This window comes from Oceanotoga sp. (assembly GCF_030445905.1).
Taxonomy (GTDB): Bacteria; Thermotogota; Thermotogae; order Petrotogales; family Petrotogaceae; genus Oceanotoga; species Oceanotoga teriensis.
Window position 1 is genome coordinate 1 of sequence record NZ_JASUSU010000016.1, and the last position, 53,667, is coordinate 53,667.

Below are 53,667 nucleotides of genomic sequence, written 5' to 3' on the forward strand. Positions count from 1 at the left end.
ATAAAAAGTCGGTTTACCGACTTTTTATATTATTTGTACTCCTAATCTTGACATTTCTGAAGATATGTTTAAATAGACTATTTGATTTGCATCTGAATAATTACTTGAAATATATGAACCATCATCTCTTTGAAATAATCCTTCAAAATTTTTTAAGTTTAATTCTCCTATATGGTTTAATACCAATCCAACTTTTTTTGGTAGTTTTACGGTTAATGAGGTTATTTCTAAATCCAAATCAATTATAGAATCAGTAAATTCAGATGGAATTATTATTATTTTTGATGCAGTAGATTTTAATTTCATATTTTTCAAATAAATATCTCTTAAATCAAAGAATATTTCAGATACTGATACATTTGATTTGATTTCATATTCTTTTTGTTTTTTTATCTTTAAATTCATAAAAGCTTTTTCTGGTATTTTTATGTTTGATACTTTCAATTTATTTTTTAATTTTAAGGCAGATTCATCTTCTTTGAAATCCATATTAGATCTAAATATATCTTTATTTATTTCACTTTTTAATTTAAAAAGTTGTTCTTGATTATTTGAATTTAAATTAAATTTTGTCCAATCTACATCAAAAGATATTTTTTTTAATTCATTTATGTTATTATCAGAAAATTCCATAATGTTTTTTTCTATTTCATGGTGTTTTTTAGATTTGAATAAAAATTTTCCACTTGATAATATATTTGCCAATCCATAACCTATAAAATATGAAGCTATCATTAATAATACTATTGGCCAAAATTTTAATTTTTCTGGAAATAATTTAAAAGCATCCATTACGAGTATAAGACCAAATAATAAACTTCCTATATATTCTCCTTTGATTTTTTTGAAAATTCTCATACCTGATACTATAAGACTTATACCTATTATTAATTCTATTATTACATTAAAAGATATGGTTAATTTGAATACAATTCCTAATAATATTATTCCGCCTATTAGGATAGAAATTATTCCACTTATCACTTGATTTCACTCCTTTCTGGAATAAAAGAGGATATTCCAGTTGCTAACAGGTAAGAGCCTATTATAACAAGAATAAATTCCCAAAAATTAAATTTTAGATTAAATAAATTTAATGAATCAAAGAAAAGTATTGTACCAGATGTTAAACCAAATATTATTTTTTTTACTAAAGATTTTATATGAGTTTTTTTAAATACTTTTTTTTCAACATAGTTTATAGATTTTTTAGAAATATTTTTAGCCATTGAAGGTATTTCAGAATCTTCTAAATCTTCACGAGCATTTCTTAATTCTTCTTCAATCTCAATTTTTTCTTCTTCAGATATATTCGAAACATTTATTCCATTTATATGAATTTTTGAGAATGTTTTAGGAATTAATCCGCTAATTATTAGCATTAAGGATATTATCAATTCGAATAATCTCCAAATTGTAAATTGAAAATCAAAAAATACCGTTAGAAAAATAAGAATTCCTATCGTTATTAAAATCAAGGAAATCTTTTTCATTTTTGTACCCCCCTATCGTCCAAAAACTTTTTAGCTTCTTCTTCTTTGTAACCTAATTGTTCAAGAAGTTCGATTGCGAAAGTTTTGCTTATCTTTTCAGATTTTAGTAATTCAATAATTTTTTGCTCTTCTTGAGTCAACATATTTATATTTTGTATTTCATTTTCTACAGACAAATCTTCTTCTGAATTAGAATTTATAAAATCAGAATTTGAATTCGATAATTTTTTCTGTTTTATTCTTACGTCTCCAGTAATTATTTTTATTTTTAAATTTCTATTAATCCCATAATCATTGTTCAAAGTTATATTTGATTTTAGTGAAGACGCCATAGATATAGATTTTTTTAGATTTATAGGAGTTTCTCCTTCTATACTTATTGTTGCATCACCAGTTATTACTTTGATTTCACTTTCTTTAAAATTTTTTGTTAAATAATCTATTTTAAGATCACCAGTTACAAGTGAAGCCATTATTTTATTTATTTTTGTATTATTTAATGAAGTATCTCCAGTGGTCATTTTTAAATAAGCATCTTTGATCTCACTATCTTTTACAGATAAATCGCCTGTAGTTAAATTACAATTCAATTGTTCAAGATTTAATCCAGATATTATCATATCGCCAGCAATTAATTTAGTTTTTAAATTTTTTATTTTTATATCTTTAACATTTAAATCACCAGCAGTTGCCTCAATTTCAAGAGATTTTACATTTTCATTTATAAATAAAGTTATATCAATTGTTGAATTAAACCCAAAATCAAATATCCTATCTATAATATTTCCATTTCTTTTTTCATTAGAAAATTCTAAAAATAATTCATTACCAAATTCTTGAATATCATATAACACATTGTCTCCTGAATCAAAAACAATTTTATTTATATCATTTGAAGATTTTATTGTTATATCAGCACCTTTGTGTTTTATACTTAGTACTATTTTTTCATAATTTTTTAAAATTAGTTCTTGTTCCATTATAATCCCCCCGTTATTTTTTATTCTAAATTAAAGATAATTTCTGTCCCATCTTCAGTGTTTATAGTAGTTTTCTCGTCATCCATTTTGTCAATCGATTCGAATATATCTTTTGTTATATTTGCAGCTTCTTCACTATCAAAACCGTTATTTTTTAGATTTTTAGGTATTATACGTTTCATCAATTTTATCATTGAAATTGGTAATTTTAAAGAAACTTCATCTTTCCCAGGGGATTTTATAATCAGTCTTAGATATTTTTTTGTATAGTTATTTCCTGAATTAAAGTTCGGTTCTATAAGAGTTTCTAATAAATCAGTAGCTTCATCTATTGTAAGCTTTTCATCTCTAAACATAGAAAGTATTTTTTTTATATCTTCCTTCATTTTTATTCCCCCCTATATTTTTTTAATATTTGTTTAGCTTCTTCTGGAGTTATTTCACCCTTTTCAATTTTTTCAAGAATTTCTAAAGTTTTTTTCCTATTATCATTTTCTGAGGAATAACCTAAAGCTTTTATTAATTCTTCAAGTCTTGCTTTTGCAGTTGGATAAGATATATTTAATTCTTTTTGAAGTTCAGATAAATTTCCTCTTGATTTTATAAAGATCTTTAAAAATATCAATTGTTCATCTGATAATTGTGTGAATTCTTCGATTTCAAAACTTCCTGTTATTTCTGTATCGCATTTTTCACATCTGTATTTTACTATTTTTAATGGGCCATTGCATACGGGACAAGTCGTTAGTCTCCTTTTATACATTTTCTCACCTCCATAATAAAATTATAATTTAAAAAATTAAAAAAGTCAAGTATTGTTTTAAAATTTTTTAGTTTTTTTCTATTTTTTATAAAAATAATTATTTTAATTATAATTTTTTTAAAATTATAATCATTGTGTTTATATTAACAATTTTTTTATAATAAATAATGAATGAGAAATAATAATATAGTATTATTAAATTAGTATTTGAAGGAGGTTATAAATGAATAAATCATATGATAATTTAAAAAATTCTATAATATATGAAATTTTCGTTAGAAATCATTCTAATCCTGGAACTTTTAATGATATTTATTATGATCTTGAAAGAATAAAGAAATTGGGAGTTGATATAATTTCTTTTATGCCAATATATCCAGTTGGTAAAAAAAATAGAAAAGGAACTTTTGGAAGTCCTTATTCAATAAGAGATTATTATAGTGTTAGTCCAGAATATGGTGGAATGAGTCAGTTCAAAAAAATTTTAAATAAAGCTCATGAATTAGAAATGAAAGTTTTTATAGATATAGTGTTTCATCATACTTCTTTAGATTCGATTTTATATGAAGAACATCCTGAATGGTTTTTGACGGATGAAAAAGGAAATCCAAAGAGAAAAATAGAAAATTGGTATGATATTGTAGAACTTGATTTTTCTAATTCTGATCTCATAGAATATCTTATCAAAAATCTTGAGTTTTGGGTAGATAATGGGGTAGATGGTTTTAGATGTGATACAGCTGGTTTAATACCCATTACTTTTTGGAAAAAAGCAAGATCTATTATAAATTCTAAAAAAAATATTATCTGGATTGCTGAAACATTTAGAATGAAAGATTTAAGAATGTTTAGGGATAGAAATATTGAAGTTTATTCTGATATAGAACTTTCTAAAGTTTTTGATGTTACTTATGATTATGATGGTTTTGAATATATAGAAGACTATTTTAAAGGATTAATAAATTTTTCATATTATATCAATCATTTAAATGTTCAAAAAGCTATTTATCCTTCAAAAACTCTTAAATTAAGATTTTTAGAAAATCATGATACTTGTAGAATTTGTTCGATTTTTAGTGGTAAAAATATTGTAAAGAATTGGACTATTTTTTATTGTTTATTACCTGGCCCTTCTTTGATTTTTTCGGGACAAGAAATAATGTCAAAAAAAAGTTTAAAATTATTTGATAAAAATTCAATAAGATGGGAAGAGGGAGATTATGAATTTTTAAGTTATTTTAAAAAAATGATAAAAATAATCAAAGATATAAAAGAAAAATGTGATATTTTCAATATTCATAGTATAGTAGAAGGTGTTTATTTAATTGAATGGAAATCAAAAGATGAAAAATACTATATCATTGTTAATCTTGAGAATCGAAAAGGTTGTGTTCCGATAAACTTTAAGTTTGAAGGTTTTGATATAATTAATAATTGTGATATTGTTGTTGATAATTTTTATGAAATTAAAAACTTACCAGAAATTTTTAAAATAAGGCCTTGAGGCCTTATTTTACTTTATATTTTAAACAAAAAGTGTTATAATTTTCAAGAATAAAAAAATAATTTGGAGGTGAACCTTTTAATGGGTTTTTTTGATAAATTAAAAGAAGGTCTTTCTAAAGCGAGAGATAATTTCTTTGGCGGAATTAAAACTTTATTTGCTGGCAGAACTTTAGATGATGAAGTTTTAGAAGAACTCGAAGAAATACTTATAATGTCTGATATGGGATATGAAACAGCAAATAAAATATTAACAGAACTTAAAATAAGATATAAGAAAGACGAAGTTGAAGATCCTTTAATATTGTTAAGAGATATAATGACTGAAAATCTTGAAAAAGAAAATTTTGAAGAAAATCCAAATAAGAAACCTTATGTTATATTTGTTGTAGGTGTTAATGGCAGTGGAAAAACTACTACTATAGCAAAAATTTCAAAAAAATATGTTTCAGCTGGAAAATCTGTTGTATTAGCGGCAGCTGATACATTTAGAGCGGCAGCTATTGAACAACTTAAACATTGGGGGAATAAAGTAGGGGCAACTGTTATAGCTCATGAACATGGTTCTGATGCTGCAGCGGTTGTTTATGATTCTCTTGCACATGCAAAAGCTAAAAATAAAGATGTGGTAATAATTGATACAGCTGGACGTCTTCATACAAAATCAAATTTAATGGAAGAATTAAAAAAAATTAAAAGAGTTATAGAAAAAGAAATACCAGGAGGATCAGATGAAACTATTTTAGTTTTAGACGGTACTACTGGTCAAAATGGTATCCAACAAGCTTTAGCTTTTAAAGAAGCTGTGGATATTACGAGTGTTGTAGTTACTAAATTAGATGGTACAGCAAAAGGTGGTATAGCTTTTTCTATAAATAATCAATTAAATATACCAATTAAAATGATAGGTGTTGGTGAACGTGAAGATGATCTTCAAATGTTTGAACCAAAAAATTATGTAAATGCTTTATTAGGGGTTGAAGAATAAGATGGATTATTGGAAGGACACTACTGAATGTCCAGTTTGTAAAAATACTTTTATGTATTCAAAGGTATCTACTGCAGCTATTTCTGTTAAAAGTTATGATAAAGATTTAAAACCTAATTATAATGGACCAAATCCATTAAAACATAGTATAATAACTTGTCCAAATTGCTTCTTTACTTTTAATGAAAAAGATGTTAAGGATATTCATAAGTTTATAAATGATAGAAATTATTCTAAAATAAAAGATTTTTTGAGTAAACTCGATAAGGATGATTTTTTTGAAGTAAATAACTATGAAGATAAATCTAATAATTTTTATAAACAACAAATAGTTTTAGCTTCTGAAATATATTCGATTTTAGACCTTCCTTTTGAAGTTGGAAGGTTACTATTAAAACTTTCTTGGCAATATAGAGATGATGGAGATGAAGGAAGAGAGCTTAAGATATTAAATGATGTATTAAAAATAACTCTTAATTATTTTGAAAAGGCTCTTGACAATAGAGACACTATTTTTTCACTTTTTTATACAGGGTATATTTATTATAGATTGGGAGATAAAAAAAATGCTGCTAAATATTTAGATAAACTTTTTAGAATGTTTAAGGATAGTAAGAGTCCATACATAAGAGCTGCAAAAGATTTAAGAGGTGAATTAGAGTGAAAAAAATTTATTTTTTATTAATTATAGTATTGAGTTTGTTTTTATCTAGTTGTTCTTTTCAAAGTGCCGATGAACAAAATAAATTACCGAATGAAGAACTCACAGAAATAAAGAGTACATTGAAATCATTAGAAATTCAATTAACAAGGTTGGAAGAAGATCTTAACAAATTATCGGATGAATTTTATCAGAATAAAAGAAAAAGCAGTTATGATTATAATGTAATAAGCGATCTTAAATCACAATTTTCTGGAATTTCTAAAAGATTAAATTTAATAGAAGGTTTAATAATTGATGGTGAAGAGGCGAAAGATGTTGAAAAACTTTTAGCTTTAGATGATAGAGTAGACAATATAGAAAAATCTATGACTAATCTTGAAAGTGGTGGAACATCTGAAAATCCTTCTCAAGTTTTTTCTAAAATAACTGATTTAGAAAAGAAAATAACTGATTTAGAAAAAAATTATACGAGTTTATTTAATAATGATGATAATATTTTTATTTTAGATAGCCTTCAAAATATTAATGATAGGGTATCAAAATTAGAGAATTCTAATAAAGATATGAATGGAAATTTTGTTAACTCTGATGATTTTAAAAATTTAATACAAAAAGAGTTAAAAAATGTAGATTTAAATAAAGATATAGATAAAATAATCGAAATTAAAACCGAACAAGCTGTATCTAAGTTTTATTATAAATCTCAAAGTGATACGATTATAAAAGTAAAAGAATTAGAAGATAAGCTTAATAAAGTTGATAATAATGTAGAAATTTTAACTAATAATTTTGATAAAGCATTATCTTCACCCCCATCTAATTTAGATGAGAAATATAAAACAAAAATAGATGATTTAGAGAAAAGAATAAATGCGGCTATTTATACATTGGGAGATGAAGAGTTTAAAAGTATATTTGAAAATACTGATGAAATAGTATATAAAGTTAAATCAGGGGATACTTTAAGTCAAATAGCTAAAGCTTTTGGACTTGGAAGTAATGGTGTTGATTTAATCGCTAAAGCAAATAATTTAATAAATGCTGCATATTTAAAAGTAGGTCAAGAACTTATAATACCTATTGGAAATATAGAAAAATATATTAATTGGCCTTTAAAAGCTACTAATCAGTCTGCTTTTGAAAGAATTGCTGTTAAATTTGGAGATAGAAATTCTATGAGTATATCTCCTGGTATAGGTATAAAACCAATTAAAGATGAAAGAATTTACCCTATTTTACCTGGAAAAGTAGTAGAAACAGGTTCATCAAGTAATGGAAATTGGTATGTTAAAATAGATCATGGTAGTTCTATAGTCAGCGTAGTTAGAAATATAAGTACCATATATGTAAAAGAAGGGGTTTGGGTAGATAACGAAACTTCTTTGGGACTAGTAAAAAAAGATTCACTTGTTATGCTTGAACTTTGGAAATCAGGTGAACCTAAAGATCCTTTAAAATTATTTTTTAGAATAAGAGGAGATTATAAAGCAACATACTATACAGAATGGGATGATAAATTAGTATATTCTCCAACTTTTCGTTTAACAAGATCTGGTAAAAAACCTGAAAATTGGAGAACTATAGCAGCAGATCCAGAAGAATTACCCCTTGGAACTGTTGTTTATATACCAGAACTAAAAGATATGCCGAATAATGGTTTTTTTGTAGTTGAAGATACTGGTGGGAAAATAAAAGGTAATAAAATTGATATATATGTAAATGATGTCAGAAAAGCTCAAAAAACATCTGATGTAACGATATATGTCGTTGGAAAGATTTAGGAGGGATGAAACATGGCCTTGACTGTAAAAAGTTCTTATGCTTTAAGAGCTTTGTTTGAATTAGCACTCTTGAATAAAGAAGGTATAAAAAAAGTGTCAATTGCTGAACTTTCGAAAAGACAGCAAATACCACGTGATTTTTTAGAAAAAATATTTTCTGAATTAAGAGATGCTGGAATTTTAAAATCAATAAGAGGAAGATATGGTGGATATGTTTTGCTAAAAGATCCAAAAGATTTAAGATTAAGTGAAATTGTAAATGTTTTAGATAAGCCTTTACAATCGTATGATTGTGTTAGTGGTGAATGTAGAGTTGAAATTGATTGTGCTGTTGAATTTGTATGGAAAAGAGTTCATAATGTTATGATGCTTGAACTTGATAAAATGACTCTGCAAGACATAATAAGATATGGTAAAGAAATTTCTAAGTTAGGAAGTGGTGATGAAAAAAATGGGTCGTAGAGCTTTAATGCTAATGAGTGGAGGAGTAGACAGTTCAGTAGCTGCTCATATTTTAAAAAAAGAAGGTTATGAAGTTATAGGTGTACACTTTAAAACTGTTGATGATATTGTTTTTTCTATGATACCTGAAAAAAAGAAGGTTTGCTGTAGTCCTTCTGATACTATTGATGCTATGAAGGTTGCTAAAGATGTTGGGTTAGAAGACTTTAAAATTATTAGTATAAAAGATGAATTTGAAGAAAAAATAATAAAATATTTTATAAATGAATATAAAAAAGGGATTACTCCAAATCCTTGTATACTTTGTAATAGATTTTTTAAGTTCGGTAAAGCTATTGAATTGGCTGATGAATATAATTGTGATGTTGTAGTATCTGGCCATTATGTTTTAAGTGAATATTCAGAAAAGTATGGAAAATATGTTATAAAAAAAGGTGTAGATAATTATAAAGACCAATCATATTTTTTATCATATGTTAAACAAGAGTATTTACCGAGACTTTATTTTCCACTTGCAAAATTGAAAAAAGATGAAATAAGAAAAATTGCCGAAGAATTAAATTTAATCGTAGCTCATAAACCTGATTCACAAGAATTATGTTTTATTCCTGATAACAATTATAAAAGATATTTAAAAGATAGAGGAATAGAGGTTGGAGAGGGAAAAGTATATGATTTAGATGGAAATCATATAGGTACTCATACTGGATATACAAATTATACAATAGGTCAAAGGACTGGTATGACATTTTTTAAATCTCCTAATATGAAATTACATGTTTATAAAATAGATTCTCAAAATAATAGTATTATAGTAGCTCCCACAAAAAAACTTTATTTTAAAGGACTTATAGCTAAAAAATCTAATTTTTTTATAGATTTTGAAAAAATAGAAGCTGTTTGTAGAATTAGAAAAAAAAGTGAAGAAATGAAATCTATTATAACAAAGATAGACGAAAAATCTTTTAAAGTAGAATTTGAAGAACCTATTTTTGCGGTTACTCCAGGACAATTTGCTACTTTTTATGATGAAGATGGAATTGTATTGGGAACTGGGATAATAGATTCTTATTTGGAGGATTAAAAATATGCAAAAAAGAATAGCTGTTTATCCAGGAAGTTTTGATCCTATTACTTATGGCCATATAAATCTTGTTAAGAGAGCTGCTGAAAGATTTGAAAAACTTAATGTTGTTATTATGAATAATTCAGAAAAAAGATGCTTATTTACTCTTGAAGAAAGAGTTGAAATGACTAAAGCCAATTTATCACATATACCGAATGTTGAAATAGATACTTTTTCAGGATTATTGGTGCAATATTGTAAATTAAAAGATATTTCTACTGTAATAAGAGGTTTGAGAGCCGTTACAGATTTTGAATATGAATTGCAAATGGCAAATGGAAATAGATCACTTATGCCACAATTAGAAATATTTTTTCTGATGTCTGATGTAGCTCATTCATTCATTTCATCTTCTATGGTAAAGGAAGTTGCAAGGTACGATGGAGATGTTAGTACATGGGTTTCACCATTAGTAGAAAAAAAGCTTAAAGAAAAATTTAGAAAAAATTAAAATTTAAAAAGTGTTAATTAAAATTTTTAATACTTATTGAAATGGAAATAATAATGTGATAGAATATATTGGTTGAAATCATTAACACGCGCAAGGAGGGACTTTTAGATGGCTGTAAGTACGGAAATGATAAAAGAATTAAGAACAGCTACAGGTGCAGGTATGTTAGACTGTAAAAAAGCACTTGAAGAAACTAATGGTGATTTAGATAAGGCAATTGAACTTTTAAGAAAAAAGGGTGCTGCAAAAGCAGCTAAAAAAGCTCATAGAGAAACTAAAGAAGGAATTGTTTATTCTTATATTCACCACAATGAAAAAATGGGTGTTTTATTATTTTTAGGTTGTGAAACAGATTTCGTTGCTAAAACAGATGATTTTCATGAATTAGCACATAAAGTAGCTCTTCAAATTGCTTCTATGAATCCAAAATGGATATCAAGAGAAGATGTTCCAGAAGAAATAATAAATAAAGAAAAAGAAATATACGCTGAAGAATTAAAGAGTTCTGGAAAACCTGAACATATTATTGAAAAAATAGCTGAAAATAAAGTTAATAAGTTCTATGAAGAAAATTGTCTTTTAGAACAGAATTATGTTTTTGGTGATGGTGAAAAAATAGGTGAACTTATCACTGCTGCCATTGCTAAGATTGGTGAAAATATAAAAGTTGAAAAATTCTCAAGATTCTCAGTAGAAGATTAATTGATATAGGGGGTGGTGTTTTTGTCACCCCCTTTTTTTATAATTTACTGGAGGTATAGAAAATATGTATAGAAGAGTTCTTTTGAAACTTAGTGGTGAAGTATTATCTGGTGAAGGAAATAAAGGATTTAACGATGATGCGGTTAAATATTTAGCTTCTGAAATAAAGAAAGTTTCTCAACATGGAATGAATATTGGTATGGTTGTAGGAGCTGGAAATATATTTAGAGGTAAAGAGTTAAAAGGTGTTACAAATAGTATTGCTGATCATATAGGTATGTTGGGAACGGTTAGTAATGCTCTGTATTTAAAAGACTACTTTGAAAAGATTGGAATAAAAAGTGTTGTTGTTTCTCAGATAGTTAAACTTCCTTCAGTGAGATCAATTCATTATGATGATATAGAATTATATTTTAATTCAGGTTATGTAGTTATTTTTGCAGGAGGTACTTCAAATCCTTTATTTACAACTGATACAGCGGCTGCTTTGAGAGCTGTTGAAATGAAAGCAGAAGTACTTATAAAAGCAACTAAAGTAGATGGAATTTTTGATAAAGATCCTAAAAAGTTTACAGATGCTGTGAAATATGATACAATTACATATGATGAAGCAATTTCTAAAAATTTAAAAGTTATGGATACAGAGGCATTTGCTATATGTCAAAAGTATAAGATGCCTATTAGTGTTATTAATTTCTTTGATAAGGATAATCTTTTAAATGCAGTTATGGATAAAAAAATTGGAACGAGAGTAATTCCTTGATGATATAAAGCTCAACAGGAGGTGTTTGTGCATGTCATACTTATACGACGAAATCGTGTCAGTAAAGGCAAGAGAAGTATTAGATTCTAGAGGTAACCCAACAGTAGAGGCAGAAGTTATGTTGGCAAGTGGTGCTGAAGGTAGAGCAATAGTTCCATCAGGAGCTTCAACAGGTATATTTGAAGCTTTAGAATTGAGAGATGGAGACAAATCAAGATTTATGGGTAAAGGAGTTTCAAAAGCTGTCGCAAATGTTAATGATGTTATAGCTGAAGAATTAGAAGGTTTAAACGCTTTTGATCAAGCTTTAATAGACCAAGTAATGTTAGATTTAGATGGAACTGAAAATAAAGAGAAATTGGGTGCAAATGCTATTTTAGCTGTGTCATTAGCTGTAGCAAGAGCAGCATCTGATTCTTTGGAAATACCTTTATATAAATATTTAGGTGGTCCAAATGCTAAAGTCCTTCCAGTACCTTTGATGAATATTGTTAATGGTGGAGAACATGCAGATAATAACTTAGATATTCAAGAATTTATGATAATGCCTGCTGGATTTAACAAATTTTCAGATGCTTTAAGAGCAGGAACAGAAATTTTTCATAATTTAAAAAAATTATTACAGGAAGCTGGCCATCAAACAGCAGTTGGAGATGAAGGTGGATTTGCTCCTAACTTTGATTCAAACGAAGAAGCTTTACAGTTCATAGTAAAAGCTGTAGAAAAAGCTGGTTATAAACCTGGTGAAGAGGTATTTATTGCATTAGACTGTGCAGCATCAGAATTTTATAATTCAGACAACAAAACATATCATATTGATGGAAAAGATTTATCTTCTTCAGAACTTGCAGATTACTATGAAGGATTAATAGATAAATATCCAATAAAATCTATAGAAGATCCATTTGATCAAGAAGATTGGGATGCTTATACAGGATTTACTGCTAAGGTTAGAACTAAAGCTCAGGTTGTTGGTGATGATTTATTTGTGACCAATGTTAAAAGATTACAAAAAGGTATAGATTTAAAATCAGCAAACTCTATATTGATAAAATTGAATCAAATAGGTTCTTTAACAGAAACTTTTGATGCAATAGAATTAGCTAAAAAATATAATATGACAAATGTAATTTCTCATAGATCTGGAGAATCAGAAGATACATTCATAGCAGATCTTTGTGTAGCAACAAATGCAGGATTTATAAAAACAGGTTCTTTATCAAGAACAGATAGAATTGCTAAGTATAATCAATTATTAAGAATAGAAGAAGAATTGGGTTCTGTTGCTCAATTTAAAGGTTTAGATTCTTTTTATTCAATAGATAAATAAACAATTCCCCCTATAAAAAGGGGGTTTTTTTATTGAAAAATTACTTGAGGTATTTTATATTTAGGATGAATTATGATTTCAGCTTTAAAATTATATATATCTTCTATTATTTTTTTTGTTATAACTTCATTTGGTGTTCCATCTTTTATTATTTTTCCATCTTTCATTATTAATATTCTATTAGAATAAAGACTTGCAAGATTTATATCATGAAATACAGATAATATAGTTAAATTTTCTTTTTGACTTAAATTTTTTATTATATTTAAAAGATACTGTGTATGACCAGGATCGAGATGAGAAGAAAATTCATCTAAAAGGAGTATTTTAGATTTTTGAGCAAAAGCTCTTGCTACCATGACTCTTTGTTTTTCGCCACCAGATAAATTAGAAAAACTTTTTTCTTTAAATTTATAAGTATCTGTTTTTTTCATGGAATTGGATATTATGTTTTCATCTTCTTTATTTTCTGTAAAAAAATCAAATTTTTTTGAATAAGGTAATCTGGAAGTTTCCACAATACTTTTAACAGAATAATCAAAAATAGTGTTAAATTCTTGAGGAACAACGGCTATCAATTTTGAAAGTTCTTTCAAATTTAAGGATTTTAAATTTTTAGAGTCTATAAATATATTTCCATATTTTAAAGGAAGAATTTTAGATATTAATTTTATTAAAGTTGATTTTCCAGCCCCATTAGGTCCAATTATTGATACAATTTCTCCGTTTTTTATATGAAGATTTTTAATATCTAAATTGAATCCATTTCCATAATTAAATTTTATATTATTTATTTGAATCATAATTTTTTCCCTCTTTTTTTCATAACATATATAAATAAAGGCGCTCCGATTATAGAAGTTATTATTCCTATTGGAAGTTCGGAAGGAGCAAAAATTGTTCTGGATATAAAATCACTTATAGTTAAAAAAATTCCACCCGATAATATAGATATTAAACTAGAAATTAATGAATATGGTCCTTTAATTTTTCTTACAAGATGTGGTATTATTAATCCAACAAACCCTATTATTCCAGATTTTGAAACAGCTATAGATACAGCAAATATATTTGTTAAAATTAGTATCATTTTTATTTTTTCTGGATTTACACCAGAATATATTGCCATATCATCACCCATAGATAAAACATTTAATTCTTTATTATAAATTATTATTACGATAGTTTGTATTAATAATACTACAGTCAATATAAATATATCTTCCCATGTAATAGAAGCTGTACTTCCCATGAGCCATATATTTACATGTATTAAATTTCTCCAAAACATTACTGTTATTAATGTTGTAAATGCATTGAACAAAAAACTAACTATTACACCACTTAATATTAAAGATAATACGGGAAATTTTTTCCCTTCTTTTGCCAACATAAATACTATGATTGCAGATATTATAGAAAATATGAAAGAAAAAGTTTCTAATCCAAAAAATAAATGTAATCCTAATATACCAGATAAAGCCGTATAAATTACAGCTCCAAAAGAGGCTCCAGAAGATATTCCAAGTATATAAGGGTCTGCAAGAGGATTTTGAATTATTAACTGTAATATATTTCCAGATAAAGCTAAAATACCTCCAATTATAAAACTACCTAAAATTCTTGGTAATCTCAAATCCATAATGAGTAATTTATATGTAGAATTTTCTTGATTAAGGAATAATGTTTTTATTACTTCTTTTAATGGAATATTTACACTTCCCAAAGAAGTAAAAATTATTATAGATATAAAACTTATTATCAAAAGAATAAACAGGAGAGGTATAATCCTCTTCCTGTTTTTAATTTTTTTTATAGTCATTTTGACTCCTTTATTATTTCATATATTGATTCTAATGCTTCTATTAATGAAGGTGATGCTTGTGAAGCTTTATCATTATTAATTGAAAATATTTTGTTGTTTTTAACAGCATTTACATTTTTAAATTGAGAAGCTGATTTTAAAGTTTCAATTCCAGAATTATCTCCCATAAAATAAGAAGGAACAATAATTATATCTGGATTTTTAGAAACTATAAATTCTGGGCCAACAGAAAGCCAACCATTATTTCCAGTATATGGTGAAGCAACATTTAAACTACCAGCGATTGATAGTAATTCATTCATAAAAGAACCTGTTCCACTTGTCCAAATTGATGAAATATTTTGACTTGAAATCATTGCATACATAACAGTTGGTCTTTCTGACCAAGTAGATGTTTCTTTAGAAATATTAAGCATTCTTTCTCTTAAATTTTTTGATAATTTTATTGCTTGTTCTTTTTTATCAATTATAGTTCCTATTAAAACTGTGTCTCTTATTATATCATTTATGGATAATGGGTTTATAACTATAGTTTTTATATTATATTTTTCTAATCTTTCAAGTTCTTTTTCTTGGAATCCACCAGATATAAATACAATATCGGGATTTAAGCTTATTATTTTTTCAAGATTCAAAGGTGTCATATTTCCTATTTTTTCAGCTTCAATGTTATTATCCCAATCAGTAACGCCTACAACAAGATCTTCTGCATTTAAATGTTTCAAATAATCAGATACAGCTGGTGCAGCAGAAATTATTCTCTTAATATCTTGGTCTATTTTTACAGGTCTTCCAAGATCATCTATTATTGTAAATGATGATAAAGCTATAATTCCTACTAATAACAATAGAACAATACTCAATGCTTTTTTCATTTTTGCTACCTCCCGTAATAATTACGCCAAGGTAAAAACTAACTCCAAACACTTTGGCGCGAAGTGCTTGAATTTTTAAAAATTATAAATAAAGTATCCCGACTTATGAGTTATATCCTCCAAATTACCCTTCCCGATTTTTTAATCAGTGGTATGTAATTTTTTGTCCTCAATCACGGTGGCGCGACCGTATTAGATTTTCACTAATTTCCTTTATTTATTATTTATATATTTTTTTTTAAAATACTTGACCAAATCCAAATTCAAATTTTCCTTTTAAATTTTTGTCCCAACCATATTCAAATCTGATTTGACCCAGTAAAGGAATGTTAAATTTTAAACCAGTTCCAAAAGACCAAATATTATCATTCAATATATTATTTAAATTATTTGAAGTATTTCCATTATCATAAAAAGCATATATATCAATCGGTACTGGATTTTTTAATAGTTCATAAGCTAACTCAGTATTAAATAAATACATATTATTACCTTGTTTAGAAGATAAACTATATCTTCTTACACTATTCATTCCGCCAACTGAATAATTGAATAAGGAATAAGGATCATTAGAGAATCCGATTTTTAATCTTGTTCCAAAAGTAAATTTATAGAAACTTGTAAAATATTTACCTTCTAAAGTATTACCAGTATAATATTGATCTGTGTTATTTAGATTTAATCCTCCAAAAACTCTTGTTGAAAAATATTCTCCCGAATAAGGTCTATATGGATTATCTAATCTGTTTAATTTGTAACCAATACCAGTAGAAAGTCTTTTTATATCATTTGATTTTAATTTTTGATAATAGTCATAGGATAAATCGGTTGTTATATATGAAAAATCTGAAAATTTGAATGAAGGTGAAATAGAAAATGATAAATTATTTGTTATAGAAGCACCTAAAGTTTCTACATATTCACCATTTGGTACTGTTAGATATGATGTGCTTAATCCAAGATCTATATCTGTTTTAAAGATTTTTGATACATTATAATTTAATCCGAATTTATATTTATTATTCAAAGGATTTAATTCAGTGTTTAGTCCAAAAGTTTGACCATAACCGAAAGGATTTGGAATATAAAAACTTAAAGTTCCTGCAAATCCATAATACCAATCTTTTACATCTGGCATAGACCAAGTTAATCCACCAGCTATCTTAACAGCATTTGTTCTTTCATGTGGATGAATCTCAAAGTCAACAGAATCTTCTGACATTGAAATAGGGTTTATATCAACACTTTGGAAAAAACCTGTTCCAGTGAATGCTCTATAGGTATCTTGTAATTTATTTAGATTTACAACTTCATCTTTTTTTAATTTTATTAAATCATCTATTATATAATCTTGGGTTTTTGCCGTAGCATCTTTTGTTATTTTTATATTACCTACTTTTTTCTCATTAAAATTATATATTAAATCATTATTTTTGTCTATATTTACTTTTGTATCAACAAATAAGAATCCTTCTTGTGTATATAATTTATTTATTACATCTAAAGATTTTAAAATATCTAAATTAGAAACAGTTGAGTTTTCTGTTATTATTTCTGATACCTTTTCATTTAATCTAAAACTTTCGATAGAATCATTACCATTATACTTTATTTTATTTATTTTGGTATTATCATCTATAACTCTTCTTAATTTTCCATCTAGTACAAGATTTAATTCTCCACCCAAGGATTCTTCTATATCTACGGGTTCCCATTTTATAGAAGTTTCTTCACTAAAATAAGGTAATGAAGCTATAGAAGACATCAAACCCTGTAATTTTTTTATATCTGGATATGATTCTTTTAATTTTGGCCTAAACAGGAAAAATTTATTTTCATAGTCTTTTCTAAATTTAAAATTTAGATCTTTCTTTACTTTTTCTTTATCTAATTGGGCATATTCGCCTTCTAATTTCAAATCCCAGAGTTTATATTCATTTATTATGAATAATAAAGTATTTTCATCATATTTGTTATTGTTAATTTCTGTTGCTTCAAGTGTTACTTTATCACCTAATAATTTAATATTAGAACTTATTTCTATAGTACTATAATCATTATTCGTATAATATAAATTTATGGAATTGAGTGCTTTTTGAAAGTCATATACATTTAAAGGAATATCTGTTTTTAAATTTAAATAATCTTTTAAATCTTTTTTATCGACAAATCCATCACCATATACTTCTATTTCAATATTTTTGACTATTGGATTTGGATTTATTATTAATTTTAAATTTCCATTTTCTTCGTCTAATTCATAAGAAAGCGAATTGAAAAAGCCGAGATTATTTACTTGTTTCATTGCTAATTTTATGTCTATATCTCCAACATAATTTCCGATTTTTATATCATAATTATTCATAATATTATTTATATCTGTAGCAGCATAAGATATATCTGTACTATACTCTATTGAATTGAGTTTTGTTATTGAGAATGAAAGAGTCAATAAAGATAATATAAAGATCATTAGAATTGATTTTTTCATTAAAATCCTCCTTTTAATTCTTTTTCTAAATTATAAATATTTTGTTTTATCTGTAACATAAATTTAGGAGTATCATATATATTTTCAAATGAGTTTTTTAATTGTTTTGTATCTATTTCATATCCATCATCTAAAAAAGTTCTTTTTATATACCAATTTATTTTAGAGTCGAGATATATAACAAAATAAAGAGCATTTGAAAGATCTCCTAATGGTTGGCAATCAATATTAGTTTTTACAAAAGTTGCATTTACAGTTGTACCATTGTTTGGTTTTGTTTTGATATTAAAACTACCACCCGTTAATTCACAAGAGAACTTTAAAAAAGGCAATCCCATGCCAATTTTTTTCTTCCTCTCTTTTTTTGTAGTATAAAAAGGAGTAAGTGCATTGTTCAATTCTTCTGAATTCATCCCTATTCCATAATCTTTAACTTCGAAAGAAAAAAAATCTTTGCTTTCGATAATAATTAATTTACATTCTTTTGAATTAGACCTTACAGCGTTTTCGCATATATCTATTATATGATCAGAGATTGTTTCTAATGTGGCCATACTGGTTTCACCTTACCATTATAGAGTGATTTTTTAAGTTCGTCAAAAGTTCTTGATTCACATTCTAAAATACAAGATGGATTTTTTAACTGATCTGGAAAATGAGAATCATTACCATAAATAAATCTTTTGTAGCCAAGTTTTTGTGCTTTTATTAATTCGTCTTCATTTTTTACTTCTACTGCATCGAAATCTAATTCTAAAGGAAGACCAAGTTGATATATAAGTCCAAAAGCTCTAAATATATGTGCCGGATATATTATTGATTTAAATTTTTTAGATAAATTATAAACTTCTTCAACAGTTAAGTTTGAAGAGCTTCCAAGATATGGAGAGCTTTTGATATCTATAAATTCTGATTTTTCATCGACTAGTATTTGATATCCTAATTTTTCTGGGTCATAATTTTTTATTATTAGAGTATTTTCAATTATTTTTGAGAATTTTATACACTCTTTTATATATTTAAAATAGATTATGATATGGACTTCTTCAGATGTTTGAACTTCTATTCCGGGAATTAATTTTATTCCAATTTTATTTAATTGAAAATTAAAAGAATACATATTTTCAGCAGAATTATGATCAGTTATTGAGATCCAATCTATTGAACTTGAACTTAAAATATCATTATATATTTCAGGAGTCATAGTTATATCAGCACAGGGTGAAAGAACTGTATGATTATGAAAGCAGCAATTATATTTATTCATTTTTTAGAAGATTATATATTTTGCCAGCAGTTTCAAAAGCATCATTTTCAGAAATTAAAAGAGAAATATCCATTTCTTCTGCTTTTTTAATTGTTTCTTCAAGATATTTTCCTGGTTTAGGCAGTACAATAGCCTTTGCACCTACTACTTCTGCAACTGCGATTATATTTTGATGAGTTTGATGAGTTATCCATATACAATCTTTTTTTGCGTCTCTCATCACTTCACTCAATAAATCTCCTATATGGCCAGATATTATATCTGTATCTGTTTTTGATGAATAGATAATTTTTAGATCTAATTTTTCTATCATATTTTGTAGAGTCACATTTTATTCCCCCTTATTGAAATAAAATAGCATTTCTAATTTTACTCCTTTTCCAGAACTTGAAATTAATGTCATTCTATCTGAAAATCTTTTCATATTTGGAAGACCCATTCCAGCTCCAAATCCTTTTTCTCTAACATTTTCAGTAGCTGTAGAATAACCTTCTTTTAGAGCAGAATCTATATCTTCTATACCTTTTCCAAAATCTTCGATAAATACTTTAATTTTATCTTTTTCTGTCCAACAATATAATATTCCATTAGACTCTGAGTGAATTACAACGTTTGCTTCTGCTTCATATGTAGAAATAGATATTTTTCTTATCAATTCTGGATTAATATTTTTAGAAGTTAAAAATTTTTTTAATTTTGTTGCGGCTATTCCTATCATTTCTACAGATTTATAATCTATAGAATATTTAAAGTCATATCCTTCAGTTTCAAAATTTTCTCCAGTTATAGAAGATACATAATTTTTATTTAAAACTTTATCCCTTCTTTCATCATGAACATATATATAGCCAAGCTTTTTAAACATCCATTCTAATATATCAATTTTTGTTACCACGCCAACGACTTTTTTCTTAGAATTTATTACAGGATATCGTCCAAATTTCTCATTTTTATTTAGTTCTAAAAAAGTCATAATTGTATCTTCTTCATTTAAAAAAATTGGTTTTTTTGTCATCCATTTTTCGACACGTTCTTCTAGACTATTATTTTCAATTACTCTTATTATATCTTCTATACTTAAAATTCCGCTTAGAGTTAAATCTCTTTTTATAACAGGCATTCCAGATATTCCTTTTATTCTCATTATTTCTTTAGCGTATTTTAATTTAGTTTCGCCAGTGACTAAAATTGGTGGAGTGGTCATAATTTCATTTATTAAAGTGTTAGAAAAAACTTTTGATAATGTACTCACTAATTTATCAACTTCATTTTTATTTTCTAACATAATTGATCATCCGTTCCCATAGCATCTTTAATTCCACTTTTGAATAAAATCGCGCATGCCATATACATAGAAAGGGAGGATTTTATGATACAAACCTCTAAATCCTCCGCTATTTCTTTTAAATTTTCTGGAATTTCTTTTCCCCTAACAAATATTATTCCTTTTGCACCTATTACAGCAGCTGTGGTGATTGTTTGAGGACTTGTTAAGCCAGTTATTAAGAACATATTTTCTTTTGAAAAGGCAAGAAAATCGCTCATTAAATCAGAAGCTCCGGCATATTCAATATTAAAGTTTTTAATACTTTCAGGTAAAACTATGGCAGATCCTTTAACAATTTTAATTAACTCTTGTATATTCAAAGTATCATCTCCTTATAAGAGATCTCCTGTATAATTATGGTTTATAAAAGCTTCAAAACTCCATGGACAAATTTCTTTTACTATTTCAGCCATTGCTCTTGCATATTCTTGTATTTCCCATTGAGCATGAGAATCAGCTCTCAGATTAAAAAAATGAAATAAAGCTCTTAAATTAGTTGTTAAATAGAACTCTGTATATTGACCAACTGGTAATACCATTCTCGCCATTTCTCTTGCAACACCTTTATTTAAAAGATTATTATATATATTATAAGATTCCATATAAGCATTTTCTATTAAATTTATACATTCTTGTGAAAGTTCAGAGTTTTCTATTTTTATACTACCCTGTTTATTTTCTTTATCAGGAGTTCTTATATGATCTGGTATATAAAATTCATCAGCTTGTTTTGAAGTATATCTCCTTGAAATTTCGTTTGGAGACATTCCAATCCTATGTCTAAACCATTGTCTAACAATAAATATAGGTGCTTTTACATGAAATGTAAAACTTATATGTTCAAATGGTGAAAAATGAGAATGTTTTAAAAGATAGTTAATTAATTTTTTATCTCTTTCATCTGTAGAAATTTCTTGACCATAAGAAACTCTTGCTGCTCTTACAGCAGATCTATCATTTCCCATTTGATCTATTAAAGTTACAAACCCTTTGTCAAGTATTTTGATTGTTTTTTTCTGATTCTCCTGCATCATTATTTTCTTCATCCTTTCTTTTGTTTTTTTTAAATTTATTTATATTCAATAATAATATTCCAAATATTATTACGAATAAACTTAATGGAATTATATATGAGAACAATCCTGTTATTTTTGTTTCCTTGTCTATTTCTTTGAGGAGTTTTATTATTTCAGGGTCATTATTTTTGTAATAAAGAGCTTTTTGTAAATATAATCTCGATATTAATTTATCTTTTGAAGTTTTATAATATTCCATTCCAATCTTTCCTAAAGAATTAGGATTTTTTTCATCATATTCTAAAGATTTTTTATAATTATTAATTTTTTGAGTTGAAGTACTAGATATATCTCCAAGAATTTCATAAGTAGAAGATAATATTGATTTTTTATTTGAATTATTTATCAACCATTCAAGAATATTTCTTGTTATGTTTTCTTTTTCCATTTCTTGAAAAGCTTTTGCAAAAAGAATCATTGTTTTTTCGTCTTTTTTGTTTAAAGTGGTATACACAGAATATAATTCTTCTATTTTATCATATCTTTGAGATTCATAACTTAAACGAACTATTAATTGGCTCAATTTTATATTATCTCTATTATTATTGTACATTTTTTCTAAATTTTCATAAGCTTTTGAAGGATTTGAATTTATTTTTGAATACCATTGTATAATACTTTTATAGTATACTGTAAATGGTGACTCTCCATTTAATTTTTCGATTTTTTCTATAGATTCCATTATTAGTTTTTCTTTTGTTGCATTATATTCTTCAGTTAAAGATTTATAAGCAAATTCTATGTAAAAAGCATTTATTATGACAGAATCTTTATATAGTTTTGATAGTTCATAAAGTTTTTTTTCAGGGATATTTATTTGATTTGGTAATGTTTCTGATAATATGTTTAAAACAGCAGATTCATCTGCAGAAAAATCATTATATATTCTTGCTCTTAATAAATTAGCAGTATTTTTGTATTCTTCATTTGAAGTTTCCAAAAATTTTAAATATAAACCTAATGTATTCAATTTATTGTTTTCTTGATTTATTAGAGAATCGGTATCGAATATTTGTAAATATTGTTCAAGATCTCCTCCAAATATTACTATATTGGATATAATTAATAAAACTATTATTAATTTTTTCAAAAGTTTATTCCTCGCTTTCATTGTAACCTTTCATAACTATTTTATCTTCATGAACTAAAAAAATAGTTTTTGTGAGTTCGGTGTTTGGAAAAAATTTTTTCTTATGTACTATTAATTCAGAACCAGGATATAGAATTTCTTTTACTATTATTTTTCCACCAAATTTTGAATTTTGAATGGCTTTTTTTATTCTATTTAATTTTAATTCATTTTCTCCGAGTGCAGCTTTTAATTGTTTTGCTGTTTCCAAGCTTTTTTTATATTGCATCATCTTGTTTTGATCTAATTTGTTTTCTTTTTTCAATTTCATCAAACCTTTTAATATCAAACTTAATTTTCTTAAATTTTCTATATCTATAGCTATTTGAGATTCTATGATAGTGAGTTCTTCATTTAAAGAAGGTGAAACACCAACTTCTAAAGTAGTTTTTACATTCATCTTACTTCCAATATATGAAGCTTCTATTAATTGACCTGCAGTTATTACACCACCAGATATTCTACCATTTTTATCTTGAACTATTACTTTATTTCCAGATTTTATATTTGAGTTAATTATAGACTGAGTTACATTTATTTTTTCTTCTACGTCTAAATTGGCATTTTCTATATAATTTACAAATATTTCTCTACATTTAATTATTCCTTTTCCAGCACCTTTTATTCCATTAGCTTTTATATTTCCGCCAGCAATTAAAGTAGCCCCTTCGACTATTCCAGTTATTTCTATGTCATCATCAGCTTCAATTACAAATCCTGGCATTACATTACCATTTACTATAACTGTTCCAGGAAATCTAACATTTCCAGTTGAATAATCTATATCTCCATCTATTCTATGTATTTGTGAAACATCAATATAATAACTTAAATCATTTTCTTTATTTAATATTAATTCGCCAGAGACAAAAGCTATTATTAAATTTTCATTTATTAAAGCATTTTTACCTAGAGTAACTTTAACAGCTTCTCCATCAAGACCTTCTATTTCATTTCCAAATATATCCATCCCGCTTTGACCTTTTGAAGGTGGAATTATTTTTGCAATTATTTCATCTTTTTCTATAGATATTATGTTAGATCTTTCTTTCATATTTATATAATCTTGTGAAATTTCAGTTTTTTTCTTTTTTACTACCATTTCTAAACTGCCATTTCCACCTTTTTTAGGACCTATTCCATAGGCAACAGGGTATTCACGATCATATTGAGGATCAGCAGTCATATCATTTATTATGTTTTCTTGAATTCCATATTTGACTTTATTTTCATTAAGAAATGCAAGAATTTCATTTTTTGAGACATGCTTTCCATCATCTGTCATAGTTATTGTAGCAAGCATATTATCCCCTGAGCTTTTAAAATTTAATTTAGCCATAACATCCCTCCGCAATAAAAAACTATATTAAAATTTTTTTCAAAATCATTAAATTACCATCATTACAATATACCCATTGAGGTTTTCCAAATACCTGTTCGATTATGTAGACGCCAAGTCCTCCATCTCTTATATTATCTAAATCTCTATGTTTTATATTTTCAGGTATTATTTTCTCACCATAATCTCTGATTTTTATGGTTAATACGTCATCATCATATTCTATTGATAAGTCTATTTTTTTATTTTCTTCGTATTTATAAGTGTGTTCTATAATATTTGCAATAGCTTCATTTAAAGCTAATTCTATCATAAATATTTCATCTTCATTTTTATATTTTATTATAGTGCAAAAATCTTTCATCATATTTCTTAAAAGTTTTATATAAATATTTTTACTTGGTATACTTATTTTTACGAAGTCCATTTATAATCCCCCGATCACCAAACGATAAATTTTCCTTTCCAATCTTTTAATTTTATTCTACCACTTTTTACTATATTAAATTCTTGAGCTATTTCTTTTTTTATTAGTATTATTCTTGGTTTAAAATTCTTTAAAATATTTATATTGTCCTTTATTACAGAATAAGGTATATCTTGAGGTATTTTTAAGATATCTTTTTTGAAGTTTTTAAAATACATATTTGTATTTTTCTCCCCAATATTTTCTACTAAATTCTTATATTTTTCTTCTTTTGAAATTTTTTCTAATTTTTTTGCTTCAAATATCGAATAAGAACATCCGCAATACGTTTGTCTGTATATATTCATATTTCTGCATAATTTTGCAGCTTCTTTTACTCCATCATTGGCTCTAAAATTAAAGTACATAAAATTTAATTCAAAATCTTTAGCTATTTTTTCTCCTATACTTTTTATCATATCATGATTTTTTCTTGGAGAAGCAAATAATGTCGTTGAAAAATTTTCAAAATTATTTTTTTTAGCTATTTCAGCACTTTTTTTGAGACGTAATCTTATACACTCATAACATCTATTATTGTTAAGATTTTTGTTTATAGCATTAAAAAATTCTTTTTGTTTATATTCAGCTTCTATATTTTCAAGATACCAAATTTTTTTTAATTTTATAACTTCATTTAATCTTTTTTTATATTCATCTATAGGATGTATATTGGGGTTGTAAAAATAAAGAGTTGGATTTATATTTTGTTCAATTAATCTTTTATAAGATATAGTTAAATCTGGAGCACAACAAACATGCAATAATAATTTCAAAATTCTATTAACCCCCTAAGATTGTTTATAGTATTTTTGGATAAGCCTATTTTTTTTAAATCATCTATATTATCAAAGTGTTTTATTTTTCTATAATTTATTATTTTATCTGAATTTTTTTCTCCTATACCTGGGAGAGACATCAACTCATTTTTATTTGCAATATTTAAATTTATTTTATTATTTTTTAGGGTTATTTTTTTATTAGATATATAAAAATATTTTTCAATATTTTTATACGTTTTTTCACCTATTCCATCGACTTTCATTAAATCTTCTTTTTTATTAAAACCTATATCATTTCTATAAGCTAAAATTTTATTGGCTTTTGATTTTCCTATGCCATTTATTGTTATTAATTCATCAAAAGTCACTGTTAATATATCATATTTTTTAACAGTGATGATATTTTTATTTTCTTTAGAATTATATATAAATCCGAGTAAAAAAAATATTAAAATTATAGAAGATATATATATTATTTTTTTCATCTTTGCCCTATAAATCTTATACCTTTATACCATCTACCTTCAATTGAAAATCCAGTTAATTCAGTAATTTGTTTATCATCCATATTATTTGAAAAATCTACAGCATCTGATTTATTTATAAAAAGTCCTGCAAGTATTCCCCAGTATTTTCCTCCACCTGTACTTTTTCCATTAAAAGCTAAAACTGGATATCCAGCTTTTCTCAATGTATTTGTCGGAAGATATGCATTTGATGCATTTAAGGTATAATAAATTTGAATTGTATATATAAATTGTTCATCTACATTTTCTTCTAATTCATAGTCTTCTCTATAAACATAAAATTTATCATTTGTTTTTGTTATGAAATATTCTATATTATTTTGATAGGCATTTATAACTTCATTTATAGCTTGTTGTTCATCTGTAAATAATTTTATAGCCCCTCGATTTACTTCTTCAAGAGATGATTTTGACAAAGAAATTAAATTATAATAATTAAGTTCTTTTATATCATATTTGAGTTCTGAAATATTTGGACGGATATCAATTAATTGAATATCTTTTATAGGAGAATTAGAAACATTTTTTTCTGGTATGTCTTCTGATTTTATTTTTATATCATTTATTTTTATATCAAATTTATTCATTTGATTTTTTAGATATATTGTATATGTAGTCATTAAAAAAGCTATAAATGGAAGTATAAATAATAGAGTTACCATTAAAGGTAATAAAACTCCTTTACTTTTTTTCAATTTTTCCACCTCAGATAATTTGTTTGAAATCTAATATATTATCTTTTATATCAGAATTAGATAATATAAATTCTTTATAACCATTCTCTGTAATAAAAATTTCTTTTAATGTAGAATTAGTGTTTTGAAAAGATATTTTTTTTAAATTATCTCTTTTTAATATATTCAATTTAAGTATATCATTTTTTATTTCTTCATATTTTTCTTTTGAAATTTCTTTTTTATTATAAGATATATATATTAAAAACAAAAATGATACGGCTAAAAACTCTAAGTAATCCATTTTTAAAAGATCAGATTCTTTAAAAATGAGTTTAGATATTTTTTCTCCTGGAAATGTATATTCATGATTATAAAAATCTATAATATATTTTATATTTCTTTCTAAAAAATTGTCATAATCAAGATTTTCAAAGCTTGATGAATATTTTATAGATAATTTAGAATGATTTTTATCATATAATAAGCCTATAATGTAAGGAATTAAAAATTGTTTTTTTAATTCCTGAGTATTAAAATAGTTTAAAAAATTTTGATCTATATATATATAATTAGGGTATCCTGTTACTTTTAAATAATTACGTGTAAAATTCATATTTGCATAAAAATTTCCACTTAAAGGCAAATTAACAAAACTTGATAATGTACTTGGAATTAATATGAGATTGTTTTTTTCAAAATTTAAAGTATTGAAAGCATATCCAACTATATCTAAGACATTTCCGCCACCAATTGCAATTATGTTATTATATTTTTTATTATTTATTAATTCACATAAGTACAGATATTTATCTAGAGATTTTGCTTCTTCTCCACCTTTTATATAAGTGTGATCATTTTTTATTTTTATTATATTTCTTAATTTAGTGTCTAATATTATAAATGAACCATATGTGTTATCGTGTTTTTTTATTATATTTTTTATTATATTTTTTGATATAACTATATTTATATCTTTTTCAATTCCTTTTGAAAAAACAAATGTTTTCAATAAAACCACCTTTAAATAATTAATCCATCAAAGAAACTTTTAATAGAAATTTCATTTACGTTAGAATTATAACCGTTTTCTTGAAGGATAAGTTTTGGTACTTCTAATTTTGAAATGAGATTTCCAATGTTTTTAAAGTCATTACTATTCAATTTAAAACAACTATTTTCATCATTTTCGTTCATATCAGTGCTAAGAGATATTATCAAAAAATCAGGATCAAAATTTTTAATTTCTAAAATAGCTTTTTCGAGAACTCTAATATAATCTTTAGCTTCATTATTTTTTGATAATGGAAAATTAATATTATAACCTCTACCTTCATTGCAGCCTAATTCCCATTCATAACCAGATATATATGGAAAATTGTCGCTTGGATTTGAATGTATTGAAATTGTTAATGTAGTATTATCTTCATAAAATATTTCTTGTGTTCCATTTGCATGAAAACTCCCTATATTCAATATTGCAATATAAGCATTAGTTTTAGATTGAATATATTTTGCAGCTATTGCGCCGTTATTCAAATAGCATTTTCCGCCACCATTATCCAAACCTGCGTGTATTCCAGAAGGTCTTGTTAAACAATATGCATCATTTGCAGTCTTTATAATATAATCAGCACCAGTCAATGCACATTTGGCTGATATCCAAGCCATTTCAAATGTATTATTAGTTATAGGTGTCTGTGTATCATAAATTTTATCATATCCAAAAACTTTTGGAAAATATTCTTCTTCAGTTTTTAATTTTTTTGATAGTGTTTTTAACCATAAAATATATTCTTGATCATGTGCCAAATATAAATAAGATCTTGGAAAATCCATAGGTTTTATAAAATCGAATCTGAGATCTTTTTTTAAAAGACCTACTATAGATTCGATTTTATTAGGATTATCAGGATTTACTTTAATTTTTGAGTTTTCAAAAATATTTTTAGGTTGAAAAAATACATGTCGAGGATCATAGATTACTTTCATATTTTATTCCTCCATGTTTTTTATTTTATTCACTCTTCTTTCATGTCTTCCACCTTCAAAATCTGTTTCTAAAAATGTATCAACTGTCCATTGAGCTAAATCTGGACCCATTATTCTACCGCCGAGTACTAATACATTGGCATTATTGTGTTGCCTTGCAAGTTTTGCCATATCTGGGTATAAACATAATGCTCCTCTTATTCCATTTACTTTATTCACAGCTATTGACATTCCTATGCCAGTACCACACATTAATATACCAAATTTTGCTTCACCTTTATTTACAACCTCACCCAATTTTTTAGCATAATCAGGATAATCAGTGCTTTCTTTTGAATATGTTCCCAAATCTATTACTTCATAATTTTTATTTTTTAAATATTCGCGTATATATTCTTTCATGTCGTATGCTGCATGGTCTGAAGCCAAAGCAATCTTCATTTTATCCCTCCTGCATAATATTTAATATTTTGGTAAGTCCAACCATATCTAATAATTTTAGTATTTTATTGTCCACATTTTTTATGGTTAAACTTCCTCCTTTTAATAAGGAATTTTTATGAATACCTATTAGCATTCCAATTCCAGAACTATCTATATATTTTACATTTGTAAAATCTAATATTATTTCTTTTAATTCAAATGAATTAATTCTATTTTTTACATCATCGACATTTGACATATCGATTTCTCCATTTAATTTTATTATTTTTTTATCATGTTCTTCCTGAAGTATTATTTCCATATTAACCTCTCCCAGCATACATTTTAATTTATAAAGTTCTTATTAAACCTACCATTTTTCCCTGTATTTTGAGATTTTTTGGATCTACTTTTATTATATCCATATTTTTATTTGCAGGAATTAAATGAATTAATTTTTGATTTACTTTTTTGAATTTTTTTAATGTTGCATAATTATCTTCTATGAGAGCAACTACTATATCACCATCAGAAGCATGATTTTGTTTTTGTATTATTACATAGTCTCCACTTTTTATATGCTCTTCTATCATAGATTCGCCTTCAACTACTAATGCAAAATGTTCTTCATTTTTTGAAAAGAAATTTACTGGTAATGGAATAGAATCAGAAATATTTTCTACAGCTTCTATAGCAGCACCAGCAGCTATTTTTCCTATTATCGGTACAACAGTTTCTCTTGTAAAAACTTCTCCAGATTTGGGTGTAAGTCTTATTCCCCTTGAGACACCTTTTCTTTCAATAAATCCTTTTTCTTCTAAGGTTATTAAATGTTTATGAGCAGCCCTCGGACTTTTAAATCCGAAGCTGTTCATTATGTCTCTCACACTTGGAGCATAACCATTTTTATCTATATAATCTTTTAAATATTCTAAGATTTGAGATTGTCTTTTTGTAAGTGCTTTCATAAGTATACTCCCCCCTTTTTATCAGTTTGAAGAGTCTTCTTCTTCTTCTTTTACAACTATACTACCAACAACTTCATCATTATCTGATAGTCTAACTGTAATTACTCCTTGAGTAACTCTTTTTAAAACTGTTATTTGAGAAACGCTAACTCTTATAGCTTTTCCAAGTTTTGTAAAACAAATAATATCTTCAGAATCATCAACAGCTATAGCAGAGACAATTTCACCAATTTTGCTTATATCTCTTACAGTTTTCAATCCTAAGCCGCCTCTTGTTTGTGTTCTATAATTTGAAAATTGAGTTCTTTTTCCATATCCGAATTTTGTCAATATGATTAATTTTTTATCTTCTGATATTTTTACCGCATTTATAACTTCATCATTCTTTTTTAATTTTATTGAATTTACTCCAGCTGCTCCTCTTCCCATAGTTCTAACTTGAGAATCTTCAAATCTTAGTGCCATACCTTTTTTTGTTATTATTAATACATCTTCTGAAGGTGTATTATACACTAATAGTGCATCTACAACACAATCTGATTCATTTAGATTTATAGCTCTAACTCCGGTAGTTCTTGCATTTGCAAAGTCTCTTAAAGATGTTTTTTTAACTTTTCCAAGTTTTGTAAATATCATAACATTTTTATCATAGTCACCATCGAGAGAAACTGCAATCATAGTTTTTATAGTTTCTCCATCAGTAAGGCCCAAATAATTAGCTATATGTTTACCTTTTGTTGTTTTTTGTGACATATCGATTTCATATGCAGGCATTTGATAAGCTTTTCCAGCCGAAGTTATAAACATTAGTTTTGAAAGCCTGTTTGTATAAAGAGTTTCTATTATATTATCACTTTCGGCTATTTTAAGTCCTTTAACACCTTTTCCGCCTCTACCTTGGACTTTATATTCATTTGCTGGTATTGCTTTTAAATAACCCCATTTAGTAAGTATTACTATTATATCTTCATCGACTATTAATTCTTCAGCTTTTTTTAAATCAGAGCTATATTTCATAATTTCAGTTCTTCTATCATCGCCAAATTTTGTTTTTATTTCATCGAGTTCTTCAGATACAATTTCTAATTTTTTGTTTTCATTATTTAATATATTATTACAATCATCAATTTTAACATTTAAATCTTTTAACTCATCTGTTAATTTTGTTGTTTCAAGTTTTGATAAACTTATAAGTTTCATTTCAGTTATAGCTTTAGATTGTTCTTCAGATACATTTATAGTTTCTTGAAGTTCTAATATAGGATCTTCGGCATTTCTTATTATATCTATTACAGTATCTATTCCTTGAATAGCTTTTATTATACCTTCAACTATGTGGGCTCTTTTTTTTGCTTTTATAAGATCAAATTCAGTTCTTCTTGTTATTACATTTATTCTATGTTCAATAAAAGCATTCATCAATTCTTTTAAGTTCATCAATGCTGGTTTTTCATTGTTTATTACATTCATCTGTACTGAAAAAGAAGATTGCATAGATGTATACTTTAAAAGATCATTTATTAATTTTTTGATATTGGCATTTCTTTTTAATTCAATTACTATTCTCATTCCTTGTTTATCAGATTCATCTCTAACATCTCTTATACCGGATTCTTTTTTTGCTTCTTTTTTTCTTATTGCATATTGTACTATTTGTTCTATTATATCTACTTTTGATACACCATAAGGAATTTCGGTAACTACTATAGCAGTTCCTTTTTTATTCTCAATAATTTCATATTTACTCCTTATAGTTACTTTTCCTCTTCCTTTTTTGTACATTTCATTTATTCTTTCGCCATCGACTATTATTCCGCCAGTGGGAAAATCAGGGCCTTTTATAAATTTATTTATTTCATCTATTGTACAATCAGGATTTTTTATTAAGTGTTTAAAACCTTCTACTAATTCATTTAAATTATGAGGTGGAATATTTGTAGCCATACCAACAGCTATACCAGATACTCCATTCATTAATAAGTTTGGAAGTCTTGTTGGTAATACTGAAGGTTGTTTTAATGAACCATCAAAATTATCTACAAAATCAACAGTATTTTTTTCAATATCCTTTAACATATATTCTCCAGCTTCAGGCATTCTTGCTTCTGTATATCTCATTGCAGCTGCTGGATCTCTATCAATAGAACCAAAATTACCCTGACCATCGACTAGAGGATATCTCATTGAAAATGGTTGTGCCATTCTAACTAGGGCTTCATATATAGAAGAATCACCATGTGGATGATACTTACCCATTACTTCACCAACTATACGTGCAGACTTTTTAAAAGAAGAATTATGTTTTAAACCAAGTTCGCTCATAGAATATAATATTCTTCTTTGAACTGGTTTTAAACCATCTCTTGCATCAGGTATAGCTCTGCTAACTATAACACTCATAGAATATAGTAAATAAGAAGTTTTTAATTCATCTACAAATCTTTTATCTTGTAATTTTTCATCATTATTATTTTTTATAAATTCATCTTTTTCTGACACAAAAAAGACCTCCTAATTTAAGATACTTTTAATCCTGGTTCTATATCTCTGTCAACTGTTAATATTGTAAGTTTTTCAGAGTTTTTAGCTGCAAGTAACATACCATTTGATTCAATGCCCATCAATTTTGCTGGTTTTAGATTTGCAACCACAATTATTTTTTTTCCTATTAATTCTTCTGGTGTATAATGTTGTTTTATACCTGCGACAATTTGTCTTTTTCCCAATTCCCCAAGATCTAACTGTAATTTTAAAAGTTTTTTTGATTTTTTTACATCTTCAGCTTCCAATATTTTCGCTACTCTTAAATCAACTTTACTAAAATCCTCAAAATCTATTAAAGAAATTACATTATCTTCCATTACTTCTTCCTCCTTATTTTTCATGATTATTACTTTATTCCATTTTTCTATATCTATTCTTTGATATATAGGTTCTCCAATTGAAACTTTTTCTATATCAGGCAAAATTCCTATTTTTGTATTTTTTGAATTCAGATGATCATTTTTAAGTCCTATTTTGAAGAGAATTTTTTCTGCAGTTTCTGGCATTATTGGAGAAATTAATATACTCACTATTCTAAAAGAATCTACAAGGTTATAAAGAACTAAACTTAGTCTTTCTTTTTTTTCAGGATCTTTTGCTAACTTCCAAGGTTCTGTTAAATCAATATATTTATTAGAAAATCTTATAATTTCCCAAACAGATTCTAAAGCTTGAGTAAAATTATAATTATCCATTAAATCATAGTATTTTTTACAGTTTTCATCAATTATAGAATGAAGTCTTTTATCTATATCTTCATAAGAATTAGTTTTTAAAATTTTACCTTCGAAATACTTATTTGTCATTGATAATGTCCTATGTACTAAATTTGAAAGATCATTTGCAAGATCTGCATTGTATCTTGTTATTAGATTATCTTCTGAAAAATCTCCATCTCTTCCAAACTGTATATCTCTTAGTAAATAATACCTTATAGCATCTTTCGAGTACTTATCCATTAGAAGTCTCGGTTCTATAGCATTACCTGCAGATTTTGAGATTTTTTCGCCATTTACAGTTAGCCATCCATGAGCAAATATTTGTTTTGGAAGAGGTAATTCAGCCGAAATTAGCATTGCTGGCCAAATTATGGAATGAAATCTATTTATTTCTTTTCCAATTAAATGAAGATCTGCAGGCCAATATTCTTTGAATTTATCATCATTATCAGTAGAATAACCTAAAGCCGATATATAGTTTATTAAAGCATCAACCCAAACATATATAACATGTTCAGGATCATCTCTTAAGGGAATTCCCCAATCAAATGTAGTTCTTGTTATTGAAAGATCTCTCAATCCTGATTTTAAGATTTGATACATTTCATTTCTTCTAAAATCAGGTTGAACGAAATTTGGGTTTTCTTCATAAAGTTTTAATAAAGCATCATTATATTTAGATAGTTTAAAAAAATAATTTTCTTCTTCAACCCATTTTAATTCTCTATGACAATCTGGACAATAATTTTTTCCATCTTTTTTTTTGATATCGTCTTCATTCCAAAATGTTTCGCATGGAATACAATACCATCCTTCATATTTTCCTTTATATATATCACCTTTGTTTTTTAATTTTTCAACAAAGTTTTTAACGGTTTCTTCATGTTTTTTGTCTGTAGTTCTTATAAAATCATCATTTGTTATTTCCATATCTTTCCATAAATTTTTGAATTTATTTGATAATTTATCAACCCATTCTTGTGGAGATATATTTTTTTCTTTTGCTGATTGCATTATTTTTTGACCATGCTCATCTGTACCAGTCAAAAAAAAGACATCAAAATTGTTCATTCTTTTATATCTTGCTATTATATCAGCAACTATTGTTGTATAAGCTGAACCAATATGAGGTTCTGAATTCACATAATAAATAGGTGTTGTAACGTAGAATTTCTTCATTTATTGTACCTCCATAATTTTTATTTTAATCTTTATAATTATATCATAATTTGGGGTATTCAAAAATACACTTTCTTTAATAATTTTAACAGTTTAATTGACATATAAATTAAAAAAAGATACAATTTGAAATAATATCTATTATGTGCATGTGATTTAAATATAAAAAAGCCATTTAATCAAAAAAATTTTTAAAATTAAAAAAATTGCCATAATTTTAAAATTTTCATCATGTATAATTATACTTAGAATAAAAACAAATAATGGAGGGATTATATGAGATTTTCAAAACTTTATGCACCAACATTAAAAGAAGTACCTTCAGATTCTGATATTAAAAGTATAGAATTATTAACAAGAGGAGGTTTTATAAGAAAAGCCGCTTCAGGTGTATATACATATTTACCATTGGGTTGGAAAGTAATAAGGAAAATTGAAGATATAGTTAGACAAGAAATGGAAAGAATAGAATCTCAAGAAATATTGATGCCTATAGTCCAACCAGCGGAACTTTGGCAACAATCTGGAAGATGGGAAGATTATGGACCAGAAATGATGAAACTTGAAGATAGACATAATAGAAGCTTTACTCTTGGACCTACTCATGAAGAAATGATAACTTATCTTATAAAAAATGAATTAAGATCGTATAAACAATTGCCTCTAAGTTTATATCAAATAAATAATAAATATAGAGATGAAATTAGACCAAGATTTGGATTGATAAGGTCTAGAGAGTTTATAATGAAAGATGCATACACTTTTCATGATACAGAAAAATCATTAGATGAAGCTTATGATGATTTTTATAAAGCTTATGAAAGAATTCTTGAAAAAATAGGTGTCAAGTATGTTGCTGTTGATGCTGATAATGGTGCTATAGGAGGCAGTGATTCTCATGAGTTTCAAATGCTTGCAGATACTGGTGAAAGCTCTATATTGTTCTGTGATGAATGTAATTATGCTGCGACAGATGAGAAGGCTGAATCAGGTGAAATTTATGAATTTAATGATGAAAAAGATAAAGAATTAGAATTAAAAGATACTCCAAATGTAAAAACAATAGAGGATGTAGCGAATTTTTTAGAAAAAGATATAAAAAGTATAATAAAATCAATATTATTTAAAGGTAGAGATGGATGGGTACTGGCTTTAATAAGAGGTGATTATGAGATAAATATATCTAAATTAAGAGGATATTTAAAAGATCAAACACTTCATATGGGAGAGCCACAAGAAATAAAAAAAGAATTTGATGTTGAAACAGGTTTCATAGGCCCTATAGGAATAAAAAATATAAAAATAATAGCTGATAATAGTATCAAAACTATAAAAAATGCTGTTGTGGGCGGAATGGAAAAAGACAAACATTATATAAATGCAGTTTTTGAAAGAGATTTTAAAGTTGAAGCATATGTTGATATTAGAATTGTAAAAAAGGGTGAAAAATGTCCTAAATGTGATAAATATTTAAAAGAAAAAAGAGGAATAGAGGTAGGTCAAATTTTTAAAATCGGTCAAAAATACTCAAAATCAATGGAAGCTTTTTATACAGACGAAAGTGGAAAACAGAAACCATTTTTTATGGGATGTTATGGCTGGGGTATTTCAAGAACTATGAGTGCAGTAGTTGAACAATTACATGATAAAAATGGTATACTATGGCCTAAAAACATAGCACCGTTTGAAGTTGCAGTAGTAATAGTTTCAATGAAAGATAAAGAACAAATAAATATGGCTGAAAAAATTTATACAAAATTAAAAAATAATGGAGTAGAAGTAATAATAGATGATAGAAATGTTTCTACTGGTTTTAAATTTAAAGATATAGATTTAATGGGAATACCTTTAAAGATTGTTGTTGGAAAATCATTAAAAGATGGAAAAATAGAAATAAAACTTAGGAATGAAGAAAAAGGGGAACTTTATTCCATAGATAATATGGAATCTATTTTAGAAAATATTGAGGAAAAATTGAATAATTACAATCCTGCTAAGATTTAATGCTTATAAGAAAAAAACTTGACAGAACTATAAGTTGATGTTATAATATTTGCGGATTACAAATAATAAATAATATGGACGGAGAGGTGGCCGAGCGGCCTAAGGCGCTTGCCTGCTAAGCAAGTGTAGGGTTTATTCCCTACCGAGGGTTCGAATCCCTCCCTCTCCGCCATTTTTTTTACGTTAAAAAGTACCCGTGGCTCAATTGGATAGAGCGTTGGACTGCGGATCCGAAGATTGCCGGTTCAAATCCGGCCGGGTACGCCAAAAAAACAGAACTATTTGTTCTGTTTTTTTTATATAGAAAAATGCATGATTTCAAATTTGAAATCATGCATTTAAAGAAGGTTAATACTTATATTTAAATGGAGTATAATTTTATCTTAAATAAATCAAATATAAAACAAATAATACAGCTAATATCCAAGAAAACCAATGTACTTCTTTTCTTTTTCCAGAGAATAATTTAACTACTGGGTATATTATCATACCAAAAGTTATACCAGTTGCTATAGAGCCTGTAAATGGCATCATAGATAAAGTTATAAATGCTGGTAATCCTTCTGTTGTATCATCCCAATCTATTTCAGTTAATCCTTTTAACATCAATGAACCTACAAAAATTAATGCAGGTGCAGTTGCTGCACCTGGAATAGAGGCTGCCAACGGAGAGAAGAAAAGCATCAATAACATCAATATTGATGTTACAACTGAAGCTAATCCAGTTCTTGCACCTTGAGCCATTCCAGCACCACTTTCTATAAAAGTTGTTACTGTAGATGTTCCAAATAATGAACCTACAACAGTACCAGTGGCATCTGCCATATATGCTTTTTTAGCTCTTGGAAGATTTCCATCTTTGTCTGTTAACCCAGCTGAATGTGATAAACCCATCAATGTTCCTGTAGTATCAAAGAAATCAACAAAGAAGAAAGTTAATACAACTATCCAAAAATTTGTGTTTAATAAACTATGCCAATCAAGTTTTAATTTTAAAAAAGTTGGAGAAATATCAGGTATTTTACCAACAACGCCCTTAAATTCAGTAACACCTGTCATCATTGCAAAAATTGTAGAAACTATTATCCCTATTAATACAGATCCTGGTACTTTTAAGGCATATAAAATTGCTATTACAAATAAACCTATTATAGTTGTTAATGCTTGAGCTGAAGTTATATTTCCTAAAGTGATCAAAGTATCTGGATCACTAACAACTATTCCAGAACTTTTTAAACCAAGAAAGGCTATAAAAAGACCTATACCGGCACCAGTTGCTATTTTTATTGTTTTTGGAATAGCATTTCCTATAAATGTTCTAACCCCTGTTAAGGTTATAATAACAAAAATCAATCCTTCAACAAAAACTGCACCTAAAGCTATTCTCCAATCAATACCCATTTTAAGAACAACAGTGTAAGTAAAATAAGCGTTTAATCCCATACCTGGAGCTAAAGCTATTGGATAATTTGCTATTAATCCCATCATTAAAGTTGCAGTTGCTCCACCTAATATTGTTGCAACCATTAAAGCACCAAAATATTGTTGATATAAATCTGGATTACTTGCGACTTCTGGAATTGCATTTATCAATATTGATGGATTTACAAAAATAATGTATGCCATAGTTAGAAAAGTAGCAATACCACCGTATATTTCTTTTCTAACAGTACTTCCTGCTTTTTTTATTCCGAAAAAGCTTTCCAACTGAATAACCTCCCTTAAAATAAAATGCTCCTTCCTATTATCAGGAAGGAGCATCATTTATATAAAAATATTTTATAAAAACAAAAATCCCTCCTATAGTCAGATAATTTACGGTTATCTGGTAGAAACTTCCGAACCATATCTTCGGAAATATACAGGAAGACGAAAAAGTATTAACTTTTATATCACAATGATTATTTTAACAGAATTTTCAGATTAAGTCTTTAAAAAAATGTAACGGTAAAATAAAAATAATAAAATTTACTTTTTTGAATTTATTGTATAATAATTTATAAAGTATTTAATTAAATTTTAAAATATTTTATTTGAAAAAGAGTTATAATAGTAAGGTATAAATTTGTATAAAAGAGATGGGAGGCATATATGTCAAAATATATAAATATAAAAGGTGCAAGAGAACATAACTTAAAAGATGTTGATGTTAAAATACCAAAAAATAAACTGGTTGTTATAAGTGGCCTTTCTGGTTCTGGAAAATCTACACTTGCTTTAGATACTATATATGCTGAAGGGCAAAGAAGATATCTTGAATCAGTTTCTTCATATGCAAGGCAATTTTTAGGAGATTTAAAAAAACCAGATGTTGAAATGATAGAAGGTCTTTCTCCAGCTATAGCAATTGAACAAAAATCTGTCAGTAATAATCCAAGATCCACTGTTGGAACTATAACAGAAATATATGATTATATAAGAGTTTTATATGCAAGAATAGGAAAAGCTTATTGTCCAGATTGTGGTATAGAATTAAAAAGTTCAACAGTGGATGAAATAGTTGATAATATCTATAAAAACTTTGAACCAGAGTCAAGATTATATATATTTTCACCTATTGCTAAAGAAAAAAAAGGAGAATTTAAAAAAGAAATTAATAGTATGAAAGTGTCTGGATTTAGAAAAGCTGAAATAGATGGAGAAATTCTAGATTTAGAAGATATTGTATCATTACCTAAAAATGTGAGACATAATATAAATTTACTCATAGATAGAATAAAACTTAGAGATGAAAATTTTGAAAGAGTTTATGAAGCTGTTGAAATGGCATTAAGAGAATCTAACGGATTTGTTCAAATAAGAGAAATGGATAAAAAAGAAAAAACATTAAAAATTAAAAACTTTTCTGAAATGCTTGCCTGTCCAGAATGTGGTTATTCATTTCCAGAAGTAAATCCTAAATTATTTTCATTTAATAGTCCATATGGCGCTTGTGAAGACTGTCATGGGCTTGGATTTAAACTTGAAGTACAGCCAGAATATATTTTTGACTATGAAAAATCTTTAGATGAAGGTGCTACTCTTAATATGGGAAAAGATACCTATATGGTAAAAATAATGAAAGGAGTAGTAAAAGCTTTAGGCGAAGATCCAAATAAAAAATTAAAAGATTTACCAAAAAAAATAACAGATAGCCTTTTATATGGAACTGAAAAAAAAGTAGAAGTTATACTTGAAAGAGAAGATTCTAGCTATAATTTTAATAGAAAATTTGAAGGTATGGTAAATTGGTATGCTAGGAGATATTTAGAAACTGATTCAAAAGATATAAGAGAATGGATTGAAAGAAATTTTATGGTTCAAAATACATGTAATACATGTAATGGACATAGATTGAGAAAAGAAGCTTTAAATGTCAAAATAAATGATTTAAATATTTCTGAACTTACTACCTTATCCATTGAAAAAGTTGATGAATTTTTTAAGGATTTAAAAGTTTCAAAATTTGAGTATCAAATAGTTGAAGAACTTTTGAGAGAAATAAAAAAAAGATTGGGTTTTTTAATTGATGTTGGATTGGGCTATATAGGTCTTTCAAGAACATCAAATACTCTTTCTGGTGGAGAGTCACAACGTGTTAGATTAGCCACACAAATAGGTTCTGGATTAACAGGAGTTACTTATGTTCTTGATGAGCCAACTATAGGTCTTCATTCAAGAGATAATGATAGACTTATAGATACTTTAAAGAAACTTCAAAAACTTGATAATACTGTGATCATTGTTGAACATGATGAAGAGGTTATAAGAGCTTCTGATTACATTATAGATCTTGGACCAGGTGCAGGAATAAATGGTGGTAATATAATGTATCAAGGCACTACAAAAAATTTACTTAATAAACCAGAAAAATCTCTTACAGGTTTATATTTAACAGGTAAAAAAAGAATAGAATTTATAGATAAAAAAAGAGAAAAAAATAATAAATTTTTGGAATTGAAAGGTGCGACTCATAACAATTTAAAAAATATAGACTTGAAAATACCTTTGGGGAAAATGGTAGTTGTAACTGGTGTATCTGGATCGGGAAAGTCTTCATTAATAATGGATACTCTTTATCCAGCATTACAAAAAGAAATCTATAATTCGAGAGTTATACCAGGTAATTTTAAAGAATTAAAGGGCTTAAAAAATATAGATAAAGTTATTTCTATAGATCAGAGCCCGATAGGTAGAACACCAAGATCTAATCCAGCTACTTATACAGGTGTTTTTGATTTGATAAGAGATATATTTTCAGCTACACCAGAGTCCAAAATAAGAGGATATAATAAAGGGAGATTTTCATTTAATGTTAAAGGTGGAAGATGTGAGGCGTGTAGAGGACATGGGGTTTTAAAGATTGAAATGCAATTTTTGCCAGATGTATATGTTACATGTGATGTTTGTAAAGGAAAAAGATATAATAAAGAAACTCTTAAGGTAAAATATAGAGATAAAAATATTTCAGATATTTTAGATATGAGTGTGGAAGAAGGAGCTGAATTTTTTAAAAATATAAATGCTATAGGGAGTATACTTGAACTTTTAAAAGATGTAGGGCTTGGTTATATAAAACTTGGACAACCAGCTACTACCTTATCCGGCGGAGAAGCTCAAAGAATAAAATTGACTTCTGAATTAAGAAAAAGATCTACAGGAAAAACAGTTTATATACTCGATGAGCCAACAACTGGACTTCATTTTGAAGATGTGAGAAAACTTATAGGTGTTTTGAATCTATTAGTTGAAAAAGGAAATACAGTTATAATAATAGAACACAATATGGATGTTATAAAAAATGCCGATCATATAATAGATATAGGACCAGAAGGTGGAATAGAAGGTGGTTATATTGTTGGAGAAGGAACACCTTTAGAGATATCAAAATTAAATACATATACTGCCAAATACTTAAAAAAATATATTTAATTATCTAATATCCAATCTATGGGTTCTGCACCAAAGATATTTTTTAAAGCATTTATTGGTCCAATACTTTGAAAATCATTCATCAATTTTTGTAATAAATTTAATACTATATTTAATTCAATATCATTTATTCTTTTATTAAAATAAGAGTCTAATAACTCATCCATATCTAGAATTCTGTATTTGAATTCTTTTGTTATAAGAATATCGAGTTCCAAATCATAAAAAAATATATTATCTTTAGAAGATTTATATTTTCCAAAATCTATATATATCAGGTAATTTGCCATATCTCCAGATATATCTTTAAAATAAGAAAGCATTAGATTTGTTTGTGGATTTAAAATACGTTTTACATAATCTACAGAATTATGTGTAGACAATTTTTCCCAATTTCTCTTAAATCCAAGTATATGTTGATTAAATTCTCTAAACTCAGTAAAATCAAATTTATTTTCATTTATATGAGTTTTTATATTTTCAGCTTTGTTTTTTATATCAAAATTGTATGATTTCATTGAGCACCTCCAAAAATAAATGGTGACTTTAAGTCACCATTTATTATATCATAATTTTATATTTTATGAATCAAAAGACCAGATCTTAGTTTTGGTTCAAACCACGTAGACTTTGGTGGCATTATTTTATTTTCATCTGCAACATTTATCAATTGTTCAAGAGGTGTTGGGAACATAGAAAAAGCGATAGACCATCCTTCATTATCAACCCAATTTTCAAGTGTTTTAATACCCTTTATTCCACCTATAAAATGAATATTCTTATCTTTTCTTGGATCTTTTATATTCAATAGAGGATTTAAAAGATATTCTTGTAATATATAAACATCTAATTCTTTAACTGGATCTGAAAGATCTATTATATCTTCTTTTGCTTCTAATTTATACCAAGTTCCTTCAAAATACATTCCATATTCATGAAGTTTCTTAGGTGAGAATTCCTCAGTTTCAAGTTTTGATACTACAAATTTATCTTTTAAATTATTAATAAAATCATCAAATTCCATATTATTGAGACTTTTGACTATTCTATTATAATCTAAAACTCTCAATTCATCATGAGGAAAAATGGCAGCAAGAAAATAATTATATTCTTCTTTTCCATCATGATTAGGATTATTCTTCATCCTCAATTGTCTTGTTCTTGAAGATGCAGCAGCTCTATGATGACCATCAGCTATATATAAAGCATCAAGTTTTTCAAAACTCTCTTTTATCTTTATAACTTGTTCATCATTATCAATGATCCATAGTTCATGTTTAACCGCATTTTCATCTACAAAATCTGCAATTTTTTTGCCGATTTCAGCTGATTCGTTTAAAAGCATTTTAATATCATCATCTGATTTAAAAGTTAAAAAGACAGGTCCAGTTTGAGCATTTAGAGTTGTAATATGTCTTGTTCTATCATCTTCTTTTTCTTCTCTTGTTAATTCATGTTTTTTTATTAAGCCTTCATCATATTCATCTACAGAAACTGTAGCAAATATTCCAGTTTGAGATTTACCCCTCCAAGTTTCTCTGTATATGTAATATGATGGTTTCTCATCTTGAATCAGTACACCATTTGATTCAAAATTTTTCAAATTTTCTGATGCTTTTTTGTAAACTTCATCAGAATGAGGATCGACATAATCCTTAAAATCGACTTCAGCTCTTGTAACCCTCAAAAAATTTTCGGGTTTTTTTGAGACTATTTCTTTTACCTCAGATTCTTCCAAAACATCATATGGTGGACATGAAAAGTCTTCAATAATATCTTTTTTTGGCCGTAATGCCTTAAAGGGTCTAACTATAGACACTACTATCCCTCCTCTTTAAGTAGATTGAAATATTTTTTTTGGATTTCAAACATTTCTTCTGCTTCAGATTCATCATAAATATGATCATAACCCAGAATATGTAAAACTCCATGTATTAAAATATAATATAATTCATTATTAAAAGAATTATTGAATTCTTTTGACTGTTCATATATCTTTTCTGACGATATAACTATATCACCTATTACGGGTTCATTCAAACCGTATTCAAAAGAAAGAACGTCGGTTGGTCCTGATTTTTTTCGAAAATTTTCATTATACTCTGTTATACGTTTATTATTTGTTATTAATATGTTTATTTCAAAGTTATCATCTTTATACTCTGAAATGATAACTTTTTTTACTATTTCAATCATTTTTGCCTCATTTATTTCAAATTCATTCTGTTCATTATTTATATTTACTATCATAGTATTTCACCTTCTAAGATTTTTTTGATCTATTTTAGGGTATTTAATTCTTTTATGATTCATTTCCATTATAGTTCTTATTATTCGGCCTTTTATCATTTGAAGTTCTTTTAAAGTTAAACCACAATCATCTAATTGTCCCTCAAAAAATAAAGATTGAATTAAATCATCGAGTTTTTCTGTTAAATCATTTACATTCAAATCTGGCATGGATCTTGTCATAGCTTCTGTTACATCACATATCATAAGTATAGCGGATTCTTTAAACTGAGGTATAGGACCAGGATATTTAAACATTTCTTTATCATATATACCAGTCTCATCATAATATTTCTTATAAAAATACTGTTTTATTCTTGTTCCTTGATGTTGAACTATCATATCTTCTATTAAAATAGGTAATCTATATTTTTTTGCCAATTCTTGACCATAAGTTACATGATTATTTAATATAAGAGAACTTAATTTAGCACTTATTTTATTATGTGGGTTTTGATTCTTCTGATTTTCTGTAAAAAAACTTGGTTTCCAAGTTTTCCCTATATCATGAAAATAAGAACCAACACGAGCTAATATAGTATTGCCACCTATATGTTCAACAGCACTTTCGGCAATATTAGAAATTATCATGGAATGATAATAAGTACCAGGAGCTTTTAAAGTTAATTTTTTTAATAAAGGATTGTTTAAATTCCCCAACTCTAACAAACCTATATCAGAATAAACTCTTGTGATATATTCAAAAAAAGGTAATATTCCCATAGTAATTAGAGTATTAAAAAAATATACTACAAAAAGTCCTGCATAATCATATGTTGTATCTGATAAATCTAATATGTAAAAACAAAGCATTTGTACTAATGAACCAATTATAAATGGTAAGAAAATTTCTATTCTTCGCATTATTTTCTTTGAAATTATCGCAATAATAGCCGATGGTATAAATAAAGCGATTGTAAACTTTACATCAAATCCATATATCAAACCAAAATATACTGAAAATATGAATGAGGAAAGTATTCCAGATTCATAGTCGATTAATAATGTTATTATTAATGTGGAAAGTATACTATTTACAAAATATATATTTAAATATTTGAATATAAATAAATTATATAATATATTAAAAGTCAAGGGTATTAAAAAAGAAGACCAATAATTTATTGGATGTAATTTAAACATTCTTTTAAAAGATAATACAAGCTCTACTAAAAGTATCCAAATACTTAATATAATAATATTTATTTGAAATTGATAATTCAAAGTTATTCTTTTCCATATAATATATTCTGCAAATAAAGATATAATTATAAAAACTAATGAACGAAATACAATATGTTCAATTTTGGAATTAATAATTTTTTTAGAATTATAAATCATAAAATTCACTCCAAATTATTCTCATATTTTTCATATGCAGATATTATTTTTTTTACCAAAGGATTTCTAACAACATCACTATTATTTAAATAACTGAATTTAATTCCTTTGATATTTTTTAAAAATTTAGTTACAGTTAGGAGACCACTATCTTTTTTCTTTTCAAGATCTATTTGAGTTATATCTCCAGTTACTACTACTTTTGAATCAAATCCTATTCTCGTTAAAAACATTTTCATTTGCTGATAAGTAGTATTTTGTGCTTCATCAAGAATTATAAAAGCATTGTTTAAAGTTCTTCCCCTCATATAAGCCAAAGGAACGACTTCTATTACACCCTTTTCTCTATAAAAGTCTAATTTTTCTAATCCCAAAAAATCTGTTAAAGAATCATATAAAGGTCTTAGATAAGGATCTACTTTATCTTGTAAATCTCCGGGTAAAAAACCAAGTTTTTCTCCTGCTTCAACTGCAGGTCTGGTTAATATTATTTTTTGAACCTTACCAGATTTCAAAAAATCTACAGCCATAGCAACAGCTAAATAAGTTTTTCCAGTTCCAGCTGGTCCAATTGAAAATACAATTTCATTTTCTTGCAAATCTTTTATATATTTTGATTGACCTTCTGTTTTTGCAACTATTTTTACCCCTTTTATAGTTGTATTTATTATATCTTTCATAGAATTCAATGCTCCTTTTTTTATAGTTAAATCATTTGAATTATATCTTGAAATTATATACAAAAATTGAGACCAATCTGGAAGATGATTCTCGTTTAATATTTCTATTAACTCTGAAATTATATTATAAGTACTATCAAGATCTGATTCATGATCACTTTCTATTAAAAGGATTCTATTTTCATAATTGAAATTGATATTGAAGATCTTTTTTAAATGTTTAAGTCTATTGTTATAAGCACCAAAAACTTCAACAGCTTCAAGATTTTCAGGTATCATTATTTGTTTTATCAGTATAATCAACTCCTTAGAATATAATGATTCTAATATATTCTAACATACTCATAAAAAAAATGTACTAATTATGTTTTTGAATCTTTATTTTTATGTTAATTAAAAAGAAAGTATATATGATATTATATACTATAATGAGATTGGAGGGGAGATTATGTGGTATCCCGGTCATATAAATAAAGCAAAAAATGCAATAAAGAAAAATTTAAAAATAGTTAATTCTATAATCGAAATAGTTGATGCAAGAGCACCTTATTCAAGTAGAGCGTATGAATTTGAAAAGTTATTTCAAGGTAAAGATAAAATAATAATATTAAATAAAGCTGATATATGCGATCTTGAAAAAACGAAGAAATGGGAAGAATTATATAAAAAAAGAGGATATAAAGTAATAAAGACCAGTTTAAAAGATGTAAATGCAAGAAATTTTTTGATAAAAAACGTAGCTCCTTTAATTCCAGTAAAATTTAATGAAAAAACTGCGATAATAGTTGGGGCTCCAAATGTTGGAAAATCAACTTTTATTAACTCAATAAAAGGTAAAAAGTCTACAAATACTGGTAATATGCCTGGAATAACAAGAGGAGTACAATGGGTTAGTGCAGGAAATAATATAAGAATTCTTGATACTCCAGGAATATTATTTCCTGAACTGTATAATAAATCTATAACAAGTAAATTAATATTGATAGGTTCATTAAAAGCTGAAGATGATGAAGCCGATGAAGCAGTTTTTTATGCATATGAATATCTCAAAAATAATTATCCAAAAGTAATAAAGAAAATTGTTGATAATGATTTACATAAAGGAGCATACGAATTTATTTTAGAATTTGCAAAAAAAAGAAATTTTATAAAAAAAGGTGGTATTGGTGATTATGAAAGAGGTAAAATGACCTTTTTAAAAGAACTTATAGATGGCAAATATGGTAAAATTACTTATGATGACATTGAGGAATTTGAAGAGATTAAAATTTAAATATCTTTTCATATTATTGATGATAATTAATTCAAAGGTATTTTCATATGAAGTATTTAGTACAGAAGAATTCTTTGATTTTTTTTTGAAAAGCAAAGTAAGTTCTTCTGTTAATATAGATATAGTTACAATGAGTTTAGATGAAGAAATTCTAAATTTTTTTGATCAGAAATCTCAAAATATAAATATTTACTGTCACTATTTTGATAAAACTTATATAAAAAAATTTGAAAATATAAAATTTCATAAAATAAAAACTCAAGGTGGATACCTTCATCAAAAATATATGATATTAGATAATAGCAGTATCATATTAGGGACTGGAAATCTCACGAAAAGTGGAATTTATCAAGATATAAACCATTATATATATACAGATAATGAAAAAATAGTTGAAATATTTAAAAAAGAAATTCAAAATATAAACTTAGATTTTAAAACATATAAAAAAGTGTTAAATTTAGAAAATGAAGAAATTATATTTTTAAATTTTCCATCTGAAGAAAATTTTAATTATATAAGAAAATTGATAAATAATGCCCAAAAAAGTATAAAAATTTTTACATTTTCTTTCACTGATCCGCTATTAACCTATGATATCCAATTAAAAAGTTCTGAAAATATTGAAATAAAAATATTATCAGATGATTGGAATAAAGAAAATGACTCTCCACTCAAATATATGAGTGGAGTAAAAATAAAATATTTAAAAAATTTACATTCTAAAATAATTATAATTGATGATAATTATTTGATATTTGGAAGTTTTAATCATACTTATAGAGCAAGAAAAAAGAATTATGAATATGTTTTAATATTTGATTCAGAATATCTTATAAAATATTTTGATGAACAATTTGAATATTATTATAATCGAGGTGTTGAACTTTGAAATTAAGAATTGCTATGGCTCAATTGAACCAAACCGTTGGAGATTTAGAAAAAAATACAGAAAAAATACTAAAAAGTATAAAAGAAGCTTATGAAAAGAAAACAGATATAATAGTTTTTCCAGAGCTTGCTATAACAGGATATCCACCAGAAGATTTAATATTAAAAACTCAATTTTTAAGGGATATAAAAATAAAACTTAAAGAGATAATAGAATACTCTAAAGAAAAAAATATTTTAATATTAGTTGGTGGTGTTGACTGGGATATAGAATCGTATAATTCAGCTTTTATAATATATAATGGTAAGCTGGAATATACGTATAAAAAAATGTTTTTGCCAAATTACTCTGTATTTGATGAAAAAAGGTATTTTTCTCCAGGATATGAACCACTTATGATAGATTTTGAGAATATAAAAATAGGGATAAATATTTGTGAAGATCTTTGGGTACCAAATGGACCTTCACTTGCTTTAGCTCAAAATGGTGCAAATATAATTATAAATCTATCGGCGTCTCCTTTTTATAAAAATAAAAATAAATCTAAAGTTGAAATGTTAAAAACGAGAGCATCGGAATTGTCTACATGGATAATATATACAAATTTAGTAGGTGGACAAGATGAAGTTGTTTTTGATGGTGGAAGTATAATATTAAATCCTTATGGTGAGATAAAAAGTAAAGGTCCATTATTTGAAGAAACAATTTTATATTATGATATAGATCCTTATGAAACTACGAGAGCTAATTTAAGAGAAGGAAAAAGAAAACATCATAATAGCAGTATAGCTGATAGTGTAAAAACGATAAAAATAAAACATGAAATAAAAGAAAATGAAAAAATAAAAAATGTCGAATATATTTGGGAGAATGAAATACATCAAATATATAAAGCAATAAAACTTGGTATAAAAGACTATGTTCAAAAAAATGGATTTAAAGATGTTGTATTTGGATTAAGTGGAGGTATGGATTCTGCAATTGTTGCAGCTATTGCTTGCGATGCATTAGGCTCTGAAAATGTTATAGGTATAATGATGCCTTCTGAATTTTCGTCTATAGGATCTATTGAAGATTCTGAAAAATTAGCTAATAATTTAAATATGAAAATATATAATGTTAATATAAAAAATACATATAATAAAATGGTTGAAGAAATAGAAGGAATCATTGGTAAAGATTTTGATGTAACTCAAGAAAATCTTCAAGCTAGAATAAGGGGCAATATAGTTATGGCTTATTCTAATAAATTTGGTAATCTTGCTCTTGCAACAAGTAATAAATCGGAATCTGCTGTTGGGTATTCTACTTTATATGGCGATATGGTCGGAGGTTTTTCTCCAATAAAAGATATATATAAAACTGAAATATATAAATTAGCAAAATTTTATAATGAGTTACATAATAAAGAAATAATACCCAATGAAATATTTATAAAAGCACCTTCAGCTGAACTAAGACCAGATCAAAAAGATGAAGATTCTTTATTACCTTATGAACTTCTTGATGAAATATTATTTAAATATATAGACAGGGAAATGTCTGTTGATGAATTGATAGAGCTTGGATATAAATTAGAAGATATAAAAAAAATAACAAGACTTGTTGATTTGTCTGAATATAAAAGAAGACAAGCTGCCATAGGAATAAAATTATCGGAAAGAGCTTTTGGACGTGATAGAAGAATGCCTATTACAAATGGTTATAGAGCTTGGAAAAGAATAGAGGGAGAATAAAAATGGCTAAATTAACTAAAACAGAGAGACATAATGCATTTAAAAATTTTTCAATAATATTAGGTCTTATGGCTGTTATATATCTCATCGCTTTTTTTCTTTGGGGAATATATGAAGAGGGTCTTAAATTTAAATTTTATTATCCATATATAAAGATAAAAGATGATTCTTTTAAAAGTATAAAAAATTTTCCATATAAATCAAAGAATACTTCAATAAAAATAGATGAAACAGAGTTTTCTAATATTTATGATATAAATACTAAGTTTGGGAATTCAGAAATAAGAAGTTTTGATAATAGATTCTTCTTTTTTGAAAATGAAAAATTATCAATAATAGCTTACCCTTCATATGAGTTTAGAGGGTTAGAATATCAAATATTTAAAGATGATGGTAAACAAATAAAACTAATAGTAGTTCCAAATGAAAGTACTATAGATAATATATTTGATTTTTTAAATAATATAGAAGATGTTAAGAGAATAGAAAATATAGATAAATATGATTTTATAAAAACAGATGAAGAAAAGATGATAATCAATTCATATAAAAGAACTTTTATATTACCATCTAAAGATATAAAAACTATGGTTGAAAGTGATGAATTTATATACTTATTATCTAATGATTTAAAAGATTTAAACAAGATATATATAATAAACAAAGAAAATCATATAATAAATGAATTAATAATTTCAGAATACAAATAAAGCTGCTTATGCAGCTTTATTTAATAGTTAAAAGGTATTTTAATTTTCATTTCATTTCTTTTGGGATTTTTTTCAAATTGTATTTGTATTTTGCTTATATCATATTGGCGTATCCCACGATAAAATACAGCAATTTTTTCTCCTAATTCGGGTTCTTCATCGAGTAATTGGTTGAAATTTGATGAATCATCGATAGAAAAATTTTTTTTCTTACTTTTGAACAGGTTTTTAAATTTTATCATATAAATCCCTCCAATATACGATTGTATACTACAATAATTATATACCTGTATAATTAAAAAAACATTAATTTATAATTGCTTTAGTATTAATAAAAAATGTAACTTTTTTATTTCTTTTTTACTTTAAATTAAAATATTAAAAAATATTAATATGACTAAAGATATTATACTATATAAAATAAATTAAAGCTAATTTGAAATTTTGATTTTATTGAATTTTAGGAATAAATATATTTAATAGGCATAAGTTATAATAAAAAGAGTTAATTACCTTTAAAGTTGTTTGAAATATTATCTTTAAAAAGGTAAAATATAATATGAAAAAAATTTCATATTTATAATAAAATGAGGAGGTATATAATGTTGTTTTCTGAAAAAATATTATCTGTAGAACCTTCAATAACATTAGAGTTAAATGCAAAGGCTATAGAACTTTCAAAAAAGGGATATGATATAGTTAAATTGACTGCAGGTGAACCAGATTTCAGTACTCCTACTGAAATAATAGAAGCTGCTTATGAAGCTATGAAAAATGGTAAAACTAAATACACTGATTCAAAAGGAATAATAGAACTTAGAGAAAAAATTGTAGAGTATGTTGAAAAAAGAACTAATTTAAAATATGGTACAGATGAAGTGGTTGTTACTAATGGTGGAAAACAATCTTTATACAATATTTTACTGGCTATGATAAATCCAGGGGATGAAATAATGGTTTTAGATCCTTCTTGGGTTAGCTATGAAGCTCAAATAAAGATGGTTGGAGGAGTTCCTGTCCATGTGCCTCTTGATGAAGAGGAAGGGTTTCTACCTACAGAAAGTAAATTAAATAGATATTATTCTCCAAAAACTAAAGCTATTTTAATAAATTCACCTAATAATCCTACAGGAGTTGTTTATCCAAAAGAAACTCTTGAAATTATAGCTAATTTTGCAAAAGATAAAGAAATATTTGTTATAAGTGATGAAGTTTATGAACTTTTAATATATGAAGGAAATCATATATCAATAGCTACTATTGAAGATATGAAAGAAAGAACTATAATAGTAAATGCTTTTTCTAAAACATGGGCTATGACGGGTTGGAGAATTGGATATTGTTTAGGACCTAAAAAATTGATGAAACAAATAGCAAAAATTCAATCTCATAGCACATCAAATGTTAATACTCCAACACAATATGCAGCTATAAAAGCTTTTGATGTTGATGTTTATTATATGTTTAAAAAATTTAAAGATAGAAGAGATTATGTTGCATCCAGATTAGAAAAAATGAATTTAAAATTTTTAAAACCTAAAGGAGCATTTTATTATTTTATAAATATATCTGAATTTGGAATAGAAGATTCAGAATTTTCTAAAAAATTATTAGATGAAGCAATGCTTGCGGTAGTTCCAGGTTCTGGATTTTATAAAAAAGGATATATAAGGATATCTTTTGCTACATCTGATGAAAATTTAGAAAAAGCTTTAGATAGACTTGAAAAATTTGTTAAAAATTTGAGAGAGAAAAAATGAAAACTTTAGATTTACTTGTTGCAGAAATTGGCAGTACAACTACAGTTGTTACTGCCTTTGATAAAATAGAATCAGATGAACCGGAAATATTGGGCCAAGCGGAACATTATACTACTGTTCTACAAGGAGATGTAACTTTAGGTATAAAAAAAGCAATATCTATACTTGAAAAAAAGATAAAAAATAAAATAAGATGGAAAAAGTTTTTGGCGAGTTCTTCTGCTGCTGGTGGACTTAAGATAACAGTTCATGGACTTGTTTATGATATGACTGTTAAAGCTGCAAAAGAAGCTGCTTTAGGAGCAGGAGGAGTTATAAAATATATAACTGCTGGTAAGATAAGAAATATGAATTTAAAAAAAATAATGGAAATATCACCAAAATTAATAGTTTTAGCTGGTGGTGTTGATTATGGAGAAGAAAATACAGTACTTTATAATGCTGCATTACTTGCAGACTCAGAAATAAATGTCCCAATTGTGTATGCTGGAAATTGTTCCGTATCAGAAGAAATTAAAGGAATTTTAGAAAAAAAAGGAAAAGAAGTAATATTAACTGAAAATGTTTATCCTAAAGTCGATCAATTAAATGTAAAACCTGCAAGGAAAATTATTCAAGAATCATTTTCAAAAAATATAATATATGCACCAGGAATGGAAAAAGTTTATGATATAGTTGATGATGAAATCATTCCAACTCCTGGATCTGTAATGCTTACAACTGAATTATTATCAGATATTTATAAAGATGTACTTGTTGTTGATATTGGTGGAGCTACTACAGATATTGACTCTGTTACAGAAGGAGATCCTTTAATACAAAAAATTATGTTATCTCCAGAACCTATTTCAAAAAGAACAGTTGAAGGTGATTTAGGCTTATATGTTAATGCTCATAATGTTATAGATTTGATAGGTGAAAATGAATTAAGAAAAGAATTTGAAGATTATGATGATTTAATAAAAAATTTGAGTCCATACCCTCAGAATGATAGACAAGAAATGTTTGTCTCTACTTTGGCAAAATACTGTTTTGTTGAGAGTATAAAAAGACATGCCGGAAACAAAAAATATCTTTATGGTCCAAATGGAAGACAAGAAATAGCAGTTGGAAAAGATTTAACTTCCATAAAATATATTTTTGGAACCGGTGGAATTTTGAGTAGGTCAAAATATAAATATGAAATAATGAAAAAAATATTAGAAGAAGATAGAAGAAATTCTTTAATTCCTGGACAAAAAATATTTTTTGGTTATGATAAAAATTATATATTTGCAGCTATTGGTGTTTTATCCACTGTTAACAAAGGGGCAGCTATTAATTTGTTGAAAAAAAATATAGAAATAATAAAAAACAGATGATAAAAAATCATCTGTTTTTTTATGGTGGGCAGAGACAGAATCGAACTGTCGACACACGGATTTTCAGTCCGTTGCTCTACCGACTGAGCTATCTGCCCACT

General features: G+C 26.3%; 53 protein-coding genes, 3 tRNA genes and 2 riboswitches. Of the genes, 20 read left to right on the plus strand and 36 right to left on the minus strand.

What is annotated here, in order from left to right:
* Window positions 1-24 precede the first annotated feature (24 nt).
* The 5 genes from PWP28_RS06295 to PWP28_RS06315 are packed head-to-tail and all read right to left on the minus strand — an operon-like array spanning window position 25 to window position 3,236.
* On the minus strand, window positions 25-984 hold the full coding sequence (locus tag PWP28_RS06295) for a hypothetical protein (protein WP_308644433.1): 960 nt from the start codon (window positions 982-984) through the stop codon (window positions 25-27).
* Window positions 981-1,493 (minus strand): hypothetical protein, encoded by a 513-nt coding sequence (locus tag PWP28_RS06300; protein WP_109603795.1) that lies wholly within the window; start codon window positions 1,491-1,493, stop codon window positions 981-983. The genes PWP28_RS06295 and PWP28_RS06300 overlap by 4 nt, the downstream gene beginning before the upstream one ends.
* The gene (locus PWP28_RS06305; protein ID WP_264149899.1) at window positions 1,490-2,473 is read right to left on the minus strand and encodes a DUF4097 domain-containing protein; all 984 of its coding nucleotides are present in this window, start codon (window positions 2,471-2,473) and stop codon (window positions 1,490-1,492) included. The genes PWP28_RS06300 and PWP28_RS06305 overlap by 4 nt, the downstream gene beginning before the upstream one ends.
* A 20-nt stretch (window positions 2,474-2,493) precedes the next feature.
* Entirely contained in the window at window positions 2,494-2,859 is a 366-nt protein-coding gene (locus tag PWP28_RS06310) for a hypothetical protein (protein WP_109603797.1), read from the minus strand.
* Between the two features lie 2 nt (window positions 2,860-2,861).
* Entirely contained in the window at window positions 2,862-3,236 is a 375-nt protein-coding gene (locus PWP28_RS06315) for a DUF2089 domain-containing protein (RefSeq protein ID WP_109603798.1), read from the minus strand.
* 223 nt (window positions 3,237-3,459) lie between these two features.
* Here PWP28_RS06315 and PWP28_RS06320 point away from each other — a divergent pair, with 223 nt between their 5' ends.
* From PWP28_RS06320 to eno, 10 genes are all read left to right on the plus strand, one after another.
* Entirely contained in the window at window positions 3,460-4,740 is a 1,281-nt protein-coding gene (locus tag PWP28_RS06320) for an alpha-amylase family glycosyl hydrolase (protein WP_109603799.1), read from the plus strand.
* Window positions 4,741-4,821: 81 nt separating this feature from the next.
* The gene (ftsY, locus tag PWP28_RS06325) at window positions 4,822-5,727 is read left to right on the plus strand and encodes a signal recognition particle-docking protein FtsY (protein WP_109603800.1); all 906 of its coding nucleotides are present in this window, start codon (window positions 4,822-4,824) and stop codon (window positions 5,725-5,727) included.
* A gap of 1 nt (window position 5,728) precedes the next feature.
* Window positions 5,729-6,391 carry a DUF2225 domain-containing protein gene (locus PWP28_RS06330; protein ID WP_264149901.1) on the plus strand — a complete coding sequence of 221 codons (663 nt, stop codon included), beginning with the start codon at window positions 5,729-5,731 and terminating at the stop codon, window positions 6,389-6,391.
* Window positions 6,388-8,172 (plus strand): 3D domain-containing protein, encoded by a 1,785-nt coding sequence (locus PWP28_RS06335; RefSeq protein WP_308644434.1) that lies wholly within the window; start codon window positions 6,388-6,390, stop codon window positions 8,170-8,172. The genes PWP28_RS06330 and PWP28_RS06335 overlap by 4 nt, the downstream gene beginning before the upstream one ends.
* Before the next feature lie 12 nt (window positions 8,173-8,184).
* A complete protein-coding gene (locus tag PWP28_RS06340; RefSeq protein ID WP_109603803.1) occupies window positions 8,185-8,634 on the plus strand; it encodes an Rrf2 family transcriptional regulator in 450 nt (149 codons plus the stop codon).
* The gene (gene mnmA, locus PWP28_RS06345; RefSeq protein ID WP_264149903.1) at window positions 8,615-9,718 is read left to right on the plus strand and encodes a tRNA 2-thiouridine(34) synthase MnmA; all 1,104 of its coding nucleotides are present in this window, start codon (window positions 8,615-8,617) and stop codon (window positions 9,716-9,718) included. Before PWP28_RS06340 ends, mnmA begins: the two co-directional genes overlap by 20 nt.
* Before the next feature lie 4 nt (window positions 9,719-9,722).
* Window positions 9,723-10,211, plus strand: coding sequence for a pantetheine-phosphate adenylyltransferase (gene coaD, locus PWP28_RS06350; protein ID WP_308644435.1), 489 nt, complete (start codon window positions 9,723-9,725; stop codon window positions 10,209-10,211).
* 108 nt (window positions 10,212-10,319) lie between these two features.
* Window positions 10,320-10,913 (plus strand): translation elongation factor Ts, encoded by a 594-nt coding sequence (tsf, locus tag PWP28_RS06355; protein ID WP_109603805.1) that lies wholly within the window; start codon window positions 10,320-10,322, stop codon window positions 10,911-10,913.
* A 64-nt stretch (window positions 10,914-10,977) separates the two neighbouring features.
* Complete coding sequence (gene pyrH, locus PWP28_RS06360) at window positions 10,978-11,676, plus strand: UMP kinase (protein WP_109603806.1); 699 nt, start codon at window positions 10,978-10,980, stop codon at window positions 11,674-11,676.
* A gap of 31 nt (window positions 11,677-11,707) precedes the next feature.
* Window positions 11,708-13,006, plus strand: coding sequence for a phosphopyruvate hydratase (gene eno, locus PWP28_RS06365; RefSeq protein WP_109603807.1), 1,299 nt, complete (start codon window positions 11,708-11,710; stop codon window positions 13,004-13,006).
* A gap of 29 nt (window positions 13,007-13,035) precedes the next feature.
* Here eno and PWP28_RS06370 read toward each other — a convergent pair whose 3' ends face one another.
* From PWP28_RS06370 to metG, 23 genes are all read right to left on the minus strand, one after another.
* Window positions 13,036-13,809 (minus strand): ABC transporter ATP-binding protein, encoded by a 774-nt coding sequence (locus PWP28_RS06370; RefSeq protein ID WP_109603808.1) that lies wholly within the window; start codon window positions 13,807-13,809, stop codon window positions 13,036-13,038.
* Window positions 13,806-14,828: an iron ABC transporter permease gene (locus PWP28_RS06375; protein ID WP_240597470.1), complete on the minus strand. Its 1,023-nt coding sequence runs from the start codon at window positions 14,826-14,828 to the stop codon at window positions 13,806-13,808. The genes PWP28_RS06370 and PWP28_RS06375 overlap by 4 nt, the downstream gene beginning before the upstream one ends.
* Entirely contained in the window at window positions 14,825-15,706 is an 882-nt protein-coding gene (locus PWP28_RS06380) for an ABC transporter substrate-binding protein (protein WP_308644436.1), read from the minus strand. Before PWP28_RS06380 ends, PWP28_RS06375 begins: the two co-directional genes overlap by 4 nt.
* Before the next feature lie 91 nt (window positions 15,707-15,797).
* Window positions 15,798-15,921: riboswitch (cobalamin riboswitch) on the minus strand.
* Window positions 15,922-15,944: 23 nt separating this feature from the next.
* A complete protein-coding gene (locus PWP28_RS06385) occupies window positions 15,945-18,197 on the minus strand; it encodes a hypothetical protein (protein ID WP_308644437.1) in 2,253 nt (750 codons plus the stop codon).
* Window positions 18,197-18,751: an ATP-binding protein gene (locus PWP28_RS06390; RefSeq protein ID WP_264149905.1), complete on the minus strand. Its 555-nt coding sequence runs from the start codon at window positions 18,749-18,751 to the stop codon at window positions 18,197-18,199. The genes PWP28_RS06385 and PWP28_RS06390 overlap by 1 nt, the downstream gene beginning before the upstream one ends.
* Window positions 18,739-19,401 (minus strand): hypothetical protein, encoded by a 663-nt coding sequence (locus PWP28_RS06395; protein ID WP_240597472.1) that lies wholly within the window; start codon window positions 19,399-19,401, stop codon window positions 18,739-18,741. Before PWP28_RS06395 ends, PWP28_RS06390 begins: the two co-directional genes overlap by 13 nt.
* 55 nt (window positions 19,402-19,456) lie before the next feature.
* Window positions 19,457-19,792: an iron-sulfur binding hydrogenase gene (locus PWP28_RS06400; protein WP_109603813.1), complete on the minus strand. Its 336-nt coding sequence runs from the start codon at window positions 19,790-19,792 to the stop codon at window positions 19,457-19,459.
* A 3-nt stretch (window positions 19,793-19,795) separates the two neighbouring features.
* Window positions 19,796-20,749 carry a CBS domain-containing protein gene (locus tag PWP28_RS06405; RefSeq protein WP_308644438.1) on the minus strand — a complete coding sequence of 318 codons (954 nt, stop codon included), beginning with the start codon at window positions 20,747-20,749 and terminating at the stop codon, window positions 19,796-19,798.
* The gene (locus PWP28_RS06410) at window positions 20,743-21,111 is read right to left on the minus strand and encodes a hypothetical protein (RefSeq protein ID WP_109603815.1); all 369 of its coding nucleotides are present in this window, start codon (window positions 21,109-21,111) and stop codon (window positions 20,743-20,745) included. Before PWP28_RS06410 ends, PWP28_RS06405 begins: the two co-directional genes overlap by 7 nt.
* A gap of 12 nt (window positions 21,112-21,123) precedes the next feature.
* Window positions 21,124-21,822: an FAD-dependent thymidylate synthase gene (gene thyX / locus PWP28_RS06415; RefSeq protein ID WP_264149907.1), complete on the minus strand. Its 699-nt coding sequence runs from the start codon at window positions 21,820-21,822 to the stop codon at window positions 21,124-21,126.
* On the minus strand, window positions 21,785-22,957 hold the full coding sequence (locus tag PWP28_RS06420) for a hypothetical protein (protein ID WP_158274745.1): 1,173 nt from the start codon (window positions 22,955-22,957) through the stop codon (window positions 21,785-21,787). The genes thyX and PWP28_RS06420 overlap by 38 nt, the downstream gene beginning before the upstream one ends.
* 4 nt (window positions 22,958-22,961) lie before the next feature.
* Window positions 22,962-24,335 (minus strand): DUF342 domain-containing protein, encoded by a 1,374-nt coding sequence (locus PWP28_RS06425; protein ID WP_109603818.1) that lies wholly within the window; start codon window positions 24,333-24,335, stop codon window positions 22,962-22,964.
* Between the two features lie 22 nt (window positions 24,336-24,357).
* Window positions 24,358-24,762 carry an ATP-binding protein gene (locus PWP28_RS06430; protein WP_109603819.1) on the minus strand — a complete coding sequence of 135 codons (405 nt, stop codon included), beginning with the start codon at window positions 24,760-24,762 and terminating at the stop codon, window positions 24,358-24,360.
* 14 nt (window positions 24,763-24,776) lie between these two features.
* Window positions 24,777-25,577 carry an epoxyqueuosine reductase QueH gene (locus PWP28_RS06435; protein ID WP_264149909.1) on the minus strand — a complete coding sequence of 267 codons (801 nt, stop codon included), beginning with the start codon at window positions 25,575-25,577 and terminating at the stop codon, window positions 24,777-24,779.
* Window positions 25,574-26,068, minus strand: coding sequence for a ComEA family DNA-binding protein (locus PWP28_RS06440; protein ID WP_109603821.1), 495 nt, complete (start codon window positions 26,066-26,068; stop codon window positions 25,574-25,576). The genes PWP28_RS06435 and PWP28_RS06440 overlap by 4 nt, the downstream gene beginning before the upstream one ends.
* Window positions 26,065-26,805 carry a hypothetical protein gene (locus tag PWP28_RS06445; protein ID WP_109603822.1) on the minus strand — a complete coding sequence of 247 codons (741 nt, stop codon included), beginning with the start codon at window positions 26,803-26,805 and terminating at the stop codon, window positions 26,065-26,067. The genes PWP28_RS06440 and PWP28_RS06445 overlap by 4 nt, the downstream gene beginning before the upstream one ends.
* A gap of 10 nt (window positions 26,806-26,815) precedes the next feature.
* On the minus strand, window positions 26,816-27,796 hold the full coding sequence (locus PWP28_RS06450; protein ID WP_158274747.1) for a hypothetical protein: 981 nt from the start codon (window positions 27,794-27,796) through the stop codon (window positions 26,816-26,818).
* 11 nt (window positions 27,797-27,807) lie between these two features.
* Window positions 27,808-28,776: a histone deacetylase family protein gene (locus tag PWP28_RS06455; RefSeq protein ID WP_109603824.1), complete on the minus strand. Its 969-nt coding sequence runs from the start codon at window positions 28,774-28,776 to the stop codon at window positions 27,808-27,810.
* A gap of 3 nt (window positions 28,777-28,779) precedes the next feature.
* The gene (gene rpiB / locus PWP28_RS06460) at window positions 28,780-29,217 is read right to left on the minus strand and encodes a ribose 5-phosphate isomerase B (RefSeq protein WP_109603825.1); all 438 of its coding nucleotides are present in this window, start codon (window positions 29,215-29,217) and stop codon (window positions 28,780-28,782) included.
* 1 nt (window position 29,218) lies between these two features.
* The gene (locus PWP28_RS06465) at window positions 29,219-29,521 is read right to left on the minus strand and encodes an STAS domain-containing protein (RefSeq protein WP_158274748.1); all 303 of its coding nucleotides are present in this window, start codon (window positions 29,519-29,521) and stop codon (window positions 29,219-29,221) included.
* Between the two features lie 28 nt (window positions 29,522-29,549).
* Entirely contained in the window at window positions 29,550-30,167 is a 618-nt protein-coding gene (gene lexA / locus PWP28_RS06470; RefSeq protein WP_109603827.1) for a transcriptional repressor LexA, read from the minus strand.
* 21 nt (window positions 30,168-30,188) lie between these two features.
* Window positions 30,189-32,666: a DNA gyrase subunit A gene (gene gyrA, locus PWP28_RS06475; RefSeq protein ID WP_308644439.1), complete on the minus strand. Its 2,478-nt coding sequence runs from the start codon at window positions 32,664-32,666 to the stop codon at window positions 30,189-30,191.
* 17 nt (window positions 32,667-32,683) lie between these two features.
* Window positions 32,684-34,609, minus strand: coding sequence for a methionine--tRNA ligase (gene metG, locus PWP28_RS06480; protein WP_305081132.1), 1,926 nt, complete (start codon window positions 34,607-34,609; stop codon window positions 32,684-32,686).
* 276 nt (window positions 34,610-34,885) lie between these two features.
* Between metG and PWP28_RS06485 the strand changes: the two genes are divergently transcribed.
* The 3 genes from PWP28_RS06485 to PWP28_RS06495 all read left to right on the plus strand — a co-directional run bounded on the left by PWP28_RS06485 (window position 34,886) and on the right by PWP28_RS06495 (window position 36,880).
* On the plus strand, window positions 34,886-36,613 hold the full coding sequence (locus tag PWP28_RS06485) for a proline--tRNA ligase (RefSeq protein WP_109603829.1): 1,728 nt from the start codon (window positions 34,886-34,888) through the stop codon (window positions 36,611-36,613).
* Between the two features lie 80 nt (window positions 36,614-36,693).
* Window positions 36,694-36,785: transfer RNA gene (locus tag PWP28_RS06490), tRNA-Ser, on the plus strand.
* Window positions 36,786-36,803: 18 nt separating this feature from the next.
* A tRNA-Arg gene (locus PWP28_RS06495) sits at window positions 36,804-36,880 on the plus strand.
* A 111-nt stretch (window positions 36,881-36,991) separates the two neighbouring features.
* Here PWP28_RS06495 and PWP28_RS06500 read toward each other — a convergent pair.
* The gene (locus tag PWP28_RS06500) at window positions 36,992-38,320 is read right to left on the minus strand and encodes an NCS2 family permease (protein WP_109603830.1); all 1,329 of its coding nucleotides are present in this window, start codon (window positions 38,318-38,320) and stop codon (window positions 36,992-36,994) included.
* Between the two features lie 76 nt (window positions 38,321-38,396).
* Window positions 38,397-38,498: riboswitch (purine riboswitch) on the minus strand.
* A 206-nt stretch (window positions 38,499-38,704) separates the two neighbouring features.
* On the opposite strand from PWP28_RS06500, the gene uvrA reads away from it, so the two are divergent.
* Window positions 38,705-41,524: an excinuclease ABC subunit UvrA gene (gene uvrA, locus PWP28_RS06505; RefSeq protein WP_109603831.1), complete on the plus strand. Its 2,820-nt coding sequence runs from the start codon at window positions 38,705-38,707 to the stop codon at window positions 41,522-41,524.
* On the opposite strand, the gene PWP28_RS06510 is transcribed toward uvrA, so the two are convergent.
* From PWP28_RS06510 to PWP28_RS06530, 5 genes are read right to left on the minus strand one after another with little or no spacing between them, the layout of a single operon-like run.
* A complete protein-coding gene (locus PWP28_RS06510) occupies window positions 41,521-42,042 on the minus strand; it encodes a DUF402 domain-containing protein (RefSeq protein WP_109603832.1) in 522 nt (173 codons plus the stop codon). The genes uvrA and PWP28_RS06510 overlap by 4 nt on opposite strands.
* Before the next feature lie 56 nt (window positions 42,043-42,098).
* The gene (locus PWP28_RS06515) at window positions 42,099-43,343 is read right to left on the minus strand and encodes a DUF1015 domain-containing protein (protein WP_305081131.1); all 1,245 of its coding nucleotides are present in this window, start codon (window positions 43,341-43,343) and stop codon (window positions 42,099-42,101) included.
* Between the two features lie 2 nt (window positions 43,344-43,345).
* The gene (gene ybeY, locus PWP28_RS06520) at window positions 43,346-43,774 is read right to left on the minus strand and encodes an rRNA maturation RNase YbeY (protein WP_109603834.1); all 429 of its coding nucleotides are present in this window, start codon (window positions 43,772-43,774) and stop codon (window positions 43,346-43,348) included.
* Window positions 43,775-43,780: 6 nt separating this feature from the next.
* On the minus strand, window positions 43,781-45,154 hold the full coding sequence (locus PWP28_RS06525) for an HDIG domain-containing metalloprotein (RefSeq protein WP_109603835.1): 1,374 nt from the start codon (window positions 45,152-45,154) through the stop codon (window positions 43,781-43,783).
* A 5-nt stretch (window positions 45,155-45,159) separates the two neighbouring features.
* On the minus strand, window positions 45,160-46,128 hold the full coding sequence (locus tag PWP28_RS06530) for a PhoH family protein (RefSeq protein ID WP_369426054.1): 969 nt from the start codon (window positions 46,126-46,128) through the stop codon (window positions 45,160-45,162).
* Window positions 46,129-46,282: 154 nt separating this feature from the next.
* On the opposite strand from PWP28_RS06530, the gene ylqF reads away from it, so the two are divergent.
* Genes ylqF through PWP28_RS06550 form a run of 4 tightly spaced genes read left to right on the plus strand, consistent with a single transcriptional unit; the run spans window position 46,283 to window position 50,445 of the window.
* Window positions 46,283-47,107: a ribosome biogenesis GTPase YlqF gene (gene ylqF / locus PWP28_RS06535; protein WP_305081130.1), complete on the plus strand. Its 825-nt coding sequence runs from the start codon at window positions 46,283-46,285 to the stop codon at window positions 47,105-47,107.
* Window positions 47,055-47,999, plus strand: a complete 945-nt coding sequence (locus PWP28_RS06540; protein WP_206050491.1) for a phosphatidylserine/phosphatidylglycerophosphate/cardiolipin synthase family protein — start codon at window positions 47,055-47,057, stop codon at window positions 47,997-47,999. The genes ylqF and PWP28_RS06540 overlap by 53 nt, the downstream gene beginning before the upstream one ends.
* On the plus strand, window positions 47,996-49,735 hold the full coding sequence (locus tag PWP28_RS06545; protein ID WP_109603839.1) for an NAD+ synthase: 1,740 nt from the start codon (window positions 47,996-47,998) through the stop codon (window positions 49,733-49,735). The genes PWP28_RS06540 and PWP28_RS06545 overlap by 4 nt, the downstream gene beginning before the upstream one ends.
* A 2-nt stretch (window positions 49,736-49,737) precedes the next feature.
* Window positions 49,738-50,445 (plus strand): hypothetical protein, encoded by a 708-nt coding sequence (locus tag PWP28_RS06550; protein ID WP_308644440.1) that lies wholly within the window; start codon window positions 49,738-49,740, stop codon window positions 50,443-50,445.
* A 20-nt stretch (window positions 50,446-50,465) separates the two neighbouring features.
* On the opposite strand, the gene PWP28_RS06555 is transcribed toward PWP28_RS06550, so the two are convergent.
* Complete coding sequence (locus tag PWP28_RS06555) at window positions 50,466-50,687, minus strand: hypothetical protein (protein WP_109603841.1); 222 nt, start codon at window positions 50,685-50,687, stop codon at window positions 50,466-50,468.
* Between the two features lie 360 nt (window positions 50,688-51,047).
* On the opposite strand from PWP28_RS06555, the gene aspC reads away from it, so the two are divergent.
* Entirely contained in the window at window positions 51,048-52,205 is a 1,158-nt protein-coding gene (gene aspC, locus PWP28_RS06560) for an aspartate aminotransferase (protein WP_109603842.1), read from the plus strand.
* Complete coding sequence (locus PWP28_RS06565; RefSeq protein WP_308644441.1) at window positions 52,202-53,566, plus strand: GlmL-related ornithine degradation protein; 1,365 nt, start codon at window positions 52,202-52,204, stop codon at window positions 53,564-53,566. Before aspC ends, PWP28_RS06565 begins: the two co-directional genes overlap by 4 nt.
* A 22-nt stretch (window positions 53,567-53,588) precedes the next feature.
* Here the strand turns inward: PWP28_RS06565 and PWP28_RS06570 are convergent.
* A tRNA-Phe gene (locus PWP28_RS06570) sits at window positions 53,589-53,664 on the minus strand.
* Window positions 53,665-53,667: the final 3 nt, after the last annotated feature.

Coding starts and splice junctions, on each gene's coding strand:
- PWP28_RS06300 (WP_109603795.1), bottom strand. CDS start 1,493: ATGAAAAAGATTTCCTTGATTTTAATAACGATAGGAATTCTTATTTTT.
- PWP28_RS06305 (WP_264149899.1), bottom strand. CDS start 2,473: ATGGAACAAGAACTAATTTTAAAAAATTATGAAAAAATAGTACTAAGT.
- PWP28_RS06310 (WP_109603797.1), bottom strand. CDS start 2,859: ATGAAGGAAGATATAAAAAAAATACTTTCTATGTTTAGAGATGAAAAG.
- PWP28_RS06315 (WP_109603798.1), bottom strand. CDS start 3,236: ATGTATAAAAGGAGACTAACGACTTGTCCCGTATGCAATGGCCCATTA.
- PWP28_RS06320 (WP_109603799.1), top strand. CDS start 3,460: ATGAATAAATCATATGATAATTTAAAAAATTCTATAATATATGAAATT.
- ftsY (WP_109603800.1), top strand. CDS start 4,822: ATGGGTTTTTTTGATAAATTAAAAGAAGGTCTTTCTAAAGCGAGAGAT.
- PWP28_RS06330 (WP_264149901.1), top strand. CDS start 5,729: ATGGATTATTGGAAGGACACTACTGAATGTCCAGTTTGTAAAAATACT.
- PWP28_RS06340 (WP_109603803.1), top strand. CDS start 8,185: ATGGCCTTGACTGTAAAAAGTTCTTATGCTTTAAGAGCTTTGTTTGAA.
- mnmA (WP_264149903.1), top strand. CDS start 8,615: ATGAAAAAAATGGGTCGTAGAGCTTTAATGCTAATGAGTGGAGGAGTA.
- coaD (WP_308644435.1), top strand. CDS start 9,723: ATGCAAAAAAGAATAGCTGTTTATCCAGGAAGTTTTGATCCTATTACT.
- tsf (WP_109603805.1), top strand. CDS start 10,320: ATGGCTGTAAGTACGGAAATGATAAAAGAATTAAGAACAGCTACAGGT.
- pyrH (WP_109603806.1), top strand. CDS start 10,978: ATGTATAGAAGAGTTCTTTTGAAACTTAGTGGTGAAGTATTATCTGGT.
- eno (WP_109603807.1), top strand. CDS start 11,708: ATGTCATACTTATACGACGAAATCGTGTCAGTAAAGGCAAGAGAAGTA.
- PWP28_RS06370 (WP_109603808.1), bottom strand. CDS start 13,809: ATGATTCAAATAAATAATATAAAATTTAATTATGGAAATGGATTCAAT.
- PWP28_RS06375 (WP_240597470.1), bottom strand. CDS start 14,828: ATGACTATAAAAAAAATTAAAAACAGGAAGAGGATTATACCTCTCCTG.
- PWP28_RS06380 (WP_308644436.1), bottom strand. CDS start 15,706: ATGAAAAAAGCATTGAGTATTGTTCTATTGTTATTAGTAGGAATTATA.
- PWP28_RS06385 (WP_308644437.1), bottom strand. CDS start 18,197: ATGAAAAAATCAATTCTAATGATCTTTATATTATCTTTATTGACTCTT.
- PWP28_RS06390 (WP_264149905.1), bottom strand. CDS start 18,751: ATGGCCACATTAGAAACAATCTCTGATCATATAATAGATATATGCGAA.
- PWP28_RS06395 (WP_240597472.1), bottom strand. CDS start 19,401: ATGACTCCTGAAATATATAATGATATTTTAAGTTCAAGTTCAATAGAT.
- PWP28_RS06405 (WP_308644438.1), bottom strand. CDS start 20,749: ATGTTAGAAAATAAAAATGAAGTTGATAAATTAGTGAGTACATTATCA.
- thyX (WP_264149907.1), bottom strand. CDS start 21,822: ATGCAGGAGAATCAGAAAAAAACAATCAAAATACTTGACAAAGGGTTT.
- PWP28_RS06425 (WP_109603818.1), bottom strand. CDS start 24,335: ATGGCTAAATTAAATTTTAAAAGCTCAGGGGATAATATGCTTGCTACA.
- PWP28_RS06430 (WP_109603819.1), bottom strand. CDS start 24,762: ATGGACTTCGTAAAAATAAGTATACCAAGTAAAAATATTTATATAAAA.
- PWP28_RS06440 (WP_109603821.1), bottom strand. CDS start 26,068: ATGAAAAAAATAATATATATATCTTCTATAATTTTAATATTTTTTTTA.
- PWP28_RS06455 (WP_109603824.1), bottom strand. CDS start 28,776: ATGAAAGTAATCTATGATCCTCGACATGTATTTTTTCAACCTAAAAAT.
- rpiB (WP_109603825.1), bottom strand. CDS start 29,217: ATGAAGATTGCTTTGGCTTCAGACCATGCAGCATACGACATGAAAGAA.
- PWP28_RS06465 (WP_158274748.1), bottom strand. CDS start 29,521: ATGGAAATAATACTTCAGGAAGAACATGATAAAAAAATAATAAAATTA.
- lexA (WP_109603827.1), bottom strand. CDS start 30,167: ATGAAAGCACTTACAAAAAGACAATCTCAAATCTTAGAATATTTAAAA.
- metG (WP_305081132.1), bottom strand. CDS start 34,609: ATGAAGAAATTCTACGTTACAACACCTATTTATTATGTGAATTCAGAA.
- PWP28_RS06485 (WP_109603829.1), top strand. CDS start 34,886: ATGAGATTTTCAAAACTTTATGCACCAACATTAAAAGAAGTACCTTCA.
- uvrA (WP_109603831.1), top strand. CDS start 38,705: ATGTCAAAATATATAAATATAAAAGGTGCAAGAGAACATAACTTAAAA.
- PWP28_RS06510 (WP_109603832.1), bottom strand. CDS start 42,042: ATGAAATCATACAATTTTGATATAAAAAACAAAGCTGAAAATATAAAA.
- ybeY (WP_109603834.1), bottom strand. CDS start 43,774: ATGATAGTAAATATAAATAATGAACAGAATGAATTTGAAATAAATGAG.
- PWP28_RS06525 (WP_109603835.1), bottom strand. CDS start 45,154: ATGATTTATAATTCTAAAAAAATTATTAATTCCAAAATTGAACATATT.
- ylqF (WP_305081130.1), top strand. CDS start 46,283: ATGTGGTATCCCGGTCATATAAATAAAGCAAAAAATGCAATAAAGAAA.
- PWP28_RS06540 (WP_206050491.1), top strand. CDS start 47,055: ATGGTAAAATTACTTATGATGACATTGAGGAATTTGAAGAGATTAAAA.
- PWP28_RS06550 (WP_308644440.1), top strand. CDS start 49,738: ATGGCTAAATTAACTAAAACAGAGAGACATAATGCATTTAAAAATTTT.
- PWP28_RS06555 (WP_109603841.1), bottom strand. CDS start 50,687: ATGATAAAATTTAAAAACCTGTTCAAAAGTAAGAAAAAAAATTTTTCT.
- aspC (WP_109603842.1), top strand. CDS start 51,048: ATGTTGTTTTCTGAAAAAATATTATCTGTAGAACCTTCAATAACATTA.
- PWP28_RS06565 (WP_308644441.1), top strand. CDS start 52,202: ATGAAAACTTTAGATTTACTTGTTGCAGAAATTGGCAGTACAACTACA.